This window comes from Psychrobacter sp. 1Y10 (assembly GCF_052259005.1).
In the GTDB taxonomy this organism is placed as follows: Bacteria; Pseudomonadota; Gammaproteobacteria; order Pseudomonadales; family Moraxellaceae; genus Psychrobacter; species Psychrobacter saeujeotis.
Genome location: NZ_JBQQES010000003.1, coordinates 230,685 through 288,355, shown reverse-complemented (window position 1 = coordinate 288,355; position 57,671 = coordinate 230,685). Strand labels below are relative to the sequence as shown.

Sequence of the window (57,671 nt, the reverse complement as noted above, 5' to 3'; positions counted from 1 at the left end):
TAGCGTGGTTTGTCTGCTGGCATCGCATTTGGGATATAGTCTAGTACATCCATCATCTCATCTTTTGGCTCACCAACAGACAGACCACCTATTGCATAACCATCGAAACCAATCTCTAGTAGACCTTCAAGTGATTGCTTGCGCAAATCTGCGTACATACTGCCTTGAATGATACCAAACAGCGCATTGGTACTGCCCAGTCTATTATGCTCGTCAACGCAGCGCTGCCCCCAACGCAATGATAGCTCTAAAGATTTTTTCGCTTCATCATGAGTCGCAGGATAGGGGGTACATTCATCGAATTGCATAACGATGTCTGAGTTCAAACTATACTGAATCTGCATCGACTTTTCTGGTGACAAAAACACCTTGGCACCATCGATGGGCGACTTAAAGTTGACGCCTTCTTCGGTAATTTTACGCATCGCACCGAGGCTAAACACTTGAAAACCACCCGAATCGGTTAAGACGGGTTTATCCCAATGCATAAACTTATGCAAGCCGCCAAATTTATCAATTACTTCAGTACCAGGACGTAGCCATAGGTGAAAAGTATTGCCCAATATAATATCAGCGCCGATGGCTTCGATATCGCGTGGCAGCATACCTTTAACTGTGCCATAAGTACCGACAGGCATAAAGGCGGGTGTTTGTACATCACCATGATTGAGATGGACTGTACCACGGCGTGCACGCGTCCCGCCAGTGGCTGTTTTATGTAAAACAAATTGCATATGATAACCGCTATGTAAGCTATGAAAATGGTGCTAATTATAACATTGTTAGGTTTTTTTGGGGACCTAGAAGTTTAGCAGCAGTGAATAATGCTATGAAAGTATTCTTTACTATAACCAAAAAATACAGACAGGATCATCGTACACTTGCTAGAGTGAACAATGAGATAGTGAAAGTATTTAATCTTACTTTTGAATAGCGAGGGTATAGTATGACTGAAGCAACTGACTTTTTTACGAGTAAAAAACTATTCAATGGTTTACTAATAAGTGGCCTATTACTAATATCAGGAGCAGCTATGGCAGTCGAGGAACCAGATTATACTATCTTGTTAAAAGCCGATAATTTTGAGTTACGTCGTTACGATAAACAGCTGGTAGCTCAAACGTGGGTGACAGGTGATCAAAATGATGCCAGTCGCGAAGGGTTTAAGGTTTTGGCAGATTATATCTTTGGGAATAATACGGCGTCAGATGGGAAGAGCAGTAAGATTAGTATGACCGCGCCTGTCACTATGGAACCTAAAAGCAACCAAGACAATGGTGAGTCGCAAAAGATTGCCATGACCGCGCCCGTAAGCATGCAACGAGACGATGGTAAGTGGCGCGTGCAATTTACTATGCCAAGCCAATATACGATACAAACATTGCCTAAGCCCAACAACCCAAATATTGAGATTAAGGAAGTACCCGTACAGAATTATGGCGTTATCAAGTTTTCAGGATTGGCAGGAACTGATAAGGTCGCAAAAAAGACAGAAGAGCTACAGTCTTGGATGCAAAGCCAAAATCTGAATATAATGAGTACACCCCAGATTGCACGTTATAATCCGCCATGGACATTACCGTTTATGCGTCGCAATGAAGTGATGATTGCCTATCAGCCCAATTAATATCCACAAAAAAGACAGCCTCTGCTGTCTTTTTGGTTCTTAGTTTTTTACTTTTAACTTTAAAACATCCAGTTTAGCTATTTTGCTCACGAATGATATTTAGCATACGGCGCAAAGGTTCAGCGGCACCCCATAGCAGCTGGTCACCAACGGTAAATGCACCTAGATATTCAGGCCCCATGTTTAGCTTACGCAAGCGTCCTAACGCTACAGTCAATGTACCGGTCACGGCTACTGGGGTTAAACGGCTCACGGTAGCCTCTTTATCATCTTCGACCACATCTAACCACTCGTTACCGCTATTTTTTAGCGCCGCTTCGATTTCTTCTAATGGGATATCTTTTTTGAGCTTGATGGTTAAGCCTTGAGCGTGGCAGCGCATGGCGCCAATGCGCACACACATACCGTCAATAGCGATATTGTCAGCTTCAGAGTTGCCAAGGATCTTGTTGGTTTCAACACCACCTTTCCACTCTTCACGGGATTGCTTGTTGTCTAACTGAGCATCGATATAAGGGATCAAACTGCCTGCGAGCGGTACGCCAAAATATTGCTTAGGAAAGTTATCTGCGCGCTGGGTCTGCGCAATTTTTTTATCGATGTCCAGAATGGCGCTGGCAGGATCAGCCAGCTCATCTTTAACTGCATCATGCAAGACGCCCATACCATTGATAAGCTCGCGCATATTGTTTGCGCCCGAGCCGCTAGCTGCTTGATACGTCATGGCGCTGACCCATTCGACCCAGCCTTTATTGAACAGTTCACCGATAGCCATTAGCATTAGTGATACTGTACAGTTGCCGCCAATAAAATCCTTTTTGCCATGAGCCAGTGCATTATCGATGACACTACGGTTCACTGGATCAAGGATGATGATGCTGTCATCTTCCATGCGCAAAGTGCTTGCTGCATCAATCCAATAACCACTCCAGCCACTGTCACGCAACGGCTGATGAACTTTTGATGTATAATCGCCACCTTGGCAAGTAATAATCACATCGCACGCTGCTAAGGCAGCAATATCATGAGCGTCTTTAAGTTGGCTGGTCTTAACGCCGTCAAAGCTTGGCGCATGACCACCTGCATTACTCGTCGAAAAAAACACAGGCGTGATACCGTTAAAGTCATTTTCTTCTTGCATACGTTGTATCAATACTGACCCAACCATACCACGCCAGCCTACCAACCCTACTGTTAAATTACTCATGAAGTCTAATCCTGTTTACAATCAGTTATTACGTCGTCAACCAGTAACAATGCCGTGAATAACGTTAAAAATCAAGATATTTCAGTGGTTTTTCGAAGTTTTTTGCACACTATTAACTGTGCCTATTATAACTTTTGGTTATTACTTTAAGGCGAGCATTTAATGGAGAATACATTTACCAGCTCTTGGGCCGATTACTATCTTGTTATTTGGCTCAAATAGGATTGAGTGCGCTTCTCTTTATATCTCTTATAGATAGCGTTTGTAATATTTTATGACAGTCTATGCTTAAGTAATGTTTAGCAATAGGCGATAGTCTCATGAGATGCTAAAGTGTGTACCTAATATAAATGTTCAATAGACTTACTCATATAAGCACCTAAAGCAAAAGCCTAAATGTTTTTAGAGAAAAACGGTATGGACTTTTGTCGTTTAATTTAAGGTAAGTATAATCATAAATCTCACCCACAAACTAACAAACGGTTAATACATACTATGGATATCTCCTTATTATATTATGGCATGCAATGGTTAGCAGGATTCATCGCATTTGTGACAATCTGGGGCTGGTTACCTCTTGATAACTGGTGGGTGAGAGGTGTTGAGTTTCCACGTATTCAAATAATGGTACTGGGTATTATCGCGTGGATTGGCATGTTGGTGTTTTGGTCAGAGTGGCAATGGGAGCAGTGGTTGTTGTTTATTACCTTAACTGTTACGTTGGCTTTTCAGCTTAGAATGGTATTGCCTTATACTAAATTATGGAAAAAAGAAGTCCAAAATGCAAAAGACAAGCCAGAAGAGCAGGCATATCAGCTTAAAATCATGGTATCAAATGTCCTGACTCCCAATGATGAGACACAAAAACTGGTTGATTTGGTCAAACAAAAGCAGCCTGATATTTTGATTACTTTAGAAAGTGATGAGAAATGGGAAAAGGCGCTTAATCAAATTGAGCCTGATTATCCTTATACAGTAAAAATACCGCTAGATAATCTTTATGGTATGCACCTGTATTCTAAGCTTGAGTTGATAGACCCTCAAGTTAAGTACTTAATGATAGATGATATACCTTCTATCCATACACAACTGCGTCTGCAAAGTGGGCGAGTCATCTGGCTGTACTGCTTGCATCCGATGCCGCCAAGTCCCACAGAAGCCGATAAGTCAACCACTCGTGATGCTGAGCTACTGATGGTTGGTAAGCACATTAAAGAAAATAATCAGACAGCAATATTAGCAGGTGATCTCAATGATGTCGCATGGTCAAAGACCACTCGACGCTTTCAACGTATCTCAGGATTGCTAGACCCACGTATTGGTCGTCATTTTATCAATACTTTCCATGTTAAGTACCCATTTTTACGCTGGGCATTAGATCATTTATTTCATAGTGCTTGCTTTACTGTAGTTAATATTCAGCGTATGCCGTCTGTAGGTTCTGATCATTTTCCTGTCATGACAACTTTGCAGTACGAACCGGAGGAAGCAGATAAGCAAGAACAAAATGCACCGACTGCCCAAACTGAAGATATTGAAGAGACAGAAAATAAAATCGAAGAAGGTAAAAAAGAAGGTGATAAAGTATCAAAAGAACATGCAGAGTATCATTGAAACCGTGCTCAAACAGCCTCTTTTTTTAATTCGTTTAAACGAATACATGTAAGCCAAAACGTACAGTAAATAGAGCTTTTAGCCTCTAGCTACCCATATCCGTTTACCATACAATAGCTTCATCAACACAAGGATAGGCAAGGATGCAGTGTTGAGACAATAAGTTTATGAGTACAGGTCAGCCCGCTGTTTTATAAGTTATTGTTTATGACTTAGGATGAGTCATCAAGGAAGAACAATAACAATAACATGAAGCGCTAAAGCCCCGAACTAATTGCCCAAGGTTCGGGGCTTTTCTTTGTGAGATAGATAGTTGAAGTTGAATAAAATGTTATTGAGTTTAATGCGCTAGCTGCAAGTACAAAAAAGCATATATATGTATTTACATATATGCTTTTAGATAAAAACCGTTTATGCACGATAAGATATTAGAACAATAGCACTCATTCTAATGTCACAAAGCCAATTTTATTTATAAATTGGCTTCTTGTTGTGTCAATGGAGCAATTTTGATAGGTACAGCATATAGCCAAGTCATACCAGCGGTACAATAAAACTTTCCATCACGGAAAGATACGATACGAGCGGTAAAATCATTGTCAATTTGATCACTGATAGCACGTGCATCGCTATCATCGTCTACTGCACACCAAATCTTTTTATCGCCACGATTCAGCATTGCTCGTGTTAAGTCGCTGCCAGTCAATTTGTTATTCACGCTTATGTATCCCAAATATAAATTATGATTATGGAGTTATAAAGAATGCACGGCGATGCAATCCTTTCGCCTTTATAATATCCTCGATAGTCTGTAAGACCTTACATCGTGATTTTTTCACTCGAAATAAAGCAATCAAGGAATGAATCCTCGAACCTAACAAACTGTCGTAGCATTATATTTACCAAACATCAGCTGATTGTTACTGTTATTATTAATAAAGGTTAGAAAAAGTACAAATGACTACAGAAGAATTTAAATAAATATAGTTTCGATAAACTAGGTTTTAGTTTTATACATTGATACTAGCATATCAGAAGTTGATTACAGAACGTAAAAAAAGTAATGTTTAATAGTCAATATATAAGAATCTTAACTACTATAGAAAATTTTGAAAGAACGAAAAGGGCGTATATAGAGATATACGCCCTTAAGGATTATCAAATATTGTATAAGTGAGCAGTAAGGTAGGTATCTTTTAGTTAAGAACTTGAATATAAGCGCCAGCACGCAACTCTTGTAACCAATCCTCTTGCGCTTGCGGTGCTAAGCGTTGATAAAGCGCTTGACGAGCCATATTGCGACGATATTGATTACTAACATCCTGTTGACGTTTGTCTTCTACTTTTAGAATATGCCAACCAAACTGAGTTTTGAAAGGGGCGGAGTAATCACCAACGGTAGTGTTTTTCATAACAGCTTCAAACGGGCCAACCATATCTTCTTCGCTAACCCAATCAAGATCACCACCACGTCCTGCTGAGCCTGGATCGTCAGAATAAGTCGATGCTAAATCAGCAAAACTTGCTCCTTGACGTAGCTGGTTGTACAAATCATTAATCTTCTGTTCAGCGAGGGCTTCTGTTTGAAGCTCATCAGCTTTAACTAAAATATGACGAGTATGCCACTGCGGTATAATCATGGTATCACTGGCTTTTTTGTCAGCCAGTTTAATAATGTCAATACCTTCAGGGGTCACTAATGGAGCACTAACGGCGCCAACTTCAAGCTTGGTAATTTCGCTAGATAGCTCTGTAGGTAGGGCAGCAGCTTTGTGATAACCCATATCGCCACCTTGTAATGGAATAGGGTAACTGCCTTGGGCCTCAGCGACCACAGCTTCGACATCGACATTTGGTGCTTGCAGGCGAGTGCGCAAATTCTGCGCGACTTTTAGTGCCTCACTACGCTGAGCTTCTGACAAGCGGCTATAGTCATCTATATAAGGTACGCGAACATGGATGGTTTGATACTCACTTTGATTTAGGCGTTTTGCTTCAGGAGAGCTCAAAAATGCATCAATATCTTGCTCACTGATGCGCACCCGATTAGTGATTTGACGCTGCTGTAATGCTTGAATAGCAGCATCTTCGATCAGTTTTGCGCGTAAAGCCGCGTAGCTTCCAGCTTGGTTGGCATCAAGACGCTGCTGTAGCGCACCAATACTAGTAAGTCCTTCAGACTGAGCGATTTGTGCAAGACGTTGATTAATAGCAGCCTCATCGGGCTTTAGACCGACACGATTAACCAATGATAATTGCAACTCGCGCAATATCAACGCATTTAGTACCTCAGACTGCAATTGTGCTGAATTGGCAATAGGTTCGCCAGCGGCCTTCGCACGTGCCTGTGTTTGTGCAATTGCATTTACCAAGTCACTTTTTAAGATAGCATTGTCATTGACCAAAGCGATGATACCGTCAGTACTACTAGCGGACGTTAAACGAGCATTGTCATCTTGACTAGTAGCCACAGCGTTCGTTTGCGTATCTGCTGGTGCAGCTTGGCTACTAATGCTTAATAAAACGCCTGCACTGATACTCATAGAAACTAGTACAGCACGGTTGGTCTGGTGTAAAGAAAAAAATCTCATGATGCTCCTCGTCAATGTCATCGCATCGGATGATAGTTGGGCAATTATCTTTGTGACACGTTGCGTATTCTCTTGCAAATAATTGTGTACTGGATGTTTTGCTTACAATATTATTCTGTGATTATTCACACTTGTTTTTCAACTTGTTATACGGCACAGCTTGCTATATTAACGCTCACATATCTAATTTTGATGAGCTTATTAAAGTAGCTGTTAGTCTTTCCACGCTGTTTGTACTGGCTCAAAACCTAGGACTTTATCTGCGAGTAAGCGAGTCAGACGACTGCTACTACTGCCAAGCCCATTAAGTCTGATTTCTGCCATGACCGCTTGTGTAGGTTTTTCTCTAAGGTTTAGATCATTATAGTAGCGACGACCATAAACCGCAAAACCAATACAACAGTCCTCATAGTCAATACCAACGAGTGCATCCAGCATCTTATCGCTGCGATAATCGTACTGTCCTTGTGCAAGCACCCGCCAGCTATTATTGATAGGGAAAATAGCAGATGCTGTAAATGCAGACAATGGCAACTGATCCGTGTTTTCATCACGTTGACGCTTCACAAAACCGACGTTGAATAGGCTATTGTTTGATGGCTGGTAACGCAATTCTGTCGTAAGGTAGTTAATATCATAGCTATTATTTAAAGCGCCACTAACATCAACCCACACATTATTATAAGGTTGAGCGCTAGCATTCCATACCATCCCAGAGGACGACGTGTTAAATACGGGCGTTTGATCATCGAGATTGACGCGACCATCACCATAGTAGAACTGCTCTGCAATGCTACCATCAAAACGTGTCACGCCCGTTGCATCGATGTAACGATAATTGATACCAGGAGTAATGGCATGCAAGTCCTGCAAGCGGTCATGTCCTAAAAACCAACTGTCCGAAAACAGCTGTTCATAATTGATAGACGCAATACGAGTATTAAAGTTGGGTATATCATTTTGATCTTCAAAAGGCGAATAAGTGTATTTTAGACGCGGGCTAAGTAGCTGATATCCACCCATGGTGTCGTCAAAAGCACCAAAAGGTGAGCCTGCACGATAAAGGTGCAATCCAGCATCAATACTGGCCTGTGGTACAAAGACCGATTGACTACCATCTTCTTTATTCAGTTGGTTGTCTTCTAAGCTGTCTTGATCATAAGAGGTGTATAAGTGTTGCAAACTAAGCTTTGGTTTTACATAACCCCATGCCGTTTCAATTGGATAAGTAGTACTTAATTTGTTATAGACACGTATACCGCTTTTTTCGTCTTCAGAGCCATCATCAATAGATTTTTTGAAGTAAGCTGAATCGTGAACGCCTGTAATGTCAAAGGCGTCTAACCAAGGCAGACGATAATTGAGCGATAACTGCGGCAAGCGTGAGTAAGGTTTGTCTTTGTCTTCTAACGCGTCACCATCGTTATCAAAAGCGTCAAGTGTTTGAAAGGTTTCAAGCTTTAGTTCGCCATTAACGTAGTCGTTGTAATAGTTGAGCCGAGCGCGTCTCGGTAAGTTTACTGTACTATCAGACAAACCAAGGGTATCAAAGTCGTTTAAGTAATCTTCATCAGACACATAGCTGTACTTGGCATCACCACTTAAACGCGGGATGCTACTTGATGACCAGGAGTGATCATAAAAAAAGCTGCTGCGATCCTCGCCATCATATTTTCTGTCATTGGGTAAGTATGAGCCGTTAAATATGCCCTTGCCATAATTTTCAGTTAAATAACGAAACTCGCCAGATAGCATAGGGTTACGGTTGGTATAGAGATGAGTGTTGAGTGTGGCATCATAGTTAGGCGCTAGATTAAGATAGTAGGGGACATCAATTTCCAGTCCACTTTCGCTACCAATACTTGCGCTCGGTAATAAAAAGCCACTACTACGGCGACTGTCTACAGGGAAGTTGAAGTAAGGCAGGTAAAATACAGGAATATCTGCAATGCGAAAAGTAGTATTGTAAGCTTCGCCGCGTCCAGTCTCGGTATCTAGATCAATACTTTTGGCATCAAACTGCCACTTGCGGTTGGTTGGCGGGCAAGTACTAAACATTACCTCATCAAGCTCATACTGAGTATCATTAGGTCGATGCAAACGTTTGGCATAACCATGAGCTTGCAATTCTACGCTAGCAAAGGCGACTTCGTCAGCAGTAGATTGTCCAGTCTCTGTATTATATGCTAGGTTGTCTGCGACCCCAATAAGACCGCCCTTCAAAGACTTATCAGTCATACTGGCGTTGTTGCTACTTTGATTGTTGCTATTAGAGACTTGGTCAGTAAACATGACTTTGCCTTGTGCGGCAGCAGTGCCATTGGCCAGATCAAGCATCACCTTGTCGGCTTCAATATGCTGACTACCTTGGTCAATAATAACATTGCCAGATAGCTCAGCATAATCTACATTATTATAGTACCCATAGTCAGACTCCGAAAACAGAGGCGCTTGCTCATTAGGAATGCCACTAAGGTTAGTGTTTGTCTGTCCGCCGGCCTCATTGACTGCACGTTGATAATTGGGGTTGCGCTTAGGACTGACCCATTGACCTTCGCAGCGCTGGGCACTATCCACTGTGTTTGGAAGTAACTTTAATTCTTTGCCTACTTCAGGGATGTTTTGAGTCGTGGTTGTCGATTTATTTTGAACATCGTCTTGTTCTGTGCTTATAGTTTGTTCAGGATTTATAGTATCGACATTATTGTTTCTTAAGGTTGATGGATCAGTATCAGGAGTCAACTCATAAAACTCTGCTAAACGCATCAAGCTGTCTTGGACGCTCTCATCATTGATATCGAGACGGCTATTCTCAATTGCTAGATTCTGCTTTATAGGTTGATTTGCCTGTACTGTATTTTTTTCATCATTACTATCGTTATTGTCTTGTGACGCTTTAACATCAATGCTTGAGCTGTGTGTGGTTTCAGAGATTGTTAAGGTGGCATTATCAGTATTAGACACTGTATTATTGGCAACCAAATCATCACTGGCGTTAAAGTTATCGCTAGAAGCTAGTGGATAGCTGTTGTCATCAGCCTGATGGCTCATTGTAGTATCAGCACTGTGCTTCATGCTCAAAGGATCTACTGTAGTTGCAGCAACATCCGCAGTTGTTGTAGCGCTTAAGCTCTTATTACTGCTGCTGTAGTCTTTGATAGGAGGATTGGCGATACTAGGGCTGTCAGAAATTAGCGGCGCTGCTGCCTGCTTATCATCGTTGTCTATTGTGGCAGCGCTGACAGTCAAGCCGGTTAAGCTGATAGCACCAAACAAAATCAAACGAATGCTTTGGTAAAGCGGAGAATATAACAAGGGCACACCTATGATTGCAAAGCCTATGGGGTTGCGATATTTGATTCAGTTGTAAATATTAATGTCGTTTTATGTTTAAGCCGAACTTATAAAAATCAGCCTGCGACAATAAAAGTAAGCTGAGGGTAGTCATATTTTTGACCACTATACGGTAATATGAATTTAAATATACAATCATATTACAACTATTGACGACTTATCATAGTCAAAAAAAACCAAATCAGCTACACTATTCATCAAATTTTCTGACGTAGCAAGACGTTTTTACGATTACTGCTTAGCACAGCGCCTAAAGCGAGCCTTAAAAATAATCTAAAACGTCCAGCAAATAAAAACAGCCCGTCATTTTAGCAAGTATTCACTTTATTTATTACTAATTTAGTCATTAATACTAGGTATTTTTAACAATTGTATTTTCAACATTATTGTTCTTACAATTATCAAGTACTTAAGCTTATTGACTGTTAACCTGCGATGGCCTTTATGACAGACAATATGATTTTACAGCCCGATACCGATACTAATATCAATACTGATGTCGATAATAGTACTCGTCAGCAGCAATTAGAGAACTGGTTGCAGCAAGTATTCGTAGATCAGACCTTTGTGCTTGATAGCTTACCGGGGGATGCTAGTGCGCGTCAGTACCACCGTATACAGCTGTTTGATAACACCAGTAGTGATGATACCCCGATGGTAAGGTATATCGTTATGGACTCCGCTGATGAACAAGAGGCAATGCAGCAGTTCGTCAACGTGACCAAATTGATGGCGCCAGCAGTCAATGTACCAGATCTTATTGCTCAAGATATGGCACAAGGGTTTTTGGTCCTGCAAGACTTTGGGGCGATCGAGTTTGCGCACTTATTAGTTGATGCGCCAACCGAAAAGGTTAATGAGTGTTATCAGTTAGCGATGACCACATTGGTCGAGCTACAAAAAACGCCCGTACAGACAGCTCGCGTAGAGCATGAACTTTCTTATTATGATAGTGCAATGCTCAATCGAGAAATGGATTTGTTCCGTGATTGGTTCATACCTTATATTGGTGTCAGCCTTGATGAGAAGTTATGGGAAAATCTAAAATCTGCCCTAATTAATGATATTTTGACCCAACCTCAGGTGGTTGTTCATCGTGATTATCACAGTCGCAACTTGATGCAAGATCAAGCAGATTATTCGCGCTTAGGCGTCATTGATTTTCAAGATGCTGTCATCGGTGCATATACTTATGATTTGGTGTCCTTAGTACGTGATGCTTATGTAGAGTGGCCAGAAAATCAAGTGTCAAGCTGGGTCTATGATTTTTGGCAATTGCAACAGCAAGCAATGCTACCGACAGCGAACAATGCTGAGCAGTTTGAACATGACCTAAATGTAATGGGTGTACAACGACATCTAAAAGTATTGGGCATTTTTATTCGGTTGTCTGAGCGTGATGGTAAAAACCGCTATTTAGCTGATATTCCAAAAGTCATGCGCGATCTTGTCTTTGAGTTAGACTGGCTGGCTGAGCAAGGCAGTGATGCTATGAAGCAAGCTATATTACCCTTTAATCTATGGCTAAAAGATAGCGTATTACCTGCTTATCAAGATAAGTTTGCATTGTAATAGGTATTGATAAATTAATTCGATTATTAAAATAATAATGTTAATAAGGAGCGTGCATGTCTGTTATAACCCAAGCGATGATTTTGGCGGCTGGTAAGGGGACACGTCTGCGTCCATTGACTCTTGAGACCCCAAAACCGTTAGTTGAAGTAGGTGGACAGCCGCTAATTGTCTGGCATATACAGGCATTACAAGCCGCGGGCATCACTGATATTACTATCAATGTCTCGTGGCTTGCTGACAAGCTAATGAATACCCTAGGCGATGGGTCGCAATACGGGGTAAATTTGCATTGGTCGGTTGAAGATGATGAGCCTTTAGAGACCGCAGGCGGCATTTTCCAAGCGTTACAAACGGGTAAATTACGAGATGAGCCTTTTCTTCTAGTCAATTCTGATGTCTGGACGACCTATGACTTTGCGCAATTGCAAGATTATACGCTGAGTGCCGATCAGCGCGCACATCTATTATTAATCGATAATCCAGAGCATAATAATAGCGGTGACTTTGCTATTAATAATGGGCTTGCCAGTGAGACTCCAATTGGTGAGGCAGACAAGTATACTTTTGCTGGTATTAGCGTGATGTCACCCAGATTGGTTGATGGCTTGGTTGCAGGACAACCGGCAGCACTAGCACCACTACTCAAGCAAGCGATGCTTAAGTTTCAGATTACCGCTGAGGTTATCACTGATAATTGGATAGACGTCGGCACACCAGAGCGCTTAGAGCAGATAAATGACTTTATTCACAGTAAAGGCGCTGATAATCATTGCGGTGTTTGATTAATAAAAAAACTGGATAAATAAAAAAGCAGCGCTGATCATAAGATTAGCGCTGCTTTTTTATTACTTAGATAATAGTTTAAACGCCCATTGCCAATTTAATTAATTGGGCAATAGTAAAGATAACTAAAAAACCTGCCAGATATAGACCAATGAACCATGCCCACTGCGATTGTTTTTTACTGAGCTTTTTCATGGGAACCTCCCCATTTGCTTTTTGTCTGTGGCTGGTGTCATTTAACAAAGCCACCACAGTCATTCTAATTTATCCAATTTATACCGTTATTAGTCATTAGTACATAGGATTGTGATCAGATTTTCCCTTAAAAGTATAATACGCAAAAGCGGTATAACTTAAGATAATCGGTAGCATAATAACTGCACCAATCAACATAAAGGAGAGCGAAGTGTCAGCCGCTGCTGCCTCATAAATTGTCATCTGATACGGGACTATATAAGGGAATATAGCAAAACAAACACCAATATAACCCATCAAAAATAGAGCAACCGTCAATAAAAATGGACGGTACTCGCGCTCAGTATTTAAGTCTTTACGCATTAAAAAGAATAGCAATACAACAATAAGTGGCATTGGCGCAAGATAGAGCAAGCCTGGGAAGCTAAACCAGCCTTCAAGTGCATCTATATCGGAGAAGAACATAGATACCGTGACGGCAATCATTGCGGCTACTAATGCCATTAACATCCAGCCGGAGACTTTACGCGCCCAAACCTGTAGTTTGTGTTCAGTTTTGATGATAAGCCAAGTAGAACCAAGTAGTGCATAACCAATAATAAGCGCAAATCCGCACATGATTGGGAATGGTGAGAACCAGTCAAAAGGTCCGCCTGTGTATAAACGATTGCTTGCTTCTAATCCTTGCACCAAGGCACCGAGCATGATCCCTTGAGAGAAAGTGGCAATCACAGAACCTACAAAAAAGAAGGTATCCCAGACATGACGGCGTGAAGAGGCTTTAAAGCGAAACTCAAACGCAACCCCGCGCATAATGAGACCAAATAACATAGCGGTAACGGGCAGATATAGCCCAGTCATAATGATACCGTAAGCGACTGGGAAAGCGGCAAACAAGCCGCCACCGCCCAATACTAACCAGGTCTCATTACCATCCCAAAATGGGGCAATAGAGTTCATCATTCGGCTACGGTTTTTGTCCGAGCCTGCAAACGGGAATAAAATCCCGCAACCTAAATCAAAGCCATCAAGCAGTACATAGATAAAGACAGAAAGAGCAATGAGCCCGCCCCAAATCAAAGGTAAGTCTAATACATCGCCGTAGTTAAACATTAGCGCAACCCTCCGTCTTTTTCATCATTCGCTGGCGTATCAAGATCTTCTGTATCATCTTTCTTAGTGTTTTCAGAAGGATTACTATCACCACTCAATGTGCGACCTTGCCCTTCGGTAATAGAGTGCTCATAGAAGTTATCATCTGAAGGATCTTCATAAGGTTTTGGCCCTTGAGCAATTAAGCGTAAGATATAAAAACTACCCGCACCAAAAACAAAGATATACAGCACAATAAAGCCAATCAATGTCGTTGCCACTTGTTGGGCGGCAACGGGTGACATACTTTCAGCCGTACGTATCACCTCATATACCGTCCACGGTTGACGGCCTGTTTCAGTCACAAACCAGCCGGCGAGTAGTGCGACAAAACCAAGTGGCGTCATCATCATCCACGCACGGTGGAACCATTTACTCTTAGGATCAAATTGCTGCTTTTTGAAGTATTTGTAGAGACTAAACAATCCTACTAGAACCATCAACGTGCCAATACCCACCATGACGCGGAATGACCAAAATACAATCGGGACATAAGGTTGATCCTCTGGTGCCCAATTTTTAAGCCCTTTAACTTCACCATCCAACGAGTGAGTCAAAATCAAACCAGATAAATAAGGGATTTTAACTTCATAATGGTTTTTTTGTGCCTCTTGGTCTGGGATGCCAAATAGGACCAATGGCGCCCCGCGCTCATCTTCCCAAAGTCCTTCCATCGCTGCAACTTTAGCAGGTTGATGCTCAAGCGTATTTAGACCATGCATATCGCCAATCAATACCTGCGCTGGCGCAACAAAAATAGCCATCACCATTGCCATACCTAACATCACGCGACCATGTTTGCGATGTTCAGTATGTTTTTTGGATTGGATATAGTAGGCACCGATACCACCAATCACAAAGGCAGTGGTCAAGAACGCTGCTGTCATCATATGTGCGTAGCGGAACGGGAATGAGGGGTTAAAAATAACCTCAAGCCAGTTGGTCGGATAGAGCAAACCATCAGCACCAACCATAAAGCCTTGCGGTGTTTGCATAAAGCTGTTGGCCGCCAAAATCCAAAACCCTGAAATGAGCGTACCAACGGCTACAATCGCAGTTGAAGCGAAGTGCATACGCTTGCTCACGCGTCCCCAACCAAACAGCATGATACCAAGAAAAGAAGCTTCTAAGAAGAAGGCGGTCAGTACTTCGTAAGCTAGTAGAGGCCCCAAAACGTTGCCAGCTTTGTCTGAAAATACTGCCCAGTTGGTGCCAAACTGGTAGGACATGACCACGCCCGATACGACACCCATACCAAAAACGACAGCAAATATTTTTACCCAGTGCTTATAAACTTCTGCATAAATAGGCTCACCTGTTTTTAACCAGCGAAATTCAAGCACAGTTAAAAAGCTGGCAAGTCCGATAGAAAAGGCGGGAAAAACAATATGAAAAGAGATAACAAAAGCAAACTGGATACGCGCTAGCATCAGCGCGTCCATCTGATCGATCATAAACGTAGCGAACATAAACGGTTACCTTTACCTGTTAGCTGACTAGCGATGGCTTCCATGATACGCTCAAGTAACTGTCCGTAATCAGTGGTATAAACGTTACGGGCAATAGCCAAGTGTTATTTAGCTACAAACGACATTTAGCTAAGGACGTTTTATATAAAGATAGTTTATACAAATACTATTTAGCTGTAGTAGATAATCTATATCCTTATAAATTAAAGTCATTTGTCTGTAAAATACGTAAATCAATATGTATTAATGTGCATATATTATGCGCCACCCTAGGTATACACGCAAGCTGTGCATAGTAAGCGTTGTTATCCTAATGCCTACTCATCCGTCATTAATAGTTGCTAATAATAAAGATATATTTAACAATTGCTTATAACGGATATTACTGCTTCAAATGCTCGTGTAAGATGCGTCTTAACGTCAAAATAGTTTGCGGATTGGTTTGTATACTGTGACCACCACTGATAACGGTTTCAGAAGCCGCGCCTTTAAGGTGGGCGCTGGTGTAAGGCACGATACCATCGGATAGACGCTCAGTGAGTGCTTGGCTAATATCCTCATCCACCATCACCGCTGCGACGAGTGGCGCGCTTGGTATAGAAGATATATCAGTATCATCATTTGCATCGGGTTTTATCGCTTGGGATAAGTCTATCCTAGCTCCACCAGGCTGCATCTGTGCCAAACCTTGAGTGATATCTGTATCATTATTGGCAATAATTGAGTGGTAGGTAATGCGCTCATTCATCGTGATATCTTTGGTTAATTGAATAAATGAGGACTTGTTACTCAATTGACTGGCACCGTTTTGTAGATATAGCGCCCCTAAAGGGTTTTGTGCTAAATCGCCTTTAATTGCAAGGGTGGCTAAATTGTCAGTGACTGTTTTTATCAAACCTACCGGCAAGTACACAATACGGCGCAAAGCACGGGTAAACCAGCGATCTGCATAGTCAGTGCCTCTAAAGGGCGCGGACAAAAATACAGCAGTATCTACTTGTGGTAGTGCTTGTAACTCGAAACGCGTTTTTAGTTGCTGCTCGCCAAAAGATTGTTTAAGAGCGTCACGAATCTTACTTTTTTCACTAATAGAAAGCATGTTTTGGTCATCAAGCCTGTCTAGATCGTCCACTAAGTTATCGTCAGACAGCATCATACGAGAAATAAGAGCGCCCATACTATGACTGATAATTACGCTATTTTTACTGGCACGATTTTGTCCGTTAGGATCTGTTTGCTGATAAGTAGTTTCGAGTAATTTTTGAATCTGATAGCGGTTTTCTAAAATAGGCAGATTGGTCGGATAAAATATTTGCCATACTTGATAGTTGTCACGTAGCTTATCGTCATTGAATATATCGTTAGTTAGGTTGACCCAGGTGGCAGGACTAGAGGCCAAGCCATGTATCATAACGATGACACGCTTATTAGGATCATAGGGCTCAAGCATGAATAGCTTAGGTAGCGTTGCCTCTTGACGCCGCGTCAGTAAGTTTAAATATCCGACACCGTCGAGCTGGTTTTCTGCTAACCATAGACCATAACCTGCTGAAAAATTGGCAGCAAGTGGATAGTCATTGCCAAGAATATGGACGTTACTACTACGATAGGGGTTGTATAAGTGAATATCGAGCTGATTGCTACTAAGTACATCAAGGATGCTGTCACCAGCTGGTTTTATGAGACCTGTCATCAGTAAATGCCCAGTAGGATAAATACGTGTACTTACTGCGCTATCATCCATGCTGCCATTATTTATCGTTTTAGATAGTTTGCCTGATAGTGATGATTCTAGTAGCTGACGAATGGTGGTAGTATAACGGTCATCCAATGATGCCACCAAACCAATGCCCAAACCTGGACGCTTGCTGACAGAGTTCAGACCCGATAGACGCAACTCATAAGTTGAGGTTAAATCGGCAAGGGCAGATGACTGCTTATGAGCATTTTGCAAGTAGGTATTTTCGTTCGGTAGATAGACGTTAAGATCATAATTATCAACTTCAATATTCATGATTTTGATTTGATCGGTGGGTTTACCACGTAACGGTGCTCGATTGGCGATTGCCGCTTTATTACCATTATCAATAGTAGTACTGGGTGGCAGATAGTTTATTTTTGTACCGCCAATTAGGTTATTTGAGCTGTCTGTTGATCTGTATAGCTGTGTAACGACGCTATTGGTGGCAGCATTATAGATATCTTGGGTTTGGATATCGATATCGGTTGGGATGCGGTTTGGCTGACGCGCGACAGCCTTATCCGAATTAGCCTCTTCAAAATCATGGGTTAGGCTGTCGTAAAACAGATAAGTATAGCTAAGTTTAATGGCGTCAAAAAGCCGCGCTTGATAGCTATTGACACAAGTTTCGGTATTTCGCTGTTGGGTATCAGCTTCCTCGGCTGATAAAGGAGCATTGGCATAATAAGGGTCAAGAGGTGGCCGTGCCAAAGCCTGCTGGCATTCATTTAAATTAGCAAGTTGACGAGCTTTGGCATAGTGAAGCTCAGCGTAGACAGCAAGCGCTGATCTATAGTGTTCGTCGAGCATGCTATCAGTGAGCTGTGCTAGACATCGATCAAAATACTGCATGCAAGCCTGCTCATTGAGGCCAGCGGACAGTAATGTTGAGGAAGTAGCGGTACTAAGTTTGTTATCAGTGACGATACTACCACGCTGAGTATTGATAGTTTTTGCCTGAGTTTGTTTATTGACTGAGACTGTACTACAAGCAGGCACTAGCACCAAAGTCGCTGCTAGTGCTACTGGCGCTGTGATAGCCATTGGCTTTTTCTTAATGTAGGCTGCTGTAATCGCAGTAAGAGAGGCAAATGACATGGCAGACCTTAGTAGATAAATTATATAAATATAGATTTTCCATCAGTGCTTTATTAAAAACACTCATATAGTGTTGAGTCTAGCGCAACTTGTGCGTTTACACTATATGGATTAATGCTTAAATTTTGATTGTTGAGCAGTGTGCTTTAAAAAACAATGCTGAAGACAGATAGTCTTCTATAATAGATAGGTCAATCCATAAAAAAGCACGTTCGCTTTATTATTGACATGATATCAATATAAAACAAACGTGCTTAACTGACAGCTAATTATTGAGGCAACGCTTCAATTAACAATACAAATGAGCGGTATCCCATTCACTTATAGCAATAAACCTAGGTAATAGGGGTATTTGGTTTAACGTCGATGTCAGGTGCAGGCAAATCCCAAATGTAGTATTTACCATCTTCAATCAGTTTAATCTGTTGACGAATGATTGAGTTATCCGGTACTTGTTGTTCAAGACGGCGCAAGCGATCTAAGGCTTCATTACGGCGATCACTCAACAAATCAGACTGCGCTAAGCTTTGTTCAGCTTCGGTATAGCCAAGCTCAACAGCTTTGTCCAGATACTTTTTACCTTCTTTAAACCCGCCACCTTCTGATAGCATCATGCCATACAAAAAGTTGGCTTCTCCACTATCTGGCTTGGCTTTGATAGCGCGATCTACGTATTGACCAGCACGAACTGCATACTCTGAGCCTAAGTCTAGGTTGCGACCCATACCGTTAAGTTTGGCAGCACGCAATAGAACATCAAAGGAAGCGTCAGGCTCGCTGGCATAAGGTTCGATCCACTCAGTCAATACTTTGATTTTTTCACGCGTGTAGTGACGTTGTGAGCGATTAGGGAAGTTTGGTGGATAGTGGCGTGCGTTGGGCGAGACGTCTTCAATAAAGTCATCAAGTAAGCTGACATCCAGCTTGTCTGTACCAAGGCCCGTTTTTTGTGAAATCAATAGTGTTGGGACAAAACTAATATCTGAGACACGAACTTGCGGCGTTGGTATGCTGTTTAGCTGGCCTGCACTGATATCGATACCGGTGCTGGTAATAGGGCCACGTTGATAGACCTGTGTGGTACCAGTAGGTTTCGGTGCTACAGGGACTACAGGCGTATATGGCGTTTGTTGAGTCGGTGCAGTTGCGCGGTTTTGCTGAGTAGCATCTTGCTCTGTTGTTTGTTCAGCGGCTTTTGCATCGGATGGACTCAATGGAGCGTTACTAGATTGGGCGTTACTAATCGTTGCATTTGGCTGTGCGCGGCGAATAATACGTTTGCTTGAGTCAATGGCGCTAGGTGCATTGGCGCTAACAGCAGGTGCAGCAGCTGTATCAGGCGTTGCCGCTAGCGCGGGCGCTGACAGCATCAAAGTACATGCCGCTGCTAAAGCAGTTAAAGCAGCTGATTTATTATGTTTGATGGGGCTTATGGGTTGGCTCATGGCAATCGTTACCTTGGTTATTGATAAATTATTTTTGATAAGTAATGTTTATATAATGAACATATATAGTGAATACTGGCTGGTTAAGAACTGTACAAATTTTTTATACCCTATCAAATTAGCATAAATCCTCTCAATAGTAGGATTGTTAAAAACCCTACAGATTAGCTTCAATCATCAAAATCATAAGGGACTTAATATATTAAAACCTTTTATCAAAGTACAGGTTTTAGTGGGCTGCTTTAACGAGAAAGTATATCGGGCAGTGTTGCCAAACTATAAATGATAGGCTGTGGCTTTCATACGATTGGCCATCCAACGCATGGTACGGCGAACAGGGGGCGATAATGCTGCACCGCCACTATTAATCGCCAGCTCTCGATGATGTAGCTCTTCGATATCCATTTGTGCCAGTATGGCGCGTGAACGCTGGTCTTGTGCTGGTAGCTGTTCGATATGATCTTGTAAATGCTCACTAACTTGAGCTTCAGTTTCAGCGACAAAGCCTAAGCTAAACTCGTTTGAGATAGCACCAGCAACGGCACCCAAACCAAAAGACATACCATACCATAATGGCGTAAAAATACTGGGATGGCTGCCCAGCTCTTGCAAACGAGTCTCACACCATACTAAGTGATCTACTTCTTCTTCAGCCGATTGCTGCATGGCTTGTTTTACGCCATCATCTTTTGCACTAAACGCTTGCCCGTGATATAGACCTTGCGCGCATACCTCACCAGTATGGTTGATGCGCATAAGACCTGCCACGTGCCGCGATTCTGTAATACTTAGCTCAGGAATCGTATCATCATTGACCGGTAATGGACGAGTACTGGGGTTGGAGTGTGGAACGACTGCCCGTAGCGCCTTATCAACGCCAAGAAGCAAATTGTCTATCTTAGATAACGAACGCAGTGCCATAATTAGCTCCTGATATAACTTTGTGTCGGTATTGGCTTATGTAAATCGTAAAAATAATCTTTCATCACTATAGCAAACAATCTCAATTATCGGCATCAAAATTCGTGCTATGACATGATTATAATTCAACGAATCCCTTGTATATTATTGATGAAAACTGCCATGCTACATTAGCTTTCACTGCTGGGTAGTTCATCATAAGTCTGCATAACGGCTTGCCCAACATGCTTGTTAAGCTTGATATATAAAAACACGCCGAAGATGATATTGAGTAGGCCTGTGACCAAAAATAACTGTGGCAGTGACAGATTGAGACTGTTTAATACCACGATAGCAAATATAGCCGAGGTAACCATAAATATAGCATTGAAGATATTATTGGCACCTACGATACGTGCACGATGACTTTTGGGCGCATAAGCCTGCATAGAGGCATAGAGGGGCACAATATACAAACCACCACTAAACCCTAAAAAGAATAAATCAGCAAATACCCGTAAGCTACCGCCTCTACCAAATACATCGCTAATCCCTAAGAGAGTGTTCGAACTCAAATCGTTATTTAGCCCTGATAACGAAAAATAAAGGTCAATAGCAAAGATACTGAGTCCTGCGATGCCAAAAGGCAACAGTCGCAAGCTCACTTGATTTTTCGTCAAACTTTTACACAGTAAAGAACCAATAGACACGCCAACAGAGAAGAGAGTCAATAGAAAAATAACGACAGACTCATCACCCTGTAAGATGACTTTGCTAAATTCAGGCGTCTGAGTCAAAAACGTTGCCCCATAAAACCAAAACCAGCTATTGCCCAAAATTACAAAGAACAAAAAAGGCAAAGAATACAAGTAACGTACCGTGGCTATACTAGTAGTAAAAACATTCCAATTAATAGTCAGATTGGGCTGCATCGCTGGCGTCATAGGAATAAAGCGCGCTGCCATATAGCCCAATAATGCTACAACTACAACCGTTGCGCTAATCCAATATAGTGACTGTGGCAGCTGCGTTAATACTCCAGCGACTATCATGCCGAGTAAAATAGCAAGAGAAGTACCCATTTGAAACAGACCATTGGCCCCGACAAGCTCGTCTTTTTGCATTGCTTGTGGCAGATAAGCATATTTAATCGGACCAAAAAAGGTAGAATGCGTACCCATTAAAAACAGCGCTACAAATAGCAGAGCATACCATTCAAACACAAAGCCTATAGCCGCCACTGTCATAATGACCAGCTCAAGCAGCTTAACAAAGCGGGTGAGTTTCGACTTTTCAAACTTATCTGCAATCTGTCCCGCCAAGGCAGAAAATAAAAAATAAGGCAAAATAAACAGCATGGCGGCTAAATTATTCAAGATGCTCACTTCCACGCCGATTTGACTGGCGGCAGTATAGGTCAAAACTAAAATCAGTGCTTGTTTAAAAATATTGTCATTAAAAGCACCCAAAAACTGGGTAAAAAACATAGCGTTAAAGCGACGACGCTTAAATAATTGAAACTGATTTGCCATGTGGACTCCTACAAGTGGCTAGCGTCTGGTGCATAGAGTGAACTAAATACAGGCAGCATAAGGTATTTGTATGCTATATAATTGTGATTATTATCAAAAACTTATTGAAATATAGGATAGGTTGATGGTTTTTAGACCGTATAATAGCAAGGCTTTGCTATAAATACATGTGCTAGATGCTATGATTTGATAATTAACTAAGCTATGATTTGTAAGCTTGACATAGTGGTGTCAAAGTTGATTACCAGTATCACTAATATTAAATATGATAAGTACATTCACCGGTTAGTGCAGGCGGTAGTCATCGTCAGTATAGTATGCCGCGTGAAGTGATAGGAAATAAGTATGATAAGACATCAGCCTTTAACGCAGTCGCGCAGCTATTTTACCCGCTCAACGCTTTTTACCGCGTTAGCAAGTGCGTTAGTCGGCTTTGGTGTGGCAACTCCTGCCTTTGGTGCAGATGACGTTGATACCAGTAGCGAAGCATCAGCCAAGCTTTCAAGCTTGTCCAAATATAATGCGCTAATGACTGATCAAGAGACTGAGCTTGATGCAGCTTTAGATGCGCTACGCCTAAAAAAAGCAGTAGAGCAAGGTGTCATCGATGAGTCAGTATTAGAAGATTATAGTGAGCAAACATTAAAAGGCGAGTCAAAAAACTCTCTATCGACCAAACCTATCAATAGTAAGACGACCGACTCAGACAATATTGAAAAAAGTTCAACCAGCACACGTGATGATAATTTATTAGAGCAGGCAGCCACAGTACAGCAGCAAGGCTATCAGATGATGACGCCTGAACAAATTGATCGTGAGCTTGCGGCGGTAGAGGCGAAAAACAATCAAGACAATACGTTAGGCGACAATAGTCAGAACAGTGATAGCGATTTTGATAAACCGGTAGCGACTTTGGATAGCCGTGATACGCCCATCGGCTTGGATCCAAGTCTAGATGCAGCAAGCTTACCAGCACCGACCAATCTTGATACTCTTGGACGACTAGAAAGTAAGAATGAGAATGCTGAATCTGATGAGATTATGTCACGCCCGATTGAGGTTAGTGATGCAGTCAGTAGCAATGGTGTAGATAGTAGCCAACAGAGTCCTGTACAGACGCTTGCGCAGCAAGAACGTGATCCAGTAACAGGTACTGACGATACTATAGCTGATACTAAGGCTGATGCAAGTACGGGTAAGCTGCCTATAGTAGATGAAACGATAGAGCAGTCAGGCGAGCAAACAGAAGCTTTAAACCCTGATGATTATTTACCTGACTATCAAGTAGCAACAGAAACTCAAGCAGTGACCGATAGCATCGTACAAGCATCCAAACCTAGCTCACGGGCACGTAATAGTAGCAACATTGTTAAACGCTTATATAGTCGTTTGTTTAATGGAGGCGCCATGGCTCTACCACATGTAGAAACCAGCGTTTATTTACAGCAGACAGATGGTAGTAGCGCTGAAAATACAGACGATACGCAGCCAAAACTTATCAAAGCTGATGAAGATAGCCAACCGATTAACAATATTAAAGCTGCGCTTGATGATACAACTGTACAATCTGTTGCTGATTTTACCGCAGCTTTACCACGTTTGCGCCAGACTGCTTTAGATGCTGCGCAAGCAGTAGGCTATTACGACGTTACCTTACGTTTACGCCAACCAACCGTTGATACCATTGACGTCATTATTGAAAAACTTGGTGAGCCAGTACGTGTCGATAGCCGCGTCGTAGATATTCGCGGTCAAGGTATTGAGCAGCCTGAGTTTAAAACCCTTGAAACAAGTATGTTACCGCAAGAAGGAGATGTCTTTAATCACCGCGTTTATAAAAATAGTAAGGCGGCACTTGAAGCATTAAGTGATACATATGGTTATTTTGATCAATACTGGTTAAATAAATCAGTTGATATTATCTTGCCAGACAATACAGCTGATGTCTCACTGGTCTATAACACAGGCGATCGTTATCAATTTGATGATGTGGTGTTTTTTACCTATGATGAGGAGACAGGAACGCTTACTACCGATCCTAAAAAGCTACCAGTAGAGACCCCATTACTAAAGCAGATGTTTGACTTTGAAGCAGGTGATCCGTTCTATCGTCCTGATATCACCAAACTTGGTAATGATTTGTCAGCGACTCGTTATTTTAACACCGTCAATGTTGAGACAATATTGCCACCAGATGATATGAGCGAAAACAGCACGTTAGCTTTCGATAATACGCCGATAACTGCTGATAATAATGGCGTTATTGATGGCGATGTCGACAATGCTATTAACGATATCGATGCGTCTAATAATGACAATATTGATGATTCGATAATAAATGCCAACAATACTAAAGCTGCCTCTGGCATTGCAGACGATAGTAATGATGTCGATGTCAGTAGTACCGATATTGATAGGGCTGACAATACTACTGATAGCATTGAGACCAACAACGGCGCTACTGTAGATGCAATAGATGTGGCTCCCATCGAATTTGAAGTTGACCAAGAAACACAAGACAAGTTATCGGCTATCAAAAGTAAGGCAGATCGGTTAAGCGGGTTACCAAATAATCGGGTGCTCGACGAAAAAACACAAGAAGCTGATAATCTTTTAGGCAAAATTAGCGACTCTATAAGCAAAGTCGCCAAAAAAATCTTCCCTGATGATGAAAGTATATTGGACGAAGATTTTGTACCGCCAACCCTTGCAGGACGTAAAACCCCAGTAGAGGTTCAAGAAAGCAAAAAAGTCCCTTTGTATGTTTTTGTCTCTGCTGATAAACCGCGTGATGCGCAAGTCGGTATCGGTTATGGTACAGATACGGATGTACGAGCGACTGCTAAAATCGACTATAACTTAATTAATCGTAAAGGCTATCAAGCAGGGGTAGAGACTGAGGTGTCTCGGATCAATAAAAATATCGGTGTCTATGCCAGTCGACCATGGAAGCATCCGCTCAACGACAAGCTAGAGGGACGTCTCACTTATGAAGAGGAGGTGATTGATCAAGGTGAAGGTAACTTTGATTTGTCAACCAAAACTCTGAAAGCTGGATTGGCCCGTAATATTCGCCGTGAAAATGGTTGGAATCGTAGTTACTCTGTACGTTATCGTTTAGATGAGCTGGAGACTGGCGTTGATGATACTGAGTTGGATGATCTACCCATACGTTTTACATCCTCTAAACCTAAGCAAAAGGCACTATTATTTGGTTACGGCGTCAATAAAACGGACGTTGACAGTGTGACCAATCCAACGCGTGGTATACGTCAGTACTATGGTATTGAGGCGGGCGCAGATAAAGCGCTTAGCGATACCGATTTGGCTATAGTTAGTGCAGGTGTCAGTGGTGTCTATAGCTTTGGTGATGACAATAAGCATCAAGTGCTTGGAAGCGTCAATACAGGCTACATATGGGCAGATGACTTTTATGAAGTACCCTATAAATTGCGCTTTTTCGCTGGTGGGGATCAAAGCATTCGTGGCTACGATTATGAAAGCTTGTCTCCGCTAGAAAATGGTTATCTAACTGGTGGACAAATACTAGCAGTCGGTAGTGCTGAGTATAATTATGAATTTATTCCAGGCTTTCGCGGTGCAGTATTTACCGATGTGGGTAATGCTTATGACAAAGATTTTGAGACTGAAACCAAGGTTGGCGTTGGGGTCGGTGTTCGCTGGGCCTCACCTGTGGGTGTCGTACGCGTAGATGTAGCCGCAGGCGTGACAGAAGATAGTGTTCCAGTTAGACTACACTTCTTTATTGGCTCGCCACTCTAGTAAAAATTATAGACTTGACTATATGTAGATGATTGAGTTTATTAAAGTAGAAAAGTCTATGAGCCATTTTTATCTATCCTACCGATTGCTGGTAAATAATCTTTTAACGTAGTTGAGTATCATGTTGAACAAAAAGACCCCGCCCAAACGTTCACCCGATGAAGATCCAGCTCAAAGAGATGCTCGTGCAGTAAAGCGCTGGTATCCACTGTCCTTTGTATTCAAATTATTAGTATTGATACTTGTCGTTCTACTGCTTATGTTTGCAGTATTCTTTTATATGATGGGCACAGAGTCAGGGACGAGGTTTGTCTTAGAAAAGGTCAGTGCAGAAACAGGCATTAAACTTACATACGGCAAAGGCAATTTGCGAGATGGTATCTGGGTCACAGATATAGATATCAAAGCGACTGAAGATCTTGAGGTTTCGGTAGACAAAGCATACGTTAAGGTAGGCTGGCGCGCTGTCTTTTCTAAAGAAGTACACCTTCGAGATGCTGATATCCAGCGCATAGAAATCATCAATAATAAACCACCAACTGGTGAGCCATTTGATTATAAAACACTCAAGTTACCAGTCAATCTACGCTTTGATCAAGCTAAAATAAAAAACATTGTTTATAAACAAATCACCAAAGATCCTATCGTGGTACATGATATTAGTGCTCGAGATTTAACGTGGGTAGGGAGTGAAGTCACCATTGGTCGCGGCGATTTGCGTTATGCAGATATTGTAAAAATCAATGCATTACAGGGCAATATAGATTTACAAGGCGACTATCCATTGGACCTCAGTGCCATCGCTGAAGTCAGTGCTTTAGAAAAAGCGTATATCGATCCCCTAAACATTACAGCGACAGGTAGCTTAAAGCGTACTGTAGGTAAGGTGCGTAGTCGTTATAATGAAGGGGATGTCCGAGGTGAGTTTGTCGTGCAAGGTCTCGATAATGATGCGCCTTTTCAAGCCAAATTACAGTGGGATGATGTTCTCATTCCTTACGCAGATGCCCAAAACATTCATCTAAAAAGTGGTACTGCTACGGCAAATGGGGTCATCTCTGAGATACGTTTGCGTATTAATACTGAGTTAACTGCCAAAGATATCCCTTCAGGACATTATCAGGGTCGCGCTATCATCGCCAATAGCCAAATGCATGTCGATCGTCTAGACGCTAATGTTCCAGCTGGACATTTAATATTACAAGGTATTTTGGATTGGAAAAATAGCTTTGATGCAAAAGTGCGAGCGACAGGTAGTAATTTTGATGTTCGCCGCGCCATTCCTGATGAGTATACTGACTTTAAGGCGTATGCACCGCAAAAGCTTAATGGTCGACTATCGGTGCATTATCAACAACAAAATAGTGTTGGTAATACGCAGATTGATGCAGACTTGCGTCAGCGTGATGGTGAGCACATCAATGCCAATATAGTACGTGGTAAGACTTCATTAAAGTCTAAACAGGTGGCTCCTTGGTATATCAATGCCAATTGGCAAAACCTTATTCGCAGTAATGTCCCTAATATCGGTGATATTAACAGTCCAAATGGACAAGCCGATGTCATTGTGCGCGGTGCACGTTTGTCTGTTGATGCCAATGCCCTTATCAATGAGTTAAACGCAGCCCCTAAAGGCAATTATGATGTCAAAATTCGTAAGAATGGCGATGTCATTGATATAAATAGTCTCAACTATAAAGGCATCGTTGGTGATTTATCGGGTAATGGGCAAATACAGCTAGCAACTAAGCGCCGACCTTTGACGTGGCAGATAGACGCGCGCACTAATGGCTTACTACCCAAACAATATCGTAACGATTTACCACTTGAGCGTCTAACAGGCCGCCTCAACGCCAGTGGTCGTTTGCTAGATATCACCAAAAACGGTGTCAAAGGTCAGCGGCATATTATTAATCTCAATAATACGGATCTAGAAGCTCAGCTTGATGCCACACAAGAGGGTCGTGAAATTGGTATAGCAGGGACGGGTGACGCAAGCATTGATCTCGTTGGAGGTGAGCTGTCGGTTTTCGATGCACGTTTTGATGGTCAGCTCAATACTGCTGATGTTCCTGATGGTCGACTATCTATTGATGCCGCTGGTACACCAAAGCTAATCAATGTGCGTAAGTTGGATTATACTGGTGAGGCAGGCGCTGTTAATGTAAAAGGTGTGCTTGATCTGCGCCAAGATATTGGCTGGACAGTAAACGGCCGCTTTAATAATTTTGATTTGGGTTATTTTTTACCGAATAATCCAGCTATTCTTTCCGGTGATTTGAACACCAGTGGGCAGTGGCAATCTGCGTCCAAAAACCATCCTGATGAAAAGGGTAAACTACAACGTTTTGCTGTAAATTTCGATGGGATGCTAGATGCCAAACAGCTACCTGCTGGTAAACTGACCATTGATGCCAATGGGGACTCGCAGCTCATCCGTATCAAGCGTTTTCGTCATATAGGCACAGCAGGTAGTATTGACGCCCAAGGCTCAGTCGATGTGAGCAAAGGGGTTGCTTGGGATATTAGTGCGGTGATGGATCGCTTTAATCTAGGTTACTTCCTAAAAGATACACCGAGTACGATTACGGGCAATATAAAAACGGATGGTAGCTGGCGTAAAGCACAGCAGATTATCAACCTAACACAAATCGATCTAAACGGTACTCTAAAAGGTCAGCCTTTGAGTGCTAAAGGGAGCTTAGCGGCTAAATTAAACTTACCTGAAGATCTGACCAACTATTTTGAGCGTTTAAAAGCCCAAGACGTTGAGTCTCAATATCAGCAGGTCAATGCTCTCATCGATAATCTGAATGCAAATAACTTAGTACTACGATGGGGCGACAACTACCTGACGGCTGATGGTAATGCCAAGCAGTTGCAAACAAAAATCAATATCACTAGTCTCGATCAACTCTCAGATAAGCTGACGGGCAAAGTCACTGGCGGTGCGACCTTGTCACAGCCAGCAGGCCAGGCGTTGCCAACGATCTACGTAGATTTGGTCGGTGAGCGTATTGTGTTGCCTGGATTTATCTTACGTGAAGGCCGTGTACGCGGTAAACTTGTGAATTTAGCCAATAGTCCTAGTCAACTGATTATTAGTGCAGAAGGTTTAGATGCAGCTGGGCAAAGTTTTAAGAACATCGATGCCTCGTTTAGTGGTACTGAGCAAAGTCATGTCGTTAACCTTAAGATGGCTAATGAGAAGCTAAATATCTCAACACGATTAAAAGGTGGTTTTAATCGTGACCAGTTGAGTTGGTCAGGGGTGATAGGTAAAGGACGTGTCCAGTCGCAATATGCAACCTTAAACCAGTTACAACCTGCACAGGCTATTGTAAATTTACCAAAACCACAGAATAGTGGCAAAACTGATCTAAAAGTACAGTTAGCAGCACACTGCTGGCAAGCAGAGGATCAGACTGGCAAATTATGTTTGCGCGAAAACCTTATAGCTTCAGCTGCTGGTGGTAATGTTAATTTGGCTTTACAAAAGCTTGATACATCACTGTTTTCAGTGTTCTTACCCAAAGATATTGATTGGCATGGTCAGATTAATGGCAAAGCTATTGTCGGCTGGCAACGTGGCAAACCGCCTACCATCAATACAACGCTATATTCTGACAATGGCAAAATAGGTCTGATTCAAGATGGTGATGCTGCACCTGTAACCATCCCTTATGAGCGTATATCACTCATCGCATTATCAGTCCCTGAAGGATTAAAACTGCGTGCAGATGTCAATACTGGTAATGGTGCTCGCGGTTACGCTGAAGCCATAGTAGATCCGTACAAAGCGCCCAAACCAATATCAGGGGCATTAGTACTTAATGAATTTAATCTGGCTATCCTAAAGCCGTTTTTCCCGGGAATGCGCGTATTAGAAGGTAATATTACGATGGCAGGCGGCATTGGCGGCACCTTAACCAAGCCCCAGTTTTATGGCGATGTAAAACTTGCTAATGGTCGTGTTGCGATGCTTGATCTACCAGTCAATTTATCCAAAATAAACGCTACAGCAAAAATCCGCGGGACAGAAGCAGCTATTGACGGTAAGTTTAATAGTGGTACAGGTACAGGTACCTTGATTGGGACCATTAATTGGCAACAAGAGCTGCAAGCCAAGCTGAGTATTGTTGGTGAAAGATTGGTGTTAACGCAGCCACCATTATTATTGGCTGAGGTCAATCCTGATATCGATATTATCGTGCGACCAGGCGATCGCTACGTTAACATTGAAGGTGCAGTTAGCGTACCATCAGCGACGATTCGTCCTCCTGAAGCGAGTGAAGATATTATCACCCAAACTGAAGATGCAGTGGTGATCGATAGACGTTTAATTGGTAATATCGATGACGTTTTAGCAATATCAAAACCTTGGTCGATTAACGCTGATATTGGTATTGATTTGGGTGATGATATTAACTTCCGTGGCTTTGGTGCTGTCATTCCTTTGGCAGGTGCTCTTAATATCAGTCAAAATGGTACTGGTGTCATGCGCGCTAAAGGGGTCGTGCAGGTATCTCGCCGTACCAGTATCGATGCGTTTGGACAGAATTTAGAGCTAAATTATGGACAGATACGCTTTAATGGCGATGTGATGAAGCCCAATTTGAGTATCGAGGCTGTAAAAATAATTGATGATAAAACAGTCGGCGTACGTGTGACAGGCAACACTGAAAACCCAAATATCGTTGTCTTTAACAATGCAGGCTTGACGCAACAACAAGCGATGAATGCTCTAGTGACCGGTCGTATCGACGATGGTGAAGCAACTCAAGTTAGTGAACAAGGATTTAAGTCACAGGTCACTAATAGTCTGGCGGCAGCTGGTCTCAACTTTGGCTTGACTGGTACACGAAGCTTGACCAATCAAATTGGGCAAGCTTTTGGTTTGCAGAGTCTAACTGTGGATGCTTCAGGTAACAGTGAAGATACTAATGTTAATGTCACAGGTTACGTCACTCCTGATTTATACATTCGTTATGGGGTTGGCGTATTTAACGCGGAAAACAGCTTGTCTATTCGTTATCAATTGACACGCCGTATTTATGTCGAGGCGACCTCTGCGGCTGAAAATGCTGTAGATGTGGTCTATAGCTGGCAGTTTTAAATTGTACTCATTGCGCTATTTTAGGGATGACTGTGGTTGTCGACTATGATAAAAGGCTGCTATCAATAGCCAGTGTTGATTATCTTCCAATAAAAAACGCCTTTCAATAGAGGCGTTTTTTGTTGGTACAATTAGGTTATTTGGTCAAAATTAAGCGATTGTTACGAGTCAAACGCAAGCGATACTCTTCGCCTTCATGCTCAATACGGACTTCCTTGGTTAAAGCAAACAAGTGCTGCGATTGTAAAGTAGGCAAACGATTTTCACGGCAGTTTAAGTAGCGAGAGATGACCATACTCATAGTGAATTCCTTTTGATTAAATAACTGTTAAAGTAATAGTGGTTGCTAACGATAATAATTATCATTTACATTGAAGTATTTTGCAAGCCAATTGATAAAATAAAATACAGTTATTGTGTAAATATATCTAAATCAATCATTACTAACACTATTATTGAAAAAATCTTAGACTTAATTCTAAAAAACTTGACCGAATTTTGAACGAAAAGCTTTATGAGAGAATTGATTAAGGAGAGAGCTATGTCAAATGCATCGACCAAACAACTAGGCAACGATATAACTGTCACGATTAATGTCGCCATTGCTGTTATTTACTATAAAGATAAGTATTTGCTTGGATTTCGAGATAAGTCTCAGCATCAAGGCAATCGCTATGAATTTATAGGCGGCAAGATAGAGGCTCATGAAACTGCAAATCAGGCACTAATACGAGAAGTTGCTGAAGAAACGGGCATCGTCATTCATCATAATACGATCGTTAAGCTTGGGCGATTGCACCATGATTACGGTGATAAAAAAGTAAGTTTACAAGTCTATCGTGTCGAGCTGACGTCTCATCAGTATGACGTATATAAACATCAAGGCTATGGTTTAGAAGGACAGATGCTAGCATGGGTAAATAAGTCTGAGCTATTAGCAGGAAGCTACAACTTGCCAGCTGCTAATAAAACGATTCTTGAATGGCTACGCTTGCCTTCAAAAATAGCAATTACCTATCCTTTATCACAGTTCAGCACATACCCTGACGCAGCGACAGCATGGTTACAATATCATCAAGCTCACATAGCGTCAGATGCTTGGGTATATATTCGAGTCCAAGATATAGGCTCAAAGAACGTCGCAAAGCAGCTGATGGGTCAGCGACCAGATATTAAAGTCATTATGCCTAATGACATCAACGAACATTATTCAAACCATCACCCAGCATCTAGTCATCAAATTATAGCGTACCATCTAACACAGACATCGTTACTACAGTGGGCTGACGAAGTTAAAGATAATGCTGCTCAATTGCAATCTTTACATCATCCATTAATAGTAAGTTGTCATGATGCTGATAGTATTTATGCAGCCAATAAACTTGCCAATAGTCGTTTAGAGCGACAAGAGTCACCAGTCATCGGTATTTTCTTATCCCCTGTACTGGCCACTCAAACGCATCCTGATGCTAAGCCTTTAAGCTGGGAGGCATGGTCAGATCTAGCAGCACTTGCAGATATGCCTGTCATTGGTTTGGGTGGATTATCGCCCAATTTATTTACTCAAGCGACGCAGTATGGCGCCACGAGTATAGCAGGTATCCGGCAGTTTCTTTAAGCTTATGAATGAAAAATAGCATCGTTTTCTTTACCATGGTCTATTATTGTTTTTCGTTAAATCTTTTACATACCAGTTACTATGTATTTAGTATTACTAACAAAGACAATATTATTTACAAACGGTTGCTTTTCCCTACAATGCTACACTGTTCCGATTTCCATTATATCTTTAATATTGCAGTTAAAAATTATGTGAGATAAACGTATGGAGTAAGCAACTGATTATAAGCCTTACTATAACCATACTTATATCAACTAATAAACCGCACTATTAATTCAAAATAATGGTATTTTTATGAAAACCAATAAGTTACCTACGTCAGAATATTCTGACATACAGGCAGCCGGTTCTCAGTCTGGGCAAAATCATCAATTGGTTAACAAGCGTTTAACAAATGATGTAAATACAGCGAATAATTATAGTAATGCTAGCAATGATGCCAACTATAATAAGTCTATACATTTGCTTTCAGGCAGTGAGAAATCAATAAATAACGATCTTACTTCTACGGGCTTAAATGACGAAGTACCGGAGCGTATATTTATGAATAGTCTGATTAAACACACTGGAATAGCACTAGCGATTATTGTACCGTTAGCTGCGTTTTCAGCCTATGCTGCAACGCCGCCGGAAATGCCTGCCTCACATGATGCCACTAGCGTCAGTACTGGTAAAGTAGATGCAGAGGTAGCAGCCAATATGACTATAGATATTACACCTTCTTCTATTATTCATCAGTCAGCTACTGAACCAACTACAGTAGATAGTCTTGATTTAACAAAATATAGTGGAACATGGTATGAGATCGGTCGTTTACCAATGTATTTTCAGCGCAACTGTGCCAGCGATGTGACTGCTACCTATACTCCTAATGTAAAAGACACTGGTATTACGGTATTGAACCAGTGTATTGATGAAGATGGTGAATCGGTTACTGCAGAAGGTCTTGCAAAGCCTGCAGATGATACAGGTAGTAAGCTTAAGGTTACTTTTTTACCGTCATGGATTCGCTGGTTACCTGTTGGGCGCGCCGATTACTGGGTGTTGGCACATGATCCCAATTATCAAACGGCTTTGGTTGGTACCCCAGATAAAGAATATTTGTGGCTGCTGGCTCGTTCACCAGATATTTCACAAGAAGCTTATGCAAAATATCGTCAAATTGCTCAGCAACAGGGTTATGATCTAAAAGCTTTCACATTAACGGATCATCGTAATCAAACCGTAAATTTGGTCCCTTAATATTAAATAAAAATTGATCAAGTGATCGGTAGTCTTCTGTCTGTTTGTAGCGAACCTAATAGTGAGTATTGACTCAGTTTGGTAGATAAATAAAAAGGTGACCTAATAAGTTGCCTTTTTGCTGTGTTATGAACATAGTTTCTGTCAAAAACAATACATGATTGATATCAAACGTTAGTAATAAAGGTTATCACTAGCAAAATCAGGCATTTTGAGCTAAAATGTACCCCAATTAAAACCTATGATAAGTACGACCAAAGAGCTTATAAACCTACTACATAATATAATGATTAATAAGTATGTATCAATTTTACTAACGTAGCGTCTCTCTCAGTTTATAAGTTTTTAGTACTTACATAGCCTTCTATATTTTACAAACACATTTTACTGACCATAAGGATGTTTCTCGTGAGCCAAGCTAATACCTTACGCCAATTACATCAAGATCGTCTAAATAGTTACAACGATCAAGAACAACAAGCTATTGAGTTAATTGGACTGTTAAACAAACTCTATAACGAAAAAGACGTACAAGTTACTTTGTTCGGTGAGACACTTGATACAACTTCAGTCGGTCAAGTACTGGCGTTGCATCAAAAAGCAGCTATTCGTGAGCAAAATGGTAAGCCTATTGCTATTGCTGACACTTTAGAGATGGTTAAAGCATTGGCTTCTAGTAGCGACATTCAATCATCACGTGTAGATGTTGGTCAATTGATCGCCAATGACACTGATTTGCAAGCGGCTTTACAAGAGGCTGGTGACGATAAATCTGCACAAAACGGTACTACTGACGTTGTGTTGTATGGCTTTGGACGTATTGGACGAATTTTAACGCGTCTATTATTATCACAAGCATCTAGTAAAAAGGGTTTGCAGTTAAAAGCTATCGTAGTACGTCCGGCTGCTGCAGGGGATCTTGCTAAGCGTGCGTCATTACTTGAGCGTGACTCCATTCATGGTAGCTTTACGGGCGGCGTAAGCGTTGATGATGATAACAATGGTATGGTTATCAATGGTCGTTTTGTACAAGTGATTTATGCCAATGATCCAAGTGAGATTGATTACACAGCTTATGGTATTGATAATGCGTTAGTCATTGATAATACAGGTATATGGAAAGATGAAGCTGGCCTAGGTAAACACCTACAATCTCAAGGCGTCAATAAAGTATTATTGACTGCGCCTGCTGGCGGGGATATCAAAAACGTCGTTTATGGTGTTAATAACGATACTGTTGGTGAGGACACCATTGTTAGTGCTGCAAGTTGCACGACCAATGCCATTACGCCAACATTGAAAGTATTAAACGATGAATATGGTATCGAAAACGGTCATGTTGAAACGATTCATTCGTTTACTAATGATCAAAACTTAATTGATAACTATCATAAGTCTGATCGTCGTGGTCGCAGTGCAGTACTAAACATGGTGATTACTAGCACTGGCGCGGCTAAAGCGGTTGGCAAAGCACTACCAGAGCTTAGCGGTAAACTGACAGGTAATGCTATTCGTGTACCTACTCCTAATGTCAGTTTGGCGATTTTGAACTTAAATTTAAAGCAAGCGCCACAAGGTGCAGACGCATTAAATGAGTTTTTGCGTAAGATGGCTAACAGTAATACTTGGCAATCACAAATTTCTTATACCGATTCGACAGAAGCTGTATCAACAGATTTTGTTGGTACTAAGCACGTTGGTATTGTTGATGCGCAAGCCACTATCGTTACTGACAATCATGCAACTGTCTACATCTGGTACGACAACGAAGTAGGCTATAGCACGCAAGTACTACGCTTGGCGACTCAAATGGGTGGTATTAGCTATACTCAGATTCCTGCATAACATCTGTATATGTGAGGTACGAGGGTAAGCTTTTGTTAAGCTACTTTGATTGTTATCGCTTATGAGTACAGCTCAAGAAGCCTAACATGCTTACAGTGTAGAACAACACCCGATATTCCGTTTGGTTATCGGGTGTTGTTGTTTGATAACATCCACAACGGTTCTACTGGTATAATGATCATAAAAGTGATAAAAAACTTTTCGTATTTCTATTATATGATAATAAGAGCGCTACTATAAGAGTGTTACTAATTGGTATCTAATTTGACTATAAAGCATGCTTGCTTTGTGGTAGGCATATTTTATGAGTAGTCAACTTATACCAGTCAATTTAGTGATTGAATGATAGATAGACTAACAAGTAGATGATTAGTAGACTAATTAAGTATATAGATATCTTTAAGTACCAATATAAAATCAGCCAATGACTGTAATCTAGAAAGTAAGGAACGTAAGATGCGATTTATTGATGAAGCCGTCGTAACGGTAAAAGCAGGTGACGGTGGTAATGGAATCGCCAGTTTTCGCCGAGAAAAATACGTACCACGCGGTGGCCCGGATGGCGGTGATGGCGGTAGCGGTGGTGATGTCTATGTTATTGCCGATGATAACACAAATACTCTAGTCGACTATCGTTATACGCGTCGCTATGATGCCATGCGTGGTGAGAATGGTCATAGTAAAAACTGCGCTGGTAAAGGCTCTGATGACGTATTCTTGCCAGTACCTATTGGTACGACTATCATTGATACCGAGACAGACGAGGTACTAGGCGACTTGGTTGAGATTGATCAAAAAATATTGGTTGCTAAAGGTGGCGACGGAGGGCTTGGCAATACTCACTTTAAAAGCTCTACCAATCAAGCGCCGCGTAAAGCAACCTCAGGTTTTGAAGGCGAGTTAAAGGTACTGAAGTTTGAGCTAAAAGTAGTGGCTGATGTCGGTCTGGTGGGATTGCCTAATGCTGGTAAATCTACTTTTATTCGTCAAGTCTCTGCTGCTAAACCTAAAGTTGCTGACTATCCATTTACGACGCTGGTTCCTAATTTGGGTGTGGTAGATATTGGACGTCATCGCTCATTTGTGATGGCTGATATTCCAGGTCTAATCGAGGGTGCGTCTGAAGGTGCTGGTCTAGGTATTCGCTTTTTAAAGCATGTTGCTCGTACGCGTCGTCTACTACACTTGGTTGATGTAAAGCCAATTGATGGTAGCGATCCGGTAGAGAATGCTCGAGTTATCCTAAACGAGCTTGAGCGTTTTTCCCCTGAATTGGCCAATTTGCCTCAAATTTTAGTGTTAAATAAAATTGATCAAGTGGTTGAAGAAGACTTAAATGAGTTATGTACGCATATCGTAGCAGAGCTTGGCTGGACAGGTATTGTGTTTCGCACATCCACTTTGACAGGCGAAGGTGTTGATGCTGTCAAATATCATTTAATGAATGAAATTGAGCGTGAGCGCGAGCGTGAAATAGAAGATCCTATTTTTGCTGATGCACAAAAAGAGCGTTTTGAGCGTTTAGAAGAAGAAGTACGTTTAAATACAGAGGCGCAGCGTGAAGCGTATCGTGCGGCTCGCAAAGCTGAGCGTGAAGGTACCAATCTTGTAGATGATGACGACTTAGATGACGATGACGGTGTAGAAGTAGTCTATACCTCTTAGAATGTATTAGCAGAAGATAACGGTAGTGTTTGCTGATATTCTCTGCTAACGTTTATACAAATTTGATGTTGTCGTGTATGAGACTATATGAGGTTTTTATACAACAAAATAGATCATCTATTATTATTTTTAAATCAACCCCCACAATTTACAGGAGTTTTTATGGCAGGTGACACAGACCAAACGACCGAAGAGGCAAGGTTTATCAAACAAAATCGTAATTTTGATATTCAGCGCGTTGTTGTCAAGATTGGCTCATCGTTATTAACCAATAATGGGCGAGGGCTGGATCGAACTGCTATTTATGAGTGGGCCAAACAGATTGCTAAATTGCATAAGCAGGGCGTTGAAGTACTATTGGTATCGTCAGGCGCAGTTGCCGAAGGCGTGGTGCGAATGGACCTTGATGAGCGGCCAAAAAAGCTTGCAGCATTGCAGGCTTGTGCTTCTATTGGTCAGATGGGTTTGATTGAAACGTGGTGGTCAGCATTGATTCAACACGGAATACAAAGCTCTCAGCTATTATTAACTCACGACGATTTGTCTAATCGTAGTCGTTATTTGAATACCACTGGTGCACTGACGCAGCTATTAGAGTGGAATGTGCTCCCAGTTATTAATGAAAACGATACCATTACGATTGATGAGATTAAGTTTGGTGATAATGACACATTGGGTGCAATGTCAGCGGCTATGATCAATGCAGATTTATATATTATCTTGACGGATCAAGATGGGGTGTTTACCGACAACCCACGAGACAACCCTGATGCTAAAATGATACGCCAAGAGCGCGCGATGGCTGACTATCTTTTTGACATTGCAGGTGACGGTGGTAAGCTTGGTCGTGGCGGTATGCTAACCAAGATTCGTGCTGGTCGCCTTGCAGCAATGGGCGGTTGCCCAACTGTAATCGTCAGCGGTGCTATTGATAACGTCATTACTCGTGTGGTGTCTGGTGAAGCTGTCGGTACGCTATTAACCACTAACGATGCCGACAAAATTATTGCACGTAAACAATGGTTAGCCGCGCATTTACGTATGTCAGGTACTTTGATCGTTGATGCGGGCGCCGCTAAAGCACTAGTAGAGCACAACAGGAGCTTGTTACCAGTTGGGGTGGTAGAAGTGCGCGGTGATTTTGATGAAGGAGATGTAGTAGAAATTGTTCATCAAGATACAGGCGAGCGTTTAGCGGTAGGGCAGATGAACTTCTCTTCTAATGATGCGCGCCGAGTAGCTCGAGAGCGTACTGAACAATTCGATAGAATCCTTGGCAACAAAGAAGAACGCGTGGTTATGGTGCATCGTGATAACTTAGCATTGTCTATGTGATGATATCTGCTAAAAATGACAAGCTTACGGTAGTAAGATAATAGATACATAGCCAGTCTATAAATAATACTGACCATTGGTTAAGATTACTTAGATAAGTAGCAACAAGTATCACTATATTTTTCAAGATCAAAACGAATGCCATAATAGATTTTATCTTTATGGCATTCACTATATGTATGTTTTGATTCATATGTACGTTTTAATTAAAACGCGACTATTTATTATTTATCAACAAATAGACGCTTCCTAATTTTTTATTTTTACAATGATAATTACAATATGAGTATTGTACTCTTTTGGAGACTTATACATGAGTGCCTCAAATAACACGAATACAGCCCAGCCAGAATTTGCTCCTTTAAAAAACGATAGACTAATACGGGCACTGCGTTTTGAGCCGATTGATACCACACCTGTCTGGATGATGCGCCAAGCTGGACGTTATTTACCAGAGTATAAGTCAACGCGTGCAGAAGCTGGAGATTTCATGAGCTTGTGCAGAGACACTGATCGAGCGACGGAAGTCACTTTACAACCGCTGCGCCGCTATGATTTGGACGCAGCTATCTTGTTTAGTGATATTCTAACTATTCCAGATGCGATGGGTTTGGGCTTGTATTTTGAGACTGGAGAAGGACCTAAGTTTAAACATCCTATTCGTAATCAGGCAGATCTTGATAGATTGCCAAAGCTTGATGTCAACGATTCTCTTGACTATGTTATGCGTGCGGTGACAAGCATCCGTAAAGCGTTGAACGGACAAGTGCCATTATTTGGCTTTTCTGGTAGCCCATGGACACTTGCTACTTATATGATTGAAGGTGGTAGCTCAAAAGATTATCGCTATACGAAAGGGTTTTTATACAGTAATCCTGAATTTTTACATCAGTTATTAGACAAGTTAGCGATGTCTGTGATTGACTATTTAGATGCGCAAGTCGTAGCTGGAGCGCAGATTCTACAGATATTTGATAGTTGGGGCGGAGCGCTTGGTCATCGTCAGTTTATAGACTTTTCTCATCAATATAACAAGCGTATCGTAGCAGAGCTGAAAATACGCCATCCGGAGATTCCAGTGGTCTTATTTACCAAGGGGGGTGGTCTTTGGCTAGATATTCAAGCGGACAGTGAGGCTGATGCCTTAGGGTTGGATTGGACCATGCCGCTCGATCGTGCACGTCAAGTTTTGACTGAAAGCCAGCGTCATCTTACTAAAAAGCATAAAAAGCTACAGGGTAGTAAGGCAATTCAAGGTAACTTGGATCCAGCTACTCTATATGGTTCACCCGAGACCATTCAGGCAGAAGTCAAAATGATGCTAGATGGTGCTTATGCTAGTGGAGACAAAACAGGCTATATAGCAAACCTCGGTCATGGTATTACTCAGTGGGTCAACCCAGATCGTGCCAAAGTATTTATAGATGCTGTACATGATTATCAAATTTAAGCGTATTTAGATAGTAGTTAACGCGTGTATTGATTAAATCTCAGTACCAATAAACAGTATATTTCGCAAAGATGTGTAGTGCATTTAATGATTATTAAATAAAAGGACACCTTATGATTTCAGCAGCTATTGTCGGTGGTACAGGTTATACAGGTATTGAGCTTATCCGCTTGTTATCAGCGCATCCTAAGGTGTCTATTGATTTATTAACTTCAAGAAGTGAAGCTGGAACGCGTGCTGATGAGATATTCCCAAGCTTACGTGGCATATCAGACTTAGTGTTTAGTGATTTGGGCGATGAGACGCTATCTGCTTTACAAAAATGCGATGTGGTGTTTTTTGCTACGCCGCACGGAGTCGCTATGAAGCAAGCCGCAGCATTGACTCAAGCAGGCGTGAAGGTAATCGATTTGGCGGCCGATTTTCGCTTACAGTCGTTGGCAGATTTTGAACATTGGTATCAGCAGACGCATAGCTGTCCTGAGCTATTAAAGACAGCAGTATATGGACTTCCTGAGCTAAATCGTGACAAGCTTGCAGAGGCTTTTATTGTAGGTAACCCTGGTTGTTATCCGACTACGGCTATTTTAGGTTTAAAGCCAATTATTGATAAGCAGAACAAACAAGCAATACGTTTGATTGAGTCGCGTATCGTTATTGATGCCAAGTCTGGCGTATCTGGTGCAGGCCGTCAAGCAAGCCTTGCGCTTAATTATGCTGAAACGACAGATAACTTTAAGGCTTACGGTATTGGAGGCCATCGTCATTTACCTGAGATTGAACAAGGTATTGAGCAGTTATTAGACAGTCAATTTTCACAACAGGTACGTTTTTTACCGCATTTAGTACCTATGATTCGCGGCATGTTCAGCTCTATTCATATAGCACTTACAGAAGCAGGCACTGGTATCGACTGGCAGCAGGAGTTTGAAGACAGCTATGCAGGTGAAGCATTCATTGATGTGTTGCCTCATGGTGTCTACCCTGATACACGTAGTGTGCGTGCTAGTAACCGTTTACGTATCGCAATACATCAAAATAATGAACGCGGTGAGTTGACCGTCTTAGTAGTACAAGACAACCTTGTCAAAGGAGCGGCAGGGCAAGCAGTACAAAATATGAATGTGATGTTTGCGCTTGATGAGACACTGGGGTTGAACGCAGCACCAATTGTACCCTAAAGCTTGTTAGGTAGAAGGGATATCTATACAGAATATGGTGCTGACTTATCACAGAAACTTTACTATTGAGTCATTACGCTTACAGCGCTATGCTAGGTATTGACTTTAAATTCCGTTATAATATCTCGCCTTTACTGTTAAGAGATATTATCCAGATGCGTGTTAAGAATGCCTCCCGCTTGCGCTATCAGCCAGCTCAACCAGCGTGTCACGCGTCTGCATTTGTACATCGTCAGCCTGCAACTAGTATGTACTTGCAGCCATTATTAAATAGGGATTATCGTATAAAATATAATCAGGGTATTGCCAACAGTCAACAAGGTGCATCGTCATGGCTGCTAGCGTTATTTGTGGTAGCGATACTGGTAACAGCAATAATAGCTATATTGCTTGGGCATAAGCTTGGCTATCAACGTGGTTATTATACGCTAAAGACAGAAACTGAGCAGGCAACGATTAATAGTAAAGAAGCTACTAACGAGCTCAAAGACTTACGTATCAGCCATAAGGTGCTGACCAACCAAGTAGCTACAGCCAAACAAGAGCTGACCATTAGTTTGGCAAATTTAGATGAGCTGCGTCAAAAGCAAGAAGCTTTGAAGGTTGATAACAGACAAACCTCACAGTTGAATGATTTGTATGCAGAAGTTATCGCTGAACAAGGGGGCATGCCACTACAAGTATTAGGCGCTAAAATTGAGCCATTACCCGAAAATGCTTTTGAATATGGTTTTGATGTAGGAATGCTCAGCGAGGATGGCCTTGCTAAAAGCTTACAGGTGACGTTAACGCTACAAGACAAAGATAACTTTGTAGAAGTTCCGTTAGACCCTGCTCGTTATGTTATTGAGGGCATTGTTCGTATTCGTGGTCGATTTGTGATGCCTAGTGGGTTCAAACCTTTACAAGTTAAGCTTAGTTTAGAAGCAGGTGACGAACAAGTCGAACAACTATATGACTGGAAGCTCGGTGATATGGTAGATAGTATGCCTTTGTCATTAATGGATTTACCTGAAGTTGATCAAAGTCCTATTGAGCCCTAAATACTATAAATGCGATGGTTCTTACTGCGTCATTATAATTTTGAACAGACTGTACACAGAACTTATATCAATTAATACTATTTTAAAAAGTTATTAATTTACTATTTATTTTTTATCAAATTTTTATTGAAACCATTCTTATTATGATCATAAAACAAGTAATAAAGCATGTTAAACCTACGGTAGCTGACTGGCATTTTCCTAATATGCCGGCTGGTCATCGTGCGCAAGACGATGACACCGACAATGAAACAACACCTCAGGCAGATGTGTTAGTTGCAGAACCTGAAGTAGCAGAGCCGCCCATGTATGCTGTGGTTATGTATAACGACAACTATACGCCAATGGAGTTTGTCGTATACATTTTGCAGTCAGAGTTTCGCCATAATATCGACTCTGCAGTTGAAATTATGCTAACTATTCATAATAGCAGTAAAGGTATTGCTGGTATTTATCCTAAAGATATTGCTGAAACTAAGGCCAAGAAGGTAAATAGTTTGGCTCATCGTGAAGGCTACCCATTACTGACTCAAATTGAACCCCATCAAGGTGAATAGGGTAATCTGTTCTATTCATTCATAGACTAGCTATCAGCTAATATTACGCCTACTTCCATACCCACTTTACTCCTCCTCATCTTGATTTTAGTCAAAGATAACCTTATATAGGTATTATCTCTAAACATCATCGCTTTATTTAATTACATCTTTTTTATTCATTCATAGTCATCATCATTTATTCACATATTGGCTTGGTTCTTTAAAGTGCTGAGATTTTTCGTCTGTTAGTCTTTACACAAGGCCTTAAACCTAAGTCAAATATCCCTTTTGCCAAAATCTACTTGTAACGTACTTCTATTCGGAATGGTAGGGTTATTAAGAATAAGGTTACATATGGAAGCAGTATTTTTCTGAATTTAATAACATGCAGTAACCATACTCTTTGATACATTTTAGTACGTGTTAATAGATTGACTATATATAACGATCGTGTTGTGATAAAGGTAAGTAAGAGCAAGGCAGAATACGCCTGCAGTCATATTATAGTTTTACCCTTTAATAACCGTTATGTTTTAACCTTGAACAATCCTTTTGCTGCCCTGATTTACCAATTAAGCTATTAAATTATTATAAAGAGTTGTATAACCGTAGGAATTTCTTATGTTAAGTCGTCACCTTGAAGTCTCTTTGCGTTTAGCAATGACGCTTGCGCGCCAAAAGTCGCATGAGTATCTCACTGTTGAACATCTGTTATTAGCACTTCTTGAGAATACTCATGCTGCTAATACTTTAACTGCTTGCAATGCCAATGTCTCAAATCTACGTACGGAGCTTGAAGCTTATATTGATAAGCATACGCCAACGATAGATGTGGATATAGAGCAATCACCACAGCCTACTCAAAGCTTTGATCGTATTTTGCAGCGTGCTATTTTTCATGTGCAATCTATCGGCGGTGGTCGGTTGGTTGAAGGCTCAGATATTTTGGTTTCTATGTTCTCTGAGCACGATACATACGCGGTCTACTTGCTTAAAAAGCAGGGAATTAGTCGCTTAGAGCTTACTCAGTATCTGTCGCATGGACAAGATAAGGATGAGCCATCTGAACCACGTGCTTCTATTAGCGGAGAACGCCGCAGTGCCTCAGAAAAAACCAGTAAAGATCCCTTGGTAGAGTTTGCAAGTAACCTAAACCAGCGTGCTGCAGAAGGCAAAACCGATCCTCTGATAGGTCGTGGCCCTGAGATTGAGCGTACTGCACAAGTATTGTGTCGTCGTCGTAAAAATAATCCGTTATTGGTCGGTGAGCCAGGGGTTGGTAAAACTTCTATCGCTGAAGGTTTGGCATGGCTGATTATCAATGATAAAGCACCAAAACCGTTGAACGGTTGTGTGATCTACAGTCTTGACATTGGTGCATTGATAGCAGGTACTAAGTATCGTGGTGATTTTGAAAAACGTATGAAATCACTACTTGATGCCCTTAAGAAAAAACCCAATGCGATTTTATTTATTGATGAGATTCATATGATTATTGGCGCAGGTTCGTCAATGAGTAGTAATATGGATGTGTCAAACTTGATCAAACCAGCATTGGCAAATGGTGAGTTACGTTGTGTCGGTTCGACCACCTTTACTGAGTATCGTCAAGTATTCGAAAAAGATCACGCATTATCGCGTCGTTTCCAGAAAATTGATGTAAAAGAGCCAAGTGTTGAAGATAGCATTGATATCTTACGCGGTCTTAAACCACGTTATGAAGAGTTCCACAACGTTGAGTATACTGATGAAGCGTTAGTGACAGCTGTAGAGTTGTCTTCTAAGCATATTCATGAGCGTTTTTTACCAGATAAAGCGATTGATGTTATCGATGAAGCTGGCGCGTATAAGCGTTTAGGGATTATTCCCGATACAAATGATATCAATGCAGAAGACGGTCTGATTGCGGATTTGGAAAAAGATATCAACCAAAAAGACCATGAAGGTATTGATACCAGTAAGTCTGATAACGACAATGAGATGCAAGCTAAGGCAGCCACTGCTAAAGCTGATGACGAGTCGAAAACAATAGATGATTTGCAAACGATCAATAATCAAAAGCCATCGATAAAAATTGATGTTGCTGATATTGAAGCCATTATTGCTAAGCTTGCCCGTATTCCACCCAAATCAGTCTCCAGTGATGATAAGAGTATTCTTGAGCATTTAGATCGTGATCTCAAGCATTTAGTGTTTGGACAGGATGAAGCGATCGCTACACTTGCTGATGCTATTAAGCTGTCACGAGCAGGACTAAAAGCACCAGAAAAACCGATTGGCTCCTTTATGTTTGCAGGTCCTACAGGGGTTGGTAAAACAGAAGTATCACGTCAGTTGGCGAGCCTGCTGGGCGTAGAGCTGGTACGCTTCGATATGTCAGAGTATATGGAGGCGCATACAGCCTCACGTCTGATAGGGGCGCCGCCAGGTTATGTCGGTTATGATCAAGGCGGTCTGCTTACTGAAAAAATCAATCAGCATCCGCACTGTGTATTGTTGTTTGATGAGATTGAAAAAGCGCATCCTGATGTTTTCAATTTACTATTGCAAGTCATGGACCACGGTACGCTAACTGACAACAACGGCCGTGTGGCTAGCTTTAAGCAAGTTATTGTTATTATGACGACCAACGTGGGTGCAGATAGTATCAGTCGCTCATCTATGGGCTTTACTCAACAAGATCACAGTCGCGACAATACTGAAGCGCTAAAACGAGTCTTTACGCCTGAGTTCCGTAATCGTTTAGATGCGATCATTCAGTTCAATCCTTTAGATACAGAAGTAGTGATCTCAGTTGTTGATAAGTTCTTAGTAGAGCTGCAAGTACAGCTTGATGACAAACAGGTCACTTTAGAGATTGACGATGAGGTACGTGACTATCTTGCTGATAAAGGGTATGACCGTTTAATGGGTGCGCGTCCTATGCAGCGTCTAATACAAGATGAGATTAAAAAACCATTGGCAAATATGATTTTGTTTGGTGATTTGGTTAATGGCGGAGTGGTACATATATCTCTAGAACCGGAACATGATGAAGAATCTAATACTACTTCTAACGAAGTTTCGTTGAATAAAGATGAGGCCACATCAAGTACTAGTATGCAAACTGATAAAGGTTCAGCGGATAGCCGTATTATTCTAACTGTGGTTGAAACTCATGAACCACATTCAGACTCTGAGTCATTAGCAAGTTAACAATATTCTTTCTTTAGATAAAAAACGGTTACTTAGGTAGCCGTTTTTTTGTGATATTCGATTATGCGATTGCTATACTTTATAACAAATTTGGCATAACATTTTGCTAATATAATAAGTAGGATGCTTTTTATAGTATGGTTATATACTTTTTAAGCTGATTAATAATAAATAAGAAAGGACTTGTTATGGAACTGTTCCATGAGCCGACAACAAAAACCCCAGAACAAAAGCAGGCGATTTTAGATAATGTACGCCTGCCAGAAGATTGGAAAACAGCATTAGCAGATGAATTAACCTCTGAGAATATGGATAACTTGCGGGCTTTTTTAAAAGAATCTTACCAGTCGAATGACAGTATTTATCCGCCAGCACAACTGATGTTTAATGCCTTTAATTTAACGCCGTTGTCACAAGTGAAAGTCGTGATTTTAGGTCAGGACCCTTACCATCGTCCAGGACAGGCAATGGGCCTATCGTTTTCTGTACCTAAAGCCATTCCAAAGCCTCCTTCATTGAACAATTTGCTTAAAGAGATGGCAGATGATATCGGTACCAAACCCCCTGCACATGGTGATTTGACCTATTGGGCACAGCAAGGGGTACTATTATTAAATAGCTCTTTAACGGTTAGAGAAGGTGAACCAAACAGCCATCAAAATAAAGGCTGGGAGCAGTTTACCGATGCTGTTATTGATGTGGTGAATGAACAAACAGAGCACACAGTATTTATATTGTGGGGCAGTAAAGCACAGAAGAAAGGTAAGTATATCAATACTGACAAGCATCTTATCTTAACCGCTGTTCATCCATCCCCGCTTGCTGCAAATCGTGGCGGATTTTTTGGTTCCAAGCCGTTTTCTAAAACCAATGACTATCTAAAGCAATATGGGAAAACGCTAATTGACTGGCAGCTACCACAGTAAATGGCAATGTTTCAATATGATGAGTATCAGCCTGTCTATTCTATGAATAAGCAATTAACAAATGATAAATTTAATTTTCTTCCAATTGCAACGAATACGTTTTGGTCAACTCAAGATGTTAAATGGATGCAAAAAGCTCTCACGCTTGCTCGTCAAGGTGCTGAGTGCGGAGAAGTGCCAGTAGGTGCGATATTGGTACATGATAATCAAATTATTGGTCAAGGGTTTAACGAGCCGATTGGACGCCATGATGCGACAGCACATGCTGAGATTGTCGCATTAAGAGATGCCTGTACGCGCTTGAAAAACTATCGCTTACCACTTAAGACTACTTTATACGTGACTTTAGAGCCATGCACCATGTGTATTGGGGCTCTGATACACGCACGGGTCGATAGGCTGATATATGCTGCAAGTGAGCCACGCGCTGGTATGGTTGGTAGTCAAATGGACTTGGCTGTACAGCCTTTTTATAATCATAGTATCCAAGTGCATAAAGGTTTATGTAGCGAACATAGCAGTCAGATGCTCAAGACTTTTTTTCGTGAACGTCGAAAAAGCATGAAGCAGCGTAAAGACAGTGCATCTAGTAAATAATATGGTTAATGAATAAGATATAAGTCTTGATACTAGTGATAACGTGGTTTGTTTGCTATAATATTGCCCTGTTTGATTGCTAACCAATTAATTGGCTTATTAAACACCTGAGAAATAAACTTTAATATCAAGTAAGTATATGAAGCATCGTCTCCATAATGTCTGTGATTAAGTGAGTGTTATGACCGTCTCTACACCTGATGACTCTTTACTTAATAGTGAGGATAGTGGTACAACGAGTTTTAAGCGTTATCCTGTCATTTGTATCGATGGGCCAAGTGGTGCAGGCAAGGGCACGGTTACATGGCGATTAGCACAGAGTCTTGGTTATCAGCTATTAGATTCAGGCGCGTTATATCGTATCGTAGGACTAAAAGCGTTTGAGGCTGGATTGGTTAGTGCAGATGCCAAACGATCTATCGATGAAGAAGCGCTACTGCAATTGACTCAAGGTTTAGATATTGTTTTTGTGCCCAATAATGAGTCAGGGCGGGTCGATATTTTGGTCAATGATGAAGCCGTCGGTGAGCAAGTCCGTAATGAAACTATCGGAGGTTATGCCTCTCAGATAGCGGTATTCCCTAAAGTTCGTCAAGCATTGCTTGAACTGCAACAAAATATGGCTAAGCGTTCAGGGTTGGTCGCCGATGGTCGCGATATGGGAACGGTCGTGTTTCCCGATGCTGATGTGAAGGTTTTTTTGACGGCTAGTGCTACAGCCCGAGCTGAGCGCCGCGTAGCCCAATTGCTGAGAGCTGGTCAAACAGCAGATTTTGAAGCCATTCTGAATACAATTAAAGCTCGTGATGAACGTGACGAAAACCGAACCACAGCACCGTCAAAACCTGCTGAAGACGCTTTGGTATTAGATAGCTCAATGTTAGATGCTGATACAGTTTATGAATTAGTCAAAAAACAATGCCAAGATAAAGGTATTTATTTTAATAGTTAATAAAAACAACATATTACGAACTAAAAACTTTCCTACGATGATTGAATTTAGTATAAAATTATAGTAATCAAGGTTAGTAGTGATTGAAGAAGTATCAAGATCTTTATATAAGACAGTTGTTGCTAGTAAGTAGAATTGACAAGAAGCTTATTATCAACAAACGTTTTTTTATATGATTGTATAAGATATAAAACCAGTATTCTCGTTTTATGCAATCATAAATTTGATCCGTACTGTGCTGGACAGGATACGGCTATACAAAGGTAGACATAATGGAATCATTTGCTGAACTATTTGAAGCGAGCATTGAAGAGCAGGGTCTGGATATTGAGCGTGGCTCAGTTATTACAGGTGCTGTTGTGGCCATCGATAGTGATTGGATCACAGTAGATACTGGTCTTAAATCTGAAGGTATCGTCGCTCGTGAAGAGTTTTTAAGCGAAGAAGGCGAACTTGAAGTTGAAGTTGGCGATAGTGTCGATGTTGTGGTTGAAGCAGTTGACAATGGTATGGGTCAAACCTTACTGTCACGTGAAAAAGCCAAACGCGTTGAGACGTGGAATGTCCTTGAAAAAATCTATGACAACGATGAGATTGTTAAAGGCATCATTTCTAGTAAAGTAAAAGGTGGTTTTACTGTAGACGTGGGTTCAGTACGCGCGTTCTTACCAGGCTCATTGGTAGATGTACGTCCGATCCGTGACACGACGCATCTTGAAGGCAAAGAGCTAGAATTCAAAGTCATCAAACTTGATCAAAAGCGTAACAACGTTGTGGTTAGCCGCCGCGCAGTTATGGAAGCTGAAAACTCAGCTGAGCGTGAAGAGCTATTGAACAAGCTTGAAGAAGGTATTGAGATCGAAGGTATCGTAAAGAACCTTACTGATTACGGTGCATTCGTTGATCTTGGTGGTATCGATGGCTTGCTACACATTACTGACATGGCATGGCGCCGTATCAAGCACCCATCTGAAGTTGTTGAAGTTGGCCAAGACTTAAAAGTTAAAGTACTGAAGTTTGATCGTGAACGTAACCGCGTAAGCTTAGGTCTAAAACAACTTGGTACTGATCCTTGGGACAACGTGGGCGGCACTTACCCAGTCGGTAGTGTGGTTAAAGCACGTGTAACTAACTTGACAGATTATGGTTGCTTCGCTGAAATTTCTGAAGGTATCGAAGGTTTGGTACACGTATCAGAAATGGATCACACTAACAAAAATATCCATCCATCGAAAGTCGTTCAAGTAGGCGATGAGATTGATGTGATGATTCTTGATATTGATGAAGAACGTCGTCGTATCAGCTTAGGTATCAAGCAAACCCTAGCAAACCCATGGGATGAGTTTGATAAAAAGCACGAGCGCGGTGATAAAATCACTGGTACGATCAAATCAATCACTGACTTTGGTATCTTTATCGGTCTAGACGGTGGTATTGATGGTCTTGTTCACTTGTCTGATATCTCTTGGAATGAGACTGGTGAAGAAGCTATCCGTAACTACAACAAAGGTGACACCGTTGAAGCAATGGTATTGTCTGTAGATGCAGAAGCAAACCGTATCAGTCTAGGCGTGAAGCAGTTAAGCTCAGATCCATTTAACGAGTACTTGGTTAGTAATGACCGCGGTGCTATCGTAAATGGTAAAGTAAAAGAAGTAGATGCTAAAGGTGCTACTATTGAACTTGCGGATGAAGTAGAAGCTTACCTACGTGCTTCTGAAATTCAACGTGATCGCGTTGAAGATGCTACTAAGCATTTAAGCGTTGGTGATGATGTTGAAGCGAAGATCATTAGTGTAGATCGTAAGACTCGTAATATCAGCTTGTCTATCAAAGCAAAAGACGAAGCCGAAGAGCGTCAAGCGATTAAAGATCTTGGCGGTGCAAGTGCTACTCCAGCAGCTGGTTCTGATGCTCAACCAAAAACGATTGGTGATCTAATCAAAGAGCAAATGCAGTAAGCTTTAAGTTATAACTATATTAACCATAAAAAAAGCGACTTCGGTCGCTTTTTTTATGATTAAAAATGATGATAGCGCTTAATCAATAAGTACAAAAACAATTTTTCAACGTTTTGTCCAAACTTTGATTCCTATTTGTGTAGAATTCCGCTATCATTTGCTACATTGAGTAAAGAAATGTAAACTCATGCCAAGTGTTTGATTATACATTAACTTTTAAGCGTTATTATTTTTATCTCTTTAAAGTAGCTGTTCCTATAAAAAACAATCGATTAGTTTTGGACGATACTTTGTAGTAATAATAACCAATTGATAACCTAGATATGATTGATATATAAATAATACATAGCGAAAAATCGCCTTTATTTATCAGTCATATTTTCATTAATTAAAGAAGGCAATTGTAACGATGCAACAAGCGATTAATAAATCCGACTTCATTAGTAATTTAAGTGTGAGCTGTGACACCATGACTGAGATGGTTGTTGATGATGCTGTGCGAGAAATACTAAACTTGATGGTAGATACTTTGGCTAATGATGGCCGAGTTGAAGTTCGAGGGTTTGGTAGCTTTTGCTTGCATCATCGACGTGCTCGTATGGGCCGTAATCCAAAGACAGGAGAGAGCGTACCGGTACCTGCCAAAGCCATTCCTCATTTTAAACCTGGCAAAGCATTGCGTGAAGCAGTCAACGACAAAGTAGCTTCATAGCTCATAAAGACTGATGGTTAACAGAACAAGTATAAAGTAATGGGTACTTATGATTTATCATGACTACTTATTATTTAATTTACTTGTTTTACCTTTGTTAGGTATTAAGAAGCAGGTGTTTTCGCACATTTTGTCGAGGTATGCATATCATGCGCTTTATACTGTTCGTTTTATTATTTTTAAGTTTTGCTTATGCGCTTGGTTTGGTGATAGCTAACAATACCGATATTGGCGTCAACCTGCTGTTCTTACAAGCTCCTACGATGAATTTAGGACTGCTACTCATACTTTGTCTGATACTCGGTATTGTGATTGGTATGCTATTAGCATTATTAATTTTCCGTGTATTACAAAATAAGTGGGAAATATCGCGTTTGCAAAAGTTAAATGCTAATTTGCAAGAACAAGTAACTCAGGCCAACGTCGTTATCGATCGTCAAGCGAATGAGCCGACAGTTGAAGAAGCTGTTTATGGTTCGACAGCGACCAACGTACATGACCAAGCCACGGTTAATGTAGATGAGAGTGCTACGCTTACTAAGCAAAAGCGAGACTAAATTATGTAATGGTTAATCAATGGTTTACCTATACATATGACGCTTAATAAATTCAATATTGATATGGCAACATCATGAATAATACAACTAATTCTCCAGTCATCATTGCTTTAGATAATATGACAATGGAAGCATCAATAGCATTGGCTGAGCAGCTAGATCCAGCGCTGTGTCGTTTAAAAGTAGGTAAGGAGCTGTTTACTCGCTGCGGGCCTGATATCATAAAAGCGCTTCATCAACGTCAATTTGAAGTGTTTTTAGATTTGAAGTTTCATGATATTCCTAACACCACAGCACAAGCAGTATTAGCGGCAGCCGAGCTTGGTATATGGATGGTTAATATTCATGCTAGCGCAGGCTTTGAAGCTATGTCTCTGGCTAAACAGCGCTTACTGGATAATGACTTAGATACCTTACTAATTGCTGTTACTGTGTTGACTTCTATGGATAATGACGCATTGATGCAAACAGGTATTACTGATGGTTTAGATGTACAAGTTAGTCGTTTAGCACAATTAACTAAGCAAGCTGGTCTTGATGGCGTGGTTTGTTCAGCACAAGAAGCTAAAACCCTCAAGACGCTGTGTGGTCAAGATTTTAAGCTAGTGACGCCTGGTATTCGTTTACCAGAAGACAATGCCGATGACCAAAAACGTATCTGTACGCCAAAGCAGGCGTTGAATGATGGCGCTGATTATCTCGTGATAGGACGTTCTATTACACAGGCTACGAACCCTGCTGCTAAATTGCAGATGATACTCAATAGTATCTAATGTTTATAATGTTATAAGAGGTGCAGCTTAAACAGCTGCATTTTTGCTTTTTGTAGGTAGCAAAAAAGGTGCTACACTATTTAACTTTATATGTATACCAGTTGCGAAACTATGATTGGCAGTGTCAAACTTGCTCAGTGCTAAGTAAACCACAAATAGAGTACTTATGCTTGTGATCATTGTTTGATGCTTCTACAGCTGGTGTTATTAGACAATAATGGATAATATGAAATTACAGATATTAAGTGACTTACATATTGACAGTTATGCACGTCAATCACATCCCGTAGGTCATATTCCCAAAACTGACGCTGACGTGATATTAGTAGCAGGGGATACTGCCAACAGCGATAGTGGTATGCCATGGTTACGAGAGCAGGCAGAACGTCTGCAAGTGCCCCTTATTACCATTGCAGGCAACCATGAGTACTTTAATGAAGATGTATTGCATTTTGATAAAAGATTAGCCACTTGGGACAACTATAATACCGATTCGCAGCTAGGCGTTCGCGTCTTACAGTGCCAGCATCTCGATATTGGTGAGGTACGTATTTTGGGGTGTACGTTGTGGACAGATTATCAGTATCAAGCCAATGAAGATACGATGGTAGTTGCTAAACGTTTTATGCGTGATTATAAGCAGATATATGCAGGTAATGGGCTATTTTCTCCTGAAATATCGATTGAGCTACATATTCAACAGCGCCAATGGTTAAAGCAGGCGTTGATTGAGGCGCAGCAATTAGGAAAAAAAACAATCGTGATGACTCATCATAGTATTAGCGCCTTATCGGTCTCTGAAAAGTATGCTACGCTGCCCAGTAACGCAGCTTTTGTTAGTGATTTATCTAGCTGGATGCATAAGGATTGGGCACCAACCCTATGGGTACACGGCCATACCCATGAAGCGTTTGATTACCGTATTGGTAATACCCGCGTGATTGTCAATCCTCGTGCATATCCTAACGAAGTTAGTAGCACTGAGATTGAGTTTGCGTGGGATAGAGTTATCGATATTGGCTAGCATATCTTGAATGATGTGAATTATGCGATACAGCCTACACAATGCTGCCTGTAAGCCATGAGCATTTGGTGTTGTAGTCTCTATATGACTTATCTATCGTTATACTTTGTTACTGACATTTTTATTGTTGGTCTGCTCATATTTCGTTCACTAGTATCCAATAATCTGCTACGCTAGCTGCTATGAGTAAATTTTCTGAATCATCACGTTCTGAGCAGTCCAATGCTCAAAAGCCTCTTAAGATGAGCGCGCCTGCCCCAGCGCATCTGCCTGATAGTATGATTTCTTCGGTTAACTTGTTACCCGAGAATAAGCGCTTGATTTTGTTTACTAGACACTCTTTGCGTGAGCGCTCCGATGGTAACGGGTTTGCCAGCTACCAGCTGCCACTTACACCTAAAGGACGCGTATTAGCAAAGTCTTGGGGGCGCTGGTTAGCTGGTCATCTACCATATTCTCTCGACGTAGATAGCATCTCAAGCCCTATTGGACGTTGTATTGATACCGCGCAGCTAATGCAAGAAGGGGCAGGATTACAACGACCGATAGCGCATCAATCGTTATTGGTTGAGCCAGGTAGCTTGGTTACTGAGCCTGAAATTGCGAATGCAGTCTTTAAAGAGATTGGTGTGCTCAATTTTATTAATCGTTTTTTACAAGGTAACCTTGAAGGTACAAAAAATGCCTATCAAGGTGGACTCGATATTTTATCGCTTTTTTATCAAAACCAGCCACAGCATGGACATTTAATGTTGGCAGTGAGTCATGATACGTTACTATCTGCTTTTTTAGCGATAATGTTCGATGTGATTGAGATTGATTGGAACGACTGGCCCAAAATGATGGAAGGCGTGTTTTTATGGTTTGATGATAAGCCATTTGAGCAGGCTAATGCATATTTTGTTTGGCGCGGAGAGGTTTATGTTCGCCCGATCAATACGTTAATAGATAGCTACCGTGCTGCTGGTTTTCATCCTAGTAAGCTATTATTACCGCCGAAAGTGAGATGGACGTAGTATTAAAGCGGCGCGAGGCTAAAACTACAAGGGACAGTATTAAATATTACATTTTGAATAGATATAAAAAAACCTTGCCACTAGGACAAGGTTTTTTTATGAACGCTTGTTAAAGCTACTAATCTTAAGCTTGAAGAGCTTTGATAGCTTTGTTTAGACGGCTCTTACGACGGGCAGATTTATTCTTATGAATAATGCCTTTGTCAGCCATACGATCAAGAACAGGTACCGCTTTTTTATAAGCTTCGGTAGCTGCATCATAATCTTTAGATTCGATTGCTGCGTCGACACGCTTTAAATAAGTACGAACCATAGAGCGTTGTGACGCTGAGTTTTGGCGACGTTTAGTGTTTTGACGGGCGCGTTTACGAGCTTGTGCAGTGTTAGCCACGCGTATCTCCTTTATGAAAGACAGATAAAAATATGAATGTTGATTGGAATAATGAGTTTAACAATCATCGGTGACGAGCAGCCGTCTCGTCAAACATGATATCGATGTTCAATATTAGACTTCCTAATATTAATAAATCATCGGTAGCGTCAAAGCCATCTGGAATAATTAAATAGCTATGACATGTAAAGCCGGATATCTTAGCAAATTATTGCGCTTAGAACAATATATTTGACCATCAAAGCGAAAAGAAGTTGTATGTGTCGTTATGCTAATATGTATAAAGTTAGGTATATAGATAAATAGTGGTTAATAATCGAACCATTGATAAAAACTCTTACAATAAATCATGAATAGTAGCGACAGTTATAGGGTAACTTAGTTATGATACTGCCCTATAATATAGGGCATAGTCCGTTTTACGTAAAACCAGTAGGTTACTAGCCACGCACTGTATGGGTTTTATAGTGAATCGTCTATAGTACGACTCGAAAACCATAAACCTAAAAGTCATAAAATAGTCTCTATAATACTTTACGATTATGAATAATGGATAGGATATGCAGCAAAAAGCAATTTTAATTGGCGCGACAGGCTTGGTTGGTCAGCATCTTGCGAAGCAGCTTAGTGAACTCTATGATACATTAATAGTCATTGCCAGACGTCCACCGAGGTATATAAATGCTAGTATGAGATTCTATCAGGTGAATGACTTTGATAACTTAGCCGACGTTTTTGCAAACATCGGTGTGGATGCTACAACGGATGCTTTCAGTTGCCTTGGTACAACTAAGAAGCAAGCAGGCAGCGATGAGGCTTTTCGAAAAGTAGATTATGACTATAACGTAAGTTTTGCCAAGTTATGCTTTGATAAAGGGGTTAAAAACTTTTTTTTATTGTCTGCAATGAATGCTGACGTTGACAGTCGGTTTTTATATAATAGAGTAAAAGCAGAAACTGAACAAACCATTATGAGCCTAGGGTTTGAGCGTTTGGCTGTTTTTCGTCCCTCATTATTATTGGGTAAGCATAAAGGTCGACCAATCGAGAGCATTAGTCAAAAAGCCTTTAAAATCATCTCGCCTTTAGTGTCTGAATCATTACCGCTGCATCCCATTTCAGCCAAACGTGTCGCGATTTCGATGGCAATGACCGCCCATGATATGTACGAACGTCGTAAATACAGCGATTATCGTTCTGAATCAAAGCTCTCTGAATCAAAGCCCAGTATGACTGATATTATCGAGAATAAGCAGATGCTAGCGATGACTCGTGTCAAAAAATGAATCACGACATTACTATGTCGGTAAGTTAGGCCAAACGACCAAACTTGTTTGGAAGATAATAGCCTAAGCATTTGCTGATAAAGTAATATCAATAATAGCAAGACCATAGATTGCAAAATAACTGATAGTCATTAACAAGGAGTAAATAGCTATGTCAGAATCAACAGCAATGAATAAAGAGAACTTTGTAACCTGTGATTTATTGGATGCCAATCCTGAATCACAAGTCTGCTTACCAAATATTGAGGGCAAGACCTTTCAGAGTTTTGGCGCAAAAGATAAGTTTTGCGGCGAAATTGTGACAGTAAAATGCTTTGAAGATAATAGCCGTGTGAAGGCATTATTGAATAGTAATGGCAAAGACGATAACGGTGCAGGCAAAGTGTTGGTCGTCGATGGTGGTGGTTCAATGCGCTGTGCGCTGCTCGGCGATATGATTGCACAGTCAGCGATTGATAATGGCTGGGCTGGAGTTATTGTGTATGGCTGCGTCCGTGATGTCGATGACATGGCGCAAATGAATATCGGTGTGATGGCATTAGGCTGTATCCCGCGCAAGTCAACACGCCGAAATGAGGGTCAAACAGATATTGAAATTAGCTTTGGCGACCTGACTTTAAATTCTGGCATGTTTGTCTATGCAGATAATAATGGCATTATTGCAAGTCATAAGTCTTTAATAGCGTAAAGTATTGTTAGTATAAATCGATTGTAATTATAAATAATTATATATTATAAGTAATTATATGATAATTAAAAAACCCAGTTCAAATTACGGAACTGGGTTTTTTGGTTGAAAGTAAATGATTCATTAGTATTTTTCAAGCTCTGAGAGTAGTTGTTCGCGTGCTTTATAAATCCTGCGTAGACCAAGCCATAAGCTAATACACATAACGATCAACACCGAGGTAAAAGGCAAGCCCGTACTTACTGAGCCTGCTTGAATGGTTTTTAGGGCTTGCGCACCGCCGCCATAGAGAAGAGCAATAGCGATAAGTCCTTGAGCAACAGCCCAAAATATACGCTGATATATTGAAGCTTCAAGCTTACCACCTGCCGTAATCGTATCAACCACTAAAGAGCCTGAGTCTGATGAAGTCACAAAAAACACCATTACTAGAATAATAGCAATTAAAGAGGTAATGGTCCCTAGAGGAAGATTTGCCAGCATCTGAAAT

42 protein-coding genes (2 of these 42 cut by a window edge) are annotated in these 57,671 nt (G+C 41.2%); 27 read left to right on the top strand and 15 right to left on the bottom strand.

The annotated features are described in order from the left end of the window. Positions 1-734 carry the 5' portion of a tRNA guanosine(34) transglycosylase Tgt gene (gene tgt, locus ACTXGH_RS06875; protein ID WP_439296058.1) on the bottom strand. It extends 418 nt beyond the left edge of the window, so 734 of the gene's 1,152 nt are visible here — the first part of the coding sequence; the start codon lies at positions 732-734; its stop codon lies beyond the left edge, outside the window. A gap of 212 nt (positions 735-946) precedes the next feature. Between tgt and ACTXGH_RS06870 the strand changes: the two genes are divergently transcribed. Next, a complete protein-coding gene (locus ACTXGH_RS06870) occupies positions 947-1,627 on the top strand; it encodes an SOUL family heme-binding protein (protein WP_439296057.1) in 681 nt (226 codons plus the stop codon). Between the two features lie 73 nt (positions 1,628-1,700). Here the strand turns inward: ACTXGH_RS06870 and asd are convergent, their stop codons facing one another. Then, positions 1,701-2,834 (bottom strand): aspartate-semialdehyde dehydrogenase, encoded by a 1,134-nt coding sequence (gene asd, locus ACTXGH_RS06865; RefSeq protein WP_439260649.1) that lies wholly within the window; start codon positions 2,832-2,834, stop codon positions 1,701-1,703. A 495-nt stretch (positions 2,835-3,329) separates the two neighbouring features. Between asd and ACTXGH_RS06860 the strand changes: the two genes are divergently transcribed. Further along, complete coding sequence (locus tag ACTXGH_RS06860; protein WP_439296056.1) at positions 3,330-4,448, top strand: endonuclease/exonuclease/phosphatase family protein; 1,119 nt, start codon at positions 3,330-3,332, stop codon at positions 4,446-4,448. A gap of 472 nt (positions 4,449-4,920) precedes the next feature. Here ACTXGH_RS06860 and ACTXGH_RS06855 read toward each other — a convergent pair whose 3' ends face one another. The 3 genes from ACTXGH_RS06855 to ACTXGH_RS06845 all read right to left on the bottom strand — a co-directional run bounded on the left by ACTXGH_RS06855 (position 4,921) and on the right by ACTXGH_RS06845 (position 10,354). Continuing rightward, entirely contained in the window at positions 4,921-5,166 is a 246-nt protein-coding gene (locus tag ACTXGH_RS06855; protein WP_075102875.1) for a hypothetical protein, read from the bottom strand. A 478-nt stretch (positions 5,167-5,644) separates the two neighbouring features. Continuing rightward, complete coding sequence (locus ACTXGH_RS06850) at positions 5,645-7,039, bottom strand: peptidylprolyl isomerase (protein ID WP_439296055.1); 1,395 nt, start codon at positions 7,037-7,039, stop codon at positions 5,645-5,647. A 213-nt stretch (positions 7,040-7,252) separates the two neighbouring features. After that, complete coding sequence (locus ACTXGH_RS06845) at positions 7,253-10,354, bottom strand: LPS-assembly protein LptD (RefSeq protein ID WP_439296054.1); 3,102 nt, start codon at positions 10,352-10,354, stop codon at positions 7,253-7,255. Positions 10,355-10,837: 483 nt separating this feature from the next. Between ACTXGH_RS06845 and ACTXGH_RS06840 the strand changes: the two genes are divergently transcribed. Both ACTXGH_RS06840 and murU read left to right on the top strand, forming a co-directional pair. Then, entirely contained in the window at positions 10,838-11,965 is a 1,128-nt protein-coding gene (locus ACTXGH_RS06840; protein ID WP_439296053.1) for an aminoglycoside phosphotransferase family protein, read from the top strand. Between the two features lie 56 nt (positions 11,966-12,021). Continuing rightward, positions 12,022-12,750 carry an N-acetylmuramate alpha-1-phosphate uridylyltransferase MurU gene (gene murU / locus ACTXGH_RS06835; RefSeq protein WP_439296052.1) on the top strand — a complete coding sequence of 243 codons (729 nt, stop codon included), beginning with the start codon at positions 12,022-12,024 and terminating at the stop codon, positions 12,748-12,750. A gap of 79 nt (positions 12,751-12,829) precedes the next feature. Here murU and ACTXGH_RS06830 read toward each other — a convergent pair whose 3' ends face one another. The 7 genes from ACTXGH_RS06830 to ACTXGH_RS06800 form a co-directional block, all read right to left on the bottom strand. Then, positions 12,830-12,946 carry a DUF2474 domain-containing protein gene (locus ACTXGH_RS06830; RefSeq protein WP_149031854.1) on the bottom strand — a complete coding sequence of 39 codons (117 nt, stop codon included), beginning with the start codon at positions 12,944-12,946 and terminating at the stop codon, positions 12,830-12,832. 96 nt (positions 12,947-13,042) lie between these two features. Further along, positions 13,043-14,059, bottom strand: coding sequence for a cytochrome d ubiquinol oxidase subunit II (cydB, locus tag ACTXGH_RS06825; RefSeq protein WP_439260655.1), 1,017 nt, complete (start codon positions 14,057-14,059; stop codon positions 13,043-13,045). Further along, positions 14,059-15,567, bottom strand: coding sequence for a cytochrome ubiquinol oxidase subunit I (locus ACTXGH_RS06820; protein ID WP_420884167.1), 1,509 nt, complete (start codon positions 15,565-15,567; stop codon positions 14,059-14,061). The genes cydB and ACTXGH_RS06820 overlap by 1 nt, the downstream gene beginning before the upstream one ends. 382 nt (positions 15,568-15,949) lie before the next feature. Beyond that, positions 15,950-18,406 (bottom strand): esterase/lipase family protein, encoded by a 2,457-nt coding sequence (locus ACTXGH_RS06815; RefSeq protein ID WP_439260656.1) that lies wholly within the window; start codon positions 18,404-18,406, stop codon positions 15,950-15,952. A 335-nt stretch (positions 18,407-18,741) separates the two neighbouring features. Continuing rightward, positions 18,742-19,851: a tetratricopeptide repeat protein gene (locus ACTXGH_RS06810; protein WP_439296051.1), complete on the bottom strand. Its 1,110-nt coding sequence runs from the start codon at positions 19,849-19,851 to the stop codon at positions 18,742-18,744. Between the two features lie 276 nt (positions 19,852-20,127). Then, entirely contained in the window at positions 20,128-20,766 is a 639-nt protein-coding gene (gene coq7, locus ACTXGH_RS06805) for a 2-polyprenyl-3-methyl-6-methoxy-1,4-benzoquinone monooxygenase (RefSeq protein ID WP_439260830.1), read from the bottom strand. A 176-nt stretch (positions 20,767-20,942) separates the two neighbouring features. Continuing rightward, positions 20,943-22,283, bottom strand: coding sequence for an MFS transporter (locus ACTXGH_RS06800; RefSeq protein ID WP_439260658.1), 1,341 nt, complete (start codon positions 22,281-22,283; stop codon positions 20,943-20,945). Between the two features lie 345 nt (positions 22,284-22,628). Between ACTXGH_RS06800 and ACTXGH_RS06795 the strand changes: the two genes are divergently transcribed. Both ACTXGH_RS06795 and ACTXGH_RS06790 read left to right on the top strand, forming a co-directional pair. Beyond that, a complete protein-coding gene (locus ACTXGH_RS06795; protein WP_439296050.1) occupies positions 22,629-26,066 on the top strand; it encodes an autotransporter assembly complex protein TamA in 3,438 nt (1,145 codons plus the stop codon). Positions 26,067-26,187: 121 nt separating this feature from the next. Beyond that, positions 26,188-31,182, top strand: coding sequence for a translocation/assembly module TamB domain-containing protein (locus tag ACTXGH_RS06790; RefSeq protein WP_439296049.1), 4,995 nt, complete (start codon positions 26,188-26,190; stop codon positions 31,180-31,182). Positions 31,183-31,318: 136 nt separating this feature from the next. Here ACTXGH_RS06790 and hemP read toward each other — a convergent pair whose 3' ends face one another. Continuing rightward, positions 31,319-31,477, bottom strand: a complete 159-nt coding sequence (hemP, locus tag ACTXGH_RS06785; protein ID WP_227672156.1) for a hemin uptake protein HemP — start codon at positions 31,475-31,477, stop codon at positions 31,319-31,321. 246 nt (positions 31,478-31,723) lie between these two features. On the opposite strand from hemP, the gene ACTXGH_RS06780 reads away from it, so the two are divergent. The 19 genes from ACTXGH_RS06780 to ACTXGH_RS06690 all read left to right on the top strand — a co-directional run bounded on the left by ACTXGH_RS06780 (position 31,724) and on the right by ACTXGH_RS06690 (position 54,816). After that, positions 31,724-32,800 carry an NUDIX domain-containing protein gene (locus ACTXGH_RS06780; protein ID WP_439296048.1) on the top strand — a complete coding sequence of 359 codons (1,077 nt, stop codon included), beginning with the start codon at positions 31,724-31,726 and terminating at the stop codon, positions 32,798-32,800. A 297-nt stretch (positions 32,801-33,097) separates the two neighbouring features. Continuing rightward, entirely contained in the window at positions 33,098-34,045 is a 948-nt protein-coding gene (locus ACTXGH_RS06775) for a lipocalin family protein (RefSeq protein WP_439296047.1), read from the top strand. A 399-nt stretch (positions 34,046-34,444) separates the two neighbouring features. Next, on the top strand, positions 34,445-35,890 hold the full coding sequence (locus tag ACTXGH_RS06770) for a glyceraldehyde-3-phosphate dehydrogenase (RefSeq protein ID WP_439260663.1): 1,446 nt from the start codon (positions 34,445-34,447) through the stop codon (positions 35,888-35,890). Between the two features lie 456 nt (positions 35,891-36,346). Continuing rightward, entirely contained in the window at positions 36,347-37,555 is a 1,209-nt protein-coding gene (cgtA, locus tag ACTXGH_RS06765) for an Obg family GTPase CgtA (protein WP_439296046.1), read from the top strand. Between the two features lie 162 nt (positions 37,556-37,717). Continuing rightward, positions 37,718-38,890, top strand: a complete 1,173-nt coding sequence (gene proB / locus ACTXGH_RS06760) for a glutamate 5-kinase (protein WP_439260665.1) — start codon at positions 37,718-37,720, stop codon at positions 38,888-38,890. A 313-nt stretch (positions 38,891-39,203) separates the two neighbouring features. Beyond that, on the top strand, positions 39,204-40,340 hold the full coding sequence (hemE, locus tag ACTXGH_RS06755; protein WP_299216327.1) for a uroporphyrinogen decarboxylase: 1,137 nt from the start codon (positions 39,204-39,206) through the stop codon (positions 40,338-40,340). A 113-nt stretch (positions 40,341-40,453) separates the two neighbouring features. Further along, positions 40,454-41,521 carry an N-acetyl-gamma-glutamyl-phosphate reductase gene (argC, locus tag ACTXGH_RS06750; protein WP_439296045.1) on the top strand — a complete coding sequence of 356 codons (1,068 nt, stop codon included), beginning with the start codon at positions 40,454-40,456 and terminating at the stop codon, positions 41,519-41,521. Positions 41,522-41,676: 155 nt separating this feature from the next. Then, the gene (locus tag ACTXGH_RS06745) at positions 41,677-42,564 is read left to right on the top strand and encodes a hypothetical protein (RefSeq protein ID WP_439296044.1); all 888 of its coding nucleotides are present in this window, start codon (positions 41,677-41,679) and stop codon (positions 42,562-42,564) included. A gap of 143 nt (positions 42,565-42,707) precedes the next feature. Continuing rightward, positions 42,708-43,121, top strand: coding sequence for an ATP-dependent Clp protease adaptor ClpS (locus tag ACTXGH_RS06740; RefSeq protein WP_443561725.1), 414 nt, complete (start codon positions 42,708-42,710; stop codon positions 43,119-43,121). Positions 43,122-43,724: 603 nt separating this feature from the next. Further along, the gene (gene clpA / locus ACTXGH_RS06735; RefSeq protein WP_439296042.1) at positions 43,725-46,298 is read left to right on the top strand and encodes an ATP-dependent Clp protease ATP-binding subunit ClpA; all 2,574 of its coding nucleotides are present in this window, start codon (positions 43,725-43,727) and stop codon (positions 46,296-46,298) included. 188 nt (positions 46,299-46,486) lie between these two features. Continuing rightward, positions 46,487-47,224, top strand: a complete 738-nt coding sequence (locus ACTXGH_RS06730; protein WP_439260670.1) for a uracil-DNA glycosylase — start codon at positions 46,487-46,489, stop codon at positions 47,222-47,224. 42 nt (positions 47,225-47,266) lie between these two features. Beyond that, a complete protein-coding gene (tadA, locus tag ACTXGH_RS06725) occupies positions 47,267-47,821 on the top strand; it encodes a tRNA adenosine(34) deaminase TadA (protein ID WP_439260831.1) in 555 nt (184 codons plus the stop codon). A 181-nt stretch (positions 47,822-48,002) separates the two neighbouring features. Further along, the gene (cmk, locus tag ACTXGH_RS06720) at positions 48,003-48,773 is read left to right on the top strand and encodes a (d)CMP kinase (protein ID WP_439296041.1); all 771 of its coding nucleotides are present in this window, start codon (positions 48,003-48,005) and stop codon (positions 48,771-48,773) included. A 272-nt stretch (positions 48,774-49,045) separates the two neighbouring features. Next, positions 49,046-50,734, top strand: a complete 1,689-nt coding sequence (rpsA, locus tag ACTXGH_RS06715) for a 30S ribosomal protein S1 (protein ID WP_439260672.1) — start codon at positions 49,046-49,048, stop codon at positions 50,732-50,734. Positions 50,735-51,143: 409 nt separating this feature from the next. Continuing rightward, the gene (locus ACTXGH_RS06710; protein ID WP_068036291.1) at positions 51,144-51,446 is read left to right on the top strand and encodes an integration host factor subunit beta; all 303 of its coding nucleotides are present in this window, start codon (positions 51,144-51,146) and stop codon (positions 51,444-51,446) included. A 149-nt stretch (positions 51,447-51,595) separates the two neighbouring features. Next, complete coding sequence (locus ACTXGH_RS06705) at positions 51,596-52,003, top strand: lipopolysaccharide assembly protein LapA domain-containing protein (RefSeq protein WP_439296040.1); 408 nt, start codon at positions 51,596-51,598, stop codon at positions 52,001-52,003. Positions 52,004-52,077: 74 nt separating this feature from the next. Next, positions 52,078-52,776, top strand: coding sequence for an orotidine-5'-phosphate decarboxylase (gene pyrF, locus ACTXGH_RS06700; protein WP_439296039.1), 699 nt, complete (start codon positions 52,078-52,080; stop codon positions 52,774-52,776). A gap of 226 nt (positions 52,777-53,002) precedes the next feature. Beyond that, the gene (locus ACTXGH_RS06695) at positions 53,003-53,800 is read left to right on the top strand and encodes a metallophosphoesterase (protein WP_439296038.1); all 798 of its coding nucleotides are present in this window, start codon (positions 53,003-53,005) and stop codon (positions 53,798-53,800) included. Between the two features lie 242 nt (positions 53,801-54,042). Next, entirely contained in the window at positions 54,043-54,816 is a 774-nt protein-coding gene (locus ACTXGH_RS06690) for a histidine phosphatase family protein (protein WP_420884184.1), read from the top strand. Between the two features lie 124 nt (positions 54,817-54,940). On the opposite strand, the gene rpsT is transcribed toward ACTXGH_RS06690, so the two are convergent. Next, a complete protein-coding gene (gene rpsT, locus ACTXGH_RS06685; protein ID WP_058369082.1) occupies positions 54,941-55,207 on the bottom strand; it encodes a 30S ribosomal protein S20 in 267 nt (88 codons plus the stop codon). Between the two features lie 560 nt (positions 55,208-55,767). Between rpsT and ACTXGH_RS06680 the strand changes: the two genes are divergently transcribed. Both ACTXGH_RS06680 and rraA read left to right on the top strand, forming a co-directional pair. Then, complete coding sequence (locus ACTXGH_RS06680) at positions 55,768-56,493, top strand: NAD-dependent epimerase/dehydratase family protein (protein WP_439260675.1); 726 nt, start codon at positions 55,768-55,770, stop codon at positions 56,491-56,493. A 151-nt stretch (positions 56,494-56,644) separates the two neighbouring features. Then, a complete protein-coding gene (rraA, locus tag ACTXGH_RS06675) occupies positions 56,645-57,181 on the top strand; it encodes a ribonuclease E activity regulator RraA (protein ID WP_439260676.1) in 537 nt (178 codons plus the stop codon). A 123-nt stretch (positions 57,182-57,304) separates the two neighbouring features. Here the strand turns inward: rraA and ACTXGH_RS06670 are convergent, their stop codons facing one another. Then, positions 57,305-57,671 carry the 3' end of a BCCT family transporter gene (locus ACTXGH_RS06670; protein WP_299216288.1) on the bottom strand. 1,268 nt of this gene lie beyond the right edge of the window, so the window shows 367 of its 1,635 coding nt (coding positions 1,269-1,635); the start codon falls outside the window, past its right edge; its stop codon occupies positions 57,305-57,307.

What these genes read in the sequence shown, in the direction of transcription:
- ACTXGH_RS06870 (WP_439296057.1), top strand. Translation starts at nt 947, where the DNA reads ATGACTGAAGCAACTGACTTTTTTACGAGTAAAAAACTATTCAATGGT.
- asd (WP_439260649.1), bottom strand. Translation starts at nt 2,834, where the DNA reads ATGAGTAATTTAACAGTAGGGTTGGTAGGCTGGCGTGGTATGGTTGGG.
- ACTXGH_RS06860 (WP_439296056.1), top strand. Translation starts at nt 3,330, where the DNA reads ATGGATATCTCCTTATTATATTATGGCATGCAATGGTTAGCAGGATTC.
- ACTXGH_RS06850 (WP_439296055.1), bottom strand. Translation starts at nt 7,039, where the DNA reads ATGAGATTTTTTTCTTTACACCAGACCAACCGTGCTGTACTAGTTTCT.
- ACTXGH_RS06840 (WP_439296053.1), top strand. Translation starts at nt 10,838, where the DNA reads ATGACAGACAATATGATTTTACAGCCCGATACCGATACTAATATCAAT.
- murU (WP_439296052.1), top strand. Translation starts at nt 12,022, where the DNA reads ATGTCTGTTATAACCCAAGCGATGATTTTGGCGGCTGGTAAGGGGACA.
- ACTXGH_RS06830 (WP_149031854.1), bottom strand. Translation starts at nt 12,946, where the DNA reads ATGAAAAAGCTCAGTAAAAAACAATCGCAGTGGGCATGGTTCATTGGT.
- cydB (WP_439260655.1), bottom strand. Translation starts at nt 14,059, where the DNA reads ATGTTTAACTACGGCGATGTATTAGACTTACCTTTGATTTGGGGCGGG.
- ACTXGH_RS06820 (WP_420884167.1), bottom strand. Translation starts at nt 15,567, where the DNA reads ATGTTCGCTACGTTTATGATCGATCAGATGGACGCGCTGATGCTAGCG.
- ACTXGH_RS06815 (WP_439260656.1), bottom strand. Translation starts at nt 18,406, where the DNA reads ATGTCATTTGCCTCTCTTACTGCGATTACAGCAGCCTACATTAAGAAA.
- ACTXGH_RS06810 (WP_439296051.1), bottom strand. Translation starts at nt 19,851, where the DNA reads ATGAGCCAACCCATAAGCCCCATCAAACATAATAAATCAGCTGCTTTA.
- ACTXGH_RS06800 (WP_439260658.1), bottom strand. Translation starts at nt 22,283, where the DNA reads ATGGCAAATCAGTTTCAATTATTTAAGCGTCGTCGCTTTAACGCTATG.
- ACTXGH_RS06795 (WP_439296050.1), top strand. Translation starts at nt 22,629, where the DNA reads ATGATAAGACATCAGCCTTTAACGCAGTCGCGCAGCTATTTTACCCGC.
- ACTXGH_RS06790 (WP_439296049.1), top strand. Translation starts at nt 26,188, where the DNA reads ATGTTGAACAAAAAGACCCCGCCCAAACGTTCACCCGATGAAGATCCA.
- hemP (WP_227672156.1), bottom strand. Translation starts at nt 31,477, where the DNA reads ATGGTCATCTCTCGCTACTTAAACTGCCGTGAAAATCGTTTGCCTACT.
- ACTXGH_RS06780 (WP_439296048.1), top strand. Translation starts at nt 31,724, where the DNA reads ATGTCAAATGCATCGACCAAACAACTAGGCAACGATATAACTGTCACG.
- ACTXGH_RS06775 (WP_439296047.1), top strand. Translation starts at nt 33,098, where the DNA reads ATGAAAACCAATAAGTTACCTACGTCAGAATATTCTGACATACAGGCA.
- ACTXGH_RS06770 (WP_439260663.1), top strand. Translation starts at nt 34,445, where the DNA reads ATGTTTCTCGTGAGCCAAGCTAATACCTTACGCCAATTACATCAAGAT.
- cgtA (WP_439296046.1), top strand. Translation starts at nt 36,347, where the DNA reads ATGCGATTTATTGATGAAGCCGTCGTAACGGTAAAAGCAGGTGACGGT.
- proB (WP_439260665.1), top strand. Translation starts at nt 37,718, where the DNA reads ATGGCAGGTGACACAGACCAAACGACCGAAGAGGCAAGGTTTATCAAA.
- hemE (WP_299216327.1), top strand. Translation starts at nt 39,204, where the DNA reads ATGAGTGCCTCAAATAACACGAATACAGCCCAGCCAGAATTTGCTCCT.
- argC (WP_439296045.1), top strand. Translation starts at nt 40,454, where the DNA reads ATGATTTCAGCAGCTATTGTCGGTGGTACAGGTTATACAGGTATTGAG.
- ACTXGH_RS06745 (WP_439296044.1), top strand. Translation starts at nt 41,677, where the DNA reads ATGCGTGTTAAGAATGCCTCCCGCTTGCGCTATCAGCCAGCTCAACCA.
- ACTXGH_RS06740 (WP_443561725.1), top strand. Translation starts at nt 42,708, where the DNA reads ATGATCATAAAACAAGTAATAAAGCATGTTAAACCTACGGTAGCTGAC.
- clpA (WP_439296042.1), top strand. Translation starts at nt 43,725, where the DNA reads ATGTTAAGTCGTCACCTTGAAGTCTCTTTGCGTTTAGCAATGACGCTT.
- ACTXGH_RS06730 (WP_439260670.1), top strand. Translation starts at nt 46,487, where the DNA reads ATGGAACTGTTCCATGAGCCGACAACAAAAACCCCAGAACAAAAGCAG.
- tadA (WP_439260831.1), top strand. Translation starts at nt 47,267, where the DNA reads ATGAATAAGCAATTAACAAATGATAAATTTAATTTTCTTCCAATTGCA.
- cmk (WP_439296041.1), top strand. Translation starts at nt 48,003, where the DNA reads ATGACCGTCTCTACACCTGATGACTCTTTACTTAATAGTGAGGATAGT.
- rpsA (WP_439260672.1), top strand. Translation starts at nt 49,046, where the DNA reads ATGGAATCATTTGCTGAACTATTTGAAGCGAGCATTGAAGAGCAGGGT.
- ACTXGH_RS06710 (WP_068036291.1), top strand. Translation starts at nt 51,144, where the DNA reads ATGCAACAAGCGATTAATAAATCCGACTTCATTAGTAATTTAAGTGTG.
- ACTXGH_RS06705 (WP_439296040.1), top strand. Translation starts at nt 51,596, where the DNA reads ATGCGCTTTATACTGTTCGTTTTATTATTTTTAAGTTTTGCTTATGCG.
- pyrF (WP_439296039.1), top strand. Translation starts at nt 52,078, where the DNA reads ATGAATAATACAACTAATTCTCCAGTCATCATTGCTTTAGATAATATG.
- ACTXGH_RS06695 (WP_439296038.1), top strand. Translation starts at nt 53,003, where the DNA reads ATGAAATTACAGATATTAAGTGACTTACATATTGACAGTTATGCACGT.
- ACTXGH_RS06690 (WP_420884184.1), top strand. Translation starts at nt 54,043, where the DNA reads ATGAGCGCGCCTGCCCCAGCGCATCTGCCTGATAGTATGATTTCTTCG.
- ACTXGH_RS06680 (WP_439260675.1), top strand. Translation starts at nt 55,768, where the DNA reads ATGCAGCAAAAAGCAATTTTAATTGGCGCGACAGGCTTGGTTGGTCAG.
- rraA (WP_439260676.1), top strand. Translation starts at nt 56,645, where the DNA reads ATGTCAGAATCAACAGCAATGAATAAAGAGAACTTTGTAACCTGTGAT.